A 57671-nucleotide genomic window follows, 5' to 3' on the forward strand; every position below is an offset into this window, starting at 1 on the left:
GGAATATAGGAATATAGGAATATAGGAATAGTAGAAAAGTGGTGGAGGGAGCTGGATTCGAACCAGCGAAGGCTGAGCCGTCAGATTTACAGTCTGATCCCTTTGGCCGCTCGGGAACCCCTCCACACTAATTTTATTGCATTTGGCCCCACTTAACTTAGCGGTAAGAAAAGTGGTGGAGGGAGCTGGATTCGAACCAGCGAAGGCTGAGCCGTCAGATTTACAGTCTGATCCCTTTGGCCGCTCGGGAACCCCTCCAATGCAACGGCGCTGATAATAGCAAATTGCGTATTTAAGTAAAGAAAAAAGCTAAAGAAAATTGAAATAAAGCCGATAAATATCTATCAGTTACCACAATCGACTAAAGACTATGCAAATAGATGATTTGTTAATCACAGAGAGTCAGTTAAACAGTAGGCTCAATAATAGTGTGCATGAAAATCGCCGTGGCGAATTTTCTCTACTATTAGCGATGCTGTCACATGACGCACTCGACTTTAGCCAATTTCATTTACCAAAAACTGAAATAGATAATTTAGTTATAGAAGAAGAGGCATTAAGAAAGCAATTTGGCGCAGGTCCAAAGCAACTTTTAGCCCCTGATGAATACAATATGTTGGTTGGACAGTTTAATGCATCATTAATATCTCAAGAAGGGGAGCGCTGCGGTATGACAAGTATTAAGCTAAGACAGTGCTTAAGCCCTGAACCACTTGCGATTAGAAATGATGATAAGCATATTCCACTTAATATAATAGATAACTGTGAGCTTGCTGTCAGAAGAAGAATTAAAAGCGAACAAACACAACTAGCGAATCCCCCTATAAATGCAGCTGCTTTTTACGACAGCCTTAATAGTGATGCAATACATCAACCACTTCAGCTTATTGCGGTGTGATATATGATTGTAATAATCATCAGTTAATATATGCTTTATAACGGGTCTGCTTTATATATTTGCTAATAATTGATTTAATGAAAAAAAAGCATCCAAAAATTAAATGCAATTGCTATAATGGCGTCAAATGGTATGACATGAAATGCCATTATCATTAAACCAAGGTAATTAGGAACGTAATGAAGAAAACATTCACGCTAAATCACGAGAAAATCAAATACCCTCGTATGGTTGATGCTGCAAAGCACGAAGTGAAAAAATATTTGAAAAGAGAGCGTAATAAAACGCTACCTGAAGATGCTGACTATTGGGCATTTGACTGTAAGTTTGGTAACACAGCTGAAGATGCGCAAGTTGTGCACGTTGCTGAATTAAGTAACCAAATTGGCGAAATTGAAAAGCAAGGTTTGACCTCTTTCTATGTAGAGATTTTAGCTCGACCTGCTCAACGTCAGCAATTAGATTTAGATGATGACGAATAATACTTAACTAAATTAAGTATTCAAAGTTATAAAATGAGCCCAAGTGGCTCATTTTTTGTTTTTATGCAATAAAGATTTACTAAAAAGCATTTTTATTAATAACCAATAAGTAGAATCCCTCTTAATTAACATTTGCATAACAAAATGTGATGCTATAGGCTGTTTTTAATTAAAAAAACAAAACATTTTTACTATGCCAATAAATTACTCTGACCATCAATTAAAACTAAGTTTAAAGAATTCTAAAGTACTTATAGTTGACGATCAGTTATTAAGCTTAATCGTATTAAAAAAAATATTATCTGAGCATTTTAATGTGACAACAGCTGGAAGTGGTGAAGAAGCAATTGAAATTTGTAATGTAAATGTACCCGATATAGTCCTACTCGATATTAGTATGGGTGGAATGAGTGGTATTGATACATGTTTAAAATTAAAAAATAATACTGAAACACAGGATATCCCAGTTATTTTTGTTACATCCTTTGAAAACGAAGAAGAAGAGTGTTGGGAAGCCGGAGCTGTTGATTTTATTAAAAAGCCGATTGTAAAAGAAACACTATTTAGAAGGGTTCGTGCCCATATAACGTTAAAATTACAACACGACTTACTCAATCAAAAAGTATTTTTAGATGATTTAACTAAAGTATTCAATCGCCGTTATTTTGATGCACATTTTTCTAAAATGGAACGAAGCGCCTTACGAGAAAAAGTTGACTATGCATTATTACTCATCGATATAGATTATTTTAAGCAATACAATGATATCTATGGTCATGTGCAGGGGGATACGGTGTTAAACCTAGTAGCACAAACTATTACTAATAGTTTGCAAAGGCCAACCGATTTTGTTGCGCGTTATGGCGGCGAAGAGTTTGTAGTTGTTCTACCGCATACAAGCACTGAAGGTGCAATTTGTGTTGCTGATAAAATTAAACAGAATGTGGCCGATTTAGGAATATTACACAAATATTCAGAATATGATTTTGTGACTATTAGTATTGGCGGTGCAACCCTACAACCATACGTAAATAACAAAAACACGTTGCAGATCGCAGATGAAAAAATGTATGAGTCTAAAATGCAAGGGCGTAACAAAGTGTGTTTTTAAGTTTAGTTAGCTAATAAATCACTCTGCCACTTAAAAACACCTTTTAGGTGATAAATATTAAATAAGATTATTTATTACATGCTATGACATTTTTTGTACTTTTTATTGCTACCGCATGGGCAGTTATCATTTCTGCCTACTTTAATATCTTCAACAGGATATATAGTGCCATCTAAATAACGCCATTGAGTGTTTTCTTTACTAAACTGCGATTTTTCATGAAGCTCACAAAATAAGTTTTGATAAAAATATTGGGCTTTAAATTCTACAGTTCCAGTATCGCCATCATGGCTTGAGTCAATTAAATCAAGATTTATAAATCGACAGCTGTTAGCAAAATCATTGATTTTTTTAACCGGATTCTCAGCTTGTTTTTCTTTTGCGTAGGTTTGATAAACATATTTTGCATTTTTAATAACATAAGCGCTGAATCGTGAGCGCATAAGTTGTTCAGGAGTGTCAGCTTGCTTTACAGATAAGTGAAGCGGCTCGCAGCAATCGGCATAATTGTGCCCACTGCTGCAAAAACATAATGTGGTATTGAGTGAAGTCATAATAATAATACAGAATCTAAAACATTAGTTTAACAAGCTTATTGAGCGAGTGGTATCTCTGTTGTTTGAGCGTTTTTAGTAAAACAGTATAGTTTTGTATTCGTTTTACTTAAATCGAACGATAGATTTGTAAGTAGTTGGTTATTAACTATATCGGTCCAGGTAATTACCGCTGCAAAGTTTCCATTATGTAACGCAGAATTTAATACATACTCTAAATTTACTAGGTGCTTCTGTCTAATAACAAGTAATTTGCTTGTATCAATAGAGCATGAGTCAAGTAAAGCTTTGCTAGGTACATGATCTGGCGCAATTAGTAACGTCCATGCATTAGAGCTATTGTATTGGTGTAATACTTTTAAAAGCTCAAAGGTCGCTGAAATTTCATCTTCAATTTGGATCAAATTTACGCAATCGCTTTGCTCGTCTTGTTGGTAACTTTTAACTGTTCTTACGGTAATAGGCTGTAACATAATTTCACTCACTGGGTTTTTATACAGTATTCATATACAGTAGTTTATACAGTGCTTTCGTGCAAGCATTTTATGCTATTTATTTGTACAGTTATTCAGCCTTTGATCATTGTTTTTTATTTTTAAATCTATAATTCTTTATTAATCAACTTGTTATAGGTTTGTTTTTGAGAAGGTATTTCAAAAATAAATTTTTGAGTAATGTTTTAATTTGTGGGTTTTATACTGAGTAGGAGTATCTTTGTAACTATATACAGTATTTTTCAACACTGTATACAGTACTTATAACTTAGTTGGTTTATGTGTCTTCACTCGTGCGAGGGATCATATGAGAAAACTGGAGTTGGTGGATTTGTTCGTACAAACTTGCTGCATAACATTGAGCATCTTTAAATCGCTTAGTTTCGATATGTTTGCGTATATCTGTAACCGCTGCAGTGGCAGGTGCGTATCCTTGGCTACTCGCTAAGCTCAACCAAGCTACAGCATGAAATACACTTTGTGGCACGCCTTCACCTTTTACAAAAAATAAACCTAAATAAAACTGTGCTCTATGGTTTCCTGCCATTGCAGCAAGGCGCATCCATTTTGCAGCCAATGGAGCTTGATTATTTTTTAAATAATATAGGGCTTTATTAATAGTACTTTGCTCATCTTTTTTATTATCAATGGGCGCGGGGCTGCTTTCTGGTTGAGTAACAAAACCTAAAATGTTGTCTAGCTGTTGCTCTAAGTCTTGCTCACAAGGTGTTGTTTTAAGCATATTGGTTCATTTATTATTTTAACTACTTTAACAGTTTAGTATATAGCAAGGTAAAATGTCCTGTAAAAGATAATTTTTATGTTAAAATCTCGTCACTTTTTACTATCACAAGTTTATTATGTTTGAAGCCTTATTTAAACTCAGCGAAAATAACTCAACAGTTAAACGCGAATGCGTTGCTGGCCTAACTACCTTTATCACTATGGTATACATTGTATTTGTAAACCCGGCTATGCTTGCTGAGGCAGGTATGGACCAAGGGGCTGCATTTGTAGCTACCTGTATAGCAGCTGCGATAGGCTGTTTTATAATGGGTTTGTGGGCTAATTATCCATTAGCATTAGCGCCTGGCATGGGACTAAATGCCTTTTTTACGTATGGCGTCGTATTAGGAATGGGTTATACCTGGCAAGCCGCATTAGGGGCTGTTTTTATGTCGGGTTGTATATTTTTATTTTTAAGCTTATTTAAAGTCAGAGAATGGATTATTAATGCCATACCTCTGGTGCTCAAGCGAGCTATCGCAACAGGTATAGGTGCTTTTTTAGCCTTAATTGCCCTTAAAAATGCAGGCATTATTGTCTCAAGCCCAGCAACATTAGTGCAATTGGGCGACATTACTTCCCCAGGCCCATTATTGGCTATATTAAGCTTTTTTGTAATTGCAGCGCTTTTATACCGCGATTTTAAAAGCGGTGTACTTATTAGTATTTTATTAGTGACTGGCATTGCACTAAGTTTAGGGCTAGTTGAATATCACGGTGTTATGGCTATGCCACCATCAATAATGCCTACTTTTATGCAACTAGATTTTGCCGCCGCTTTTGATATATCAATGATGAGTGTTATTTTTGCATTCTTGTTTGTCGATCTTTTTGATACTTCGGGTACATTAGTTGCGGTCACTCAAAAAGCTGGTTTAGCTGATGAAAAAGGTAACATGCCTCGTTTAGGGCGCGCACTAAGTGCTGACAGCTCTGCAACAATTGCAGGTGCGATGCTAGGCACGTCTACGACTACATCGTATATAGAATCGGTTGCTGGTGTATCTGTTGGCGGACGTACTGGCTTAACGGCTGTAGTTGTAGGTATTTGCTTTTTACTAATGATGTTTTTTGCACCGCTTGCACAAATGGTACCGGCTTATGCTACGGCAGGTGCTATTTTATATGTCGCTGTACTGATGCTACAAAATTTAAAGTTTGTAAATTGGGATGATATGACCGATGCAATTCCTGTTACTGTAGTATTACTAATGACACCATTAACGTTTTCGATTGCGCACGGTATTGCACTTGGTTTTATATCTTATACGGCGGTTAAAGTTTTGTGTGGTAAGCAAGATCAAATCAGTATTAGTGTTTGGATATTGACAGCCTTGTTTGTTTTCAAGTTTGCATTTTTGTCTTAATGACTAACAAATAGACAAAAAAGCCTGCATAAATTTAATTTGTGCAGGCTTTTTTAATGCTTTTATAAAAGAATTACCATTTCTTTTTAGGAGCAAACAATATATCTAAGTCGTCTTGCTCTTCTTCTGTTTTCTTTTTAAGTGCGCTTGCATTAGAAGCTCTTAGTTCAACACTAATTGCTTCTAAGTAACCTTCAACTTCTTGGCGTTTTGTTGTTACATATTCATCGGTGTATGTAACTGCATTGAGCGTTGCCTGTGCTTTTTCAAAATACTGCCTTGCTGAGCCAACCATACTCGCTGAGCGGGCAGATAAGCCACGTTTTATTTGGCTTTCGATATTAATACGCAGTTGTAGTTTTTCAAGACGTTTATCTTCTAAAACAAAAACTTGGCTATCAATACGTCCTTTATTATGTTCAGAGCGTAAAATTGAGCGTAATTTTTTAATACCTTGAATTAGGCCAACAAGCTGCTTGTCATTACTCGGTAGCGTTAGGGCTTCACTGCTGTTGTCTAGAACTGCATTGGTGAGGTGCGTTTTAGCCTCACCTAAGCGGCTTTTGAGTGCTTTGGATGTTGGCGAACTAGTAACCATCGTGTTTAATGCTTCGTAAATACGGCGTTGCAATACACGGATTATATTTTCAGAAAGAGGTATATTGGCACTATTCATTAGTGCTTCTTCTGTTTCTTCTATTATAGCTTTTTGTTTTGTTAGCTCTTTGCGGCGTTCCGCTTCTTGTTTTTCTTTGTGTTGTTGTACAGCACTTACCCAAAGTGCAATCACAATCAATGCAACTATAAGCACTATTATAATAGAAACGATCATGGTGTAATTCTCGGATATATAACCTAATTATTTAATCTTACATTAAATATACGTTAACAGGGTAGCTTTGCGCCGATTAACTTAAAAAATACACCAAAAAATTGATAGGTTGAGCTCTTTATAAACCGTAGTCACCCTAAGGGCTTATAAACTAAAGCTGAATAAACATCGCTACCTCAAGCATATTTATTATGCTAGCCTTGAGCTCTAATCAGATAATTGCACACCTAAAGACCTAAAGTGATATTTTACGTAAATAACACTTGGTTTTAAGCGGTATTGCCTTTATAAATAATATGAATAATAACGTTAAAATTTGCAGCCATGAAATTACAACAACTCAGATACATCGTAGAAGTACAAAATCATAAATTAAATGTTTCAGCGACTGCTGAGAGTTTATTTACCTCGCAGCCAGGAATTTCTAAACAAGTACGCATGTTAGAAGATGAGTTGGGTGTACAAATTTTTGGTCGCAGTGGTAAACATTTAACGCATGTAACCGGTGCTGGCGAAGATATAATTAATATTTCTCGTGAAATACTCTCCAAAGTAGAAGGTATTAAAGCCGTTGCTAATGAGCATACGTTACCTGATCAAGGTAAGTTAAATATTGCCACAACACATACCCAAGCCCGTTATGCTTTGCCTAACGTTATTCAAGGGTTTATGAAAAAATACCCTGCGGTATCGCTTCATATGCACCAAGGTACTCCACAACAAATATCGGATGCTGCAGCACGCGGTGATGCCGACTTTGCTATTGCAACAGAAGCACTGCATTTGTATTCAGATTTAGTTATGTTGCCTTGTTATCATTGGAATCGCAGTATTGTTGTTGCTAAAGACCATCCGCTCGCTAAAAAGGCAAATAGTTTAACTGTTGCTGACATTGCCCAATATCCACTCATTACATATGTATTTGGTTTTACGGGCCGCTCAGAGTTAGATAAAGCATTTAGCGCACACGGACTTGAGCCACACATTGTATTTACTGCAACCGATGCTGATGTTATAAAAACATACGTACGACTGGGTTTAGGAGTTGGTGTTGTCGCTTCAATGGCGATAGATCAAGTGAGCGATACCGATTTAGTGTGTATTGATGCAAGCCACTTATTTGAAGCAAGCACGACCAAAATTGGTTTTAGAAAGGGCAGCTTTTTACGTACTTACATGTATGATTTTATTGAACGTTTTGCACCGCACTTAACTAAAGAGCGAGTAGAGCGAGCAAGTTTAATGCGTAACCAAGAGGATGTAGATAAATTATTTGCAGATATAGAGTTACCGGTTAAATAAGGTGATTACATTGAACGAACAATAAAAAAGCTGCCTATTTTAAATAGACAGCTTTTTCTTTTTATAGCGAGCTGATTAACATTCGATAATATTAACTGCTAATCCACCGCGAGCGGTTTCTTTGTATTTGGTTTTCATATCGTTGCCGGTTTCAAGCATGGTTTTAATCACTTTATCAAGTGATACCTTTTGCTCGCCACTGCCACGAATAGCTAAACGTGAGGCATTAATTGCTTTAATCGCGCCCATTGCATTACGTTCAATACACGGTACTTGTACTAAGCCACCAACAGGGTCGCACGTGAGGCCTAGATTATGTTCCATACCAATTTCTGCTGCGTTTTCTACTTGCACAACATTGCCACCAACAATTTCTGTTAATGCGCCTGCAGCCATAGAGCACGCAACGCCAACTTCACCTTGGCAACCTACTTCAGCACCCGATATAGAGGCATTCTTTTTATATAAAATACCAATAGCAGCAGCCGTTAATAAATAACGTGTGGCTATATCGCGGTCTACTTCTTTCACAAATGTGTGATAGTACATAAGTACAGCCGGTAAAATACCCGCAGCACCATTAGTTGGTGCGGTAACTACACGGCCACCTGCCGCATTTTCTTCGTTTACGGCAAGGGCAAATAAATCAACCCAGTCCATTGCACGAAGTGGGTCGTTACTGACTTCTATATTTAGTTTTAAGTATAAGCTGGGCGCACGGCGTTTTACTTTTAAGCCGCCAGGTAGGATGCCTTCGGTACGCATACCACGGTCAATACAGGCCATCATTACTTTCCAAATATGAAACAGCGTGTCTTTTATTTCATCTTCAGTGCGCAGTGTTTTTTCGTTCTTCATCATTAAGCTTGAAACACTAAGCCCTGACTCTTTACACATCTCTAGTAGCTCTTTTGCGCTACTGAAAGGGAAAGGAGCTGGGTTTTCTTCTCTAATATCAAGGGCTGCTTGTTTTTCGTTTTCAAACTCTTCATCAGTAACAATAAAGCCACCGCCAATAGAGTAATATACTTTGCTGTAAACTTTTTCGCCTTTGTTTGAGGCGATAATTTCCATTGCATTAGAGTGCTTAGGCAGCGTTTTGCGACGATGAAAAACAATAGCGCCTTGTTTTGGAAACTTAGCTTTGTGTGTTTTGTTTAGATAAATAACCTGATCTTTTTCGATGGTCGCTAAAATGTCGTCGACTAAATCTGCATCTATAGTTTCAGGGTCATAACCGGCTAAACCAAGAATTACGGCTTTACCCGATCCATGGCCAACACCTGTTTGTCCCAAAGAGCCATAAAGCTCTACTTTAATATCGGTAACATTTGCTAATAATTGTTGTTCTTGTAGGTCATTAACAAATAAGCGTGATGCGCGCATTGGGCCAACGGTGTGTGATGACGAAGGGCCAATACCAATGCTAAACATATCAAATGCACTGATCATAATGTGTGTCTCTACTTTGTTTTATCAGCACGAAGCTGCTCTTTGAACGGTCGAGCATGATAACGTGGAATTGTGATTGTGTAACTACTAATAACGAAGATTTAAACTGGTAAGGCGAGTTGTTTTGTAAAGTTTTTTATAATGCTTGCAGTCGCACCCCAAAGTAAACCATGTGGTGTTTTAAAACCTTGCAAAATAACCGTTTTCCCAAATCGTTGAAAAGGTAAGGGTTGCCAATTAGCTTCGTTATTTAACTCAGTGACCGAGAGTAAAAAGCTCGCTTGTACTTCATTATAGTCATTTTCCCAGGTGGTGCCTTTATTAAGTAAACCCACATAGGGGCTAATACTAAAACCCGTTAATGTTGAATACTCAGGTAAATGACCTAATACATTAACGTTGCTTTGGGCAATATTTAGCTCTTCTTTTAGTTCGCGAAGGGCTGTGGTGCGAAGGGTAATGTCGCTTACTTCAAACTTACCTCCGGGCAAACAAATCTCCCCAGGGTGATGGTGTAAATAAGTAGGGCGTTTACACAGTAAAATATGTGCATGATTATCTATATCAATAATTGGCAGCATAACAGCGCTAGCACGTTTTTTACGCGTGTCTTTTAACTGGTTTGGCGCAGCTGTAGGGCTTAACAGAAACCGCGCCATAATGTGTTCACTATTCAAAGCGACCTACTGTTTTAATAAAGGGAGGATTTTATTTACTTTATCGTAAGTTTCTTGATATTCCAATTCGACTTTAGAATCAGCTACTATTCCGCCACCTGCCCAGCAGTAAATTTGCGCTTTGTGGCACACCAAGGTACGAATAGTGATACTCGTATCCATATTTCCACATGCACTTAAATAACCAATTGAACCACAATAAATGCTGCGGCGATGTGGTTCTAGTTCTTCAATTATTTCCATCGCTCTAATTTTGGGCGCACCGGTGATTGAGCCACCCGGAAAAGCCGCTTTTAACTGATCGACCGCTGTTTTGCCTTCATCAAGTTCTGAGGTTACCGTGCTTACTAAATGATGCACTGCCGGAAAGCTTTCAATAGCAAAAAGGGAAGGGACGTGAACGCTGCCAGGTTTTGCCACTTTGCCTAAGTCGTTACGCAGTAAATCAACAATCATTACGTTTTCAGCGCGATCTTTAGCTGATGCTGCGAGTATTTGGGCTTGGCGTTGATCCTCCAGCGCATCCGCTTTTCGCGGCAGAGTGCCTTTAATAGGTTTGGTTTCTACAACGTTATTATTTACAGATATAAAGCGCTCAGGGGAAATTGATAAAATTGCCCCTTGAGGGTGATTTATAAAGCTCGAAAATGGCGCTTTATTTGCCTCACGCAGTTTAATATAAGCTGCCCAAGGGGAGCCTTCAAACTGAGCGTTAAAGCGCTGTGCTAAATTAATTTGGTAACAATCGCCACTTTTTAGATACTCCTCAATTTGGGCAAACTTTGCAGCGTATTCCGTTTCGCTCATATTTGATTGCCAGTCGCTGTTTAGGGCAAAGGACTGCGTATTAACTTGGGAGTTAGCGTGTGTATTTAAGTATTGCTCATAAAGCGCTAATCGATCGGTGTTTGGCTGCGATACATAAAACCAGCTTTGTTGCTGCTTGTCGTAAAGAAGGGCATCTAAGTAAAGACCAATAGCCATTTGGGGAAGATTAATATCTTCAATAGCACGAGTGGGGATGTTTTCAATTGTACGCCCTAAGTCGTAGCCAAAGTAGCCAAGCCAGCCGCCGTTAAAGGGTAAATCGTAATCGGCTTTTGTTTTAGCAAGATGCGAAAGCTCATTATTCATAATTTCAAAGCAGTTATCACTACTTTCTATATTATTTAAAAAGCTTTTATTATTTTTTACTTCAAGGGTACTTTGCGGCTCAATAGCAACAATATCAAAACGGCTGTTTATATGATTACTATTTGCAGAATCTAATAGAATTGCATAAGGCAAATGTGAAAAATGCGCAAAAACGTCAATGCAGTTTTGTGTTATGCCTAATTTAATACAATTTTTTTTATTGTTTAGCATTTACTGCCCCTTTAAGAACTGGCTCGAAACGGGCTGGGAGGGTATCATAAGTCAAATTTTTTGGCAGCACTAAGCTGCAAAAAACAGTGCAAACCACCGTCACCGGTTTGATTTAGATTACGCGACAACGCGTAACGGTAACTTAAGGAACCACTATGAGTACAATTTGTCAGCAAGACTTTATTGATAGCATTGAAGATGCATTGCAATATATTTCGTTCTATCACCCACTTGATTTTGTTCAAGCACTCGAAAAAGCGTACAACAAAGAACAAAGTAAAGCGGCTAAAGACGCCATTGCACAAATTTTAATTAACTCACGCATGTCGGCTGAAGGCAAGCGTCCACTTTGCCAAGACACCGGTATTATTACCTGTTTTGTTAAAGTAGGTATGGATGTTAAGTGGGATAAAACAGATTTAACCGTTCAACAAATGGTTGATGAAGGTACTCGTCGTGCATATTTGAATCCAGATAACCCTTTACGTGCATCTATTGTTGCAGACCCTGCTGGTACGCGTAAAAATACTAAAGATAATACGCCTTCGGTTGTGCATATTGATTTAGTAGCGGGTGGAAAAGTAGAAGTAATGGTTGCGGCTAAAGGCGGCGGCTCTGAAAACAAAAGTAAAATGGTTATGTTAAACCCGTCAGATGATGTTGCTGCATGGGTAGAAAAAACACTACCAACAATGGGTGCTGGTTGGTGTCCGCCAGGCATGCTAGGTATAGGTATTGGTGGTACGGCTGAAAAAGCAGCAGTAATGGCTAAAGAGTCGTTAATGGATCCGGTTGATATCCATGAATTAATGGAACGCGGCGCAGAGACAACTGAAGAAAAACTGCGTTTAGAAATTTTTGACCGTGCTAATAAATTAGGTATTGGCGCACAAGGTTTAGGCGGTTTAACAACGGTTGTTGATGTTAAAATTAAAACAGCACCAACGCATGCAGCTTCAAAACCTGTAGTAATGATCCCAAATTGTGCGGCAACTCGCCATGTACATTTTACGCTTGACGGTTCTGGCCCTGCTAATTTAAAAGCACCTAAACTAGAAGATTGGCCACAAGTAACATTTGAAGTGGGCGAAGGCACACGTCGTGTTGATTTAAATACACTGACTAAAAAAGATGTTCAAGAATGGAAAATGGGTGAAACCGTTTTACTTTCGGGTACTATTTTAACAGGTCGTGATGCAGCGCATAAACGTTTGCAAGATATGATCAACTCAGGTGAAGGTTTACCTGAGGGCGTAGACTTTGATAATAAATTTATTTATTACGTAGGCCCTGTGGATGCGGTACGCGATGAAGCAGTAGGTCCTGCTGGCCCTACAACAGCCACTCGCATGGATAAATTTACCGATATGATGCTAGAAAAAACAGGCATTGTAGGCATGATTGGTAAAGCTGAACGTGGCCCTGCGACTGTTGAGTCTATTAAAGAGCATAAATCTGTTTATTTGATGGCTGTAGGCGGCGCAGCTTACTTAGTATCTAAAGCGATTAAAAAAGCGCGTGTTGTAGCTTTTGAAGATTTAGGTATGGAAGCTATTTACGAATTTGAAGTAGAAGATATGCCAGTGACTGTTGCAGTAGACAGTGAAGGCGCCAATGCGCATACACAAGGCCCTGCTATCTGGAAAGCTAAAATTGAAGAGCTTGATAGCAAGCTAAAATAACGTATGTTTTGTATTTTTAAAAAGCGAGCCTAGTGCTCGCTTTTTTGTTTTTTTAAATAGAGTTATTAGTAAGTTTACAGCTCTGACCAGTTTGCGAAAAAGCTCACTTTTTACTGAAAATCTATAGGCAGCAGTACGTGTCGGGCAAGTAGCACTTGTATATTAAACTTTACATGCAATCGCTGTGTTACGTGTACGTAAACGTAAGTTAGTGAGATTCTTATATTCATAGTATTTAAAACTTACAAATGACGATTTTGTGAATTTTTTATCTATTCAATAGTTTTAATCCGGTTATTTAATTTAATCTTGATGTTTTCATTGGTTTTATCATCTGTGAGTATAGCGAACACGTATATGAAGTGATAAAGTCTCGGCAATTTCCAGCGCGCATACCCTCTCACGGGTTAACTATTTCGGAGTATTTTAAGTGGCTGTGTTTAATCGAGTTGAATTTGATAACCATGAACAAGTGGTTTTTTGTTCTGATGAAGAGTCGGGTTTAAAAGCAATTATTGCTGTACATAATACCAACCTAGGTCCTGCAGTTGGCGGATGTAGAATGTGGGATTATGCAAACGACGAAGATGCTGTTTATGACGTGCTACGTTTATCAAAGGGCATGACTTATAAAAATGCAGTTGCGCGCTTACCCTTTGGTGGCGGTAAATCTGTAATTATAGGTAATGCGAAAGAAATTAAATCTGAGCAATTATTCCGTGCATTTGGCCGCCAGTTAGAGCGATTAAATGGCAGCTATTACTCAGCAGAAGATGTAAACATCACATGTGCTGATGTAGCTATTATGAATAAAGAAACTAATTACGTACTGGGTCTTGAAGGTAAAAGCGGTAACCCATCGCCATTTACAGCATACGGTACTTTTTTAGGAATTAAAGCAGCGCTACAGCATCAACGTGGCCATCAAAATTTTGCAGGTGTGAAAGTGGCTGTTCAAGGTTTAGGTGCTGTTGCTTATGGTTTATGTAAACATTTACATGATGTGGGCGCTGAGTTGTTTGTAACTGATATTAACCAAGCTGCCATTGACCGTGTAGTAAGTGATTTTGGCGCAACTGCGGTTGGCATTGATGACATTTACGACTTAGATGTTGATGTTTATGCACCGTGTGCACTAGGCGCAACTATTAACGATTTAACTATACCGCGTTTAAAAGCGACTATTATTGCAGGCTGTGCTAATAATCAGCTGGCAGAATCTCGCCATGGTGAAGTTATTCGTGAAAAAGGCATTTTATATGCACCAGATTACGTAATTAACGCCGGTGGTATTATTAATGTTTATTACGAAACAGCGCCAGATGGTTACAGTGCAGCAGCGTCTAATAAACATGTTGAAGGTATTTTTAATACGTTAACTGAAATCTTTGCCCGTAGCGAAAAAGAGCAAAAATCAACGCATTTAATTGCTGACGAATTAGCGCAAGAGATCATTAAAAACGGTCTGTGATCTAAGTTCTAATTTATATAAGGGTGTGCAATTGCACACCTTTTGTTTATCTGTAAGTTAATGCAATTGTTACTGAACAGCGGTACACTTTATTTTTAATTTTGTGCGGCAAATTATGACTCCCTCAACTTCTCTCATGCAGCCTATCGATTTAGATAATTGGCCTAGAAAGCAACACTTTGAATTATTTAAACACTTTTCTCAGCCTTATTTTAATGTGTGTGTGCGTTTAGATGCTCAAGCACTTTACGACTATTGCAAAACCAATCAATTTTCTTTTTTTCAAGCGTATGTATATTGCACCTTAAAAGCGTGCCATGAGTACGATTCAATAATGCTACGTATAATAGATAATCAACCATGGTTACTTAATAGTGTTCGCGCAAGTGTGGTTGAGTTGTCTGAAAACAATACGTTTGTTTTTAGTTATTTTAACAGCGCAAGCGATTTTAAAGAGTTTGCAAATCATGCAAGTGACGTAAGCAAAAAAGCGAAATTACAGCCGTTATTTTCTGATGCATTTGCTCAAACAGAAGGGCAGGCCGACTTAATTCATATATCTGTTTTGCCGTGGCTGAATTTTAGTGCGTTTTCGCATGCATTTAGTGAAGGGGAGAGTTTAGGCATTCCTAAATTTGTATTTGGTCAGTTTGATAAACACACAGGTACAATGCCTTTAGCTATCGATGTACACCACTCATTAATGGATGGTTTGCATGTAGCGAAATTTATAAACACATTGCAGGGTACATTTGACTCCTTTTGCAAAGGTTAACTTTAAACACATCATTTAACGGCAGTGCAAGGCAGTAAACAATTTATAAGTAATCTATAAGTAATCTATAAGTAATCTATAAGCAATGCGATGTGAATTACTTTTTATTCAAATACATAACCTTATATGCTTGAAAAGCACGTGTGCTGGACATATTTATATACCATACCTTAGCTCAGGAAATCCCCATGATAAATGGACTGTTAATTGTTGTTTTAATTCTTTTTGTGGTGATTTTCTGGCGTTGGCCATCAATTCAAAACCGATTATGGCGCAGTAAATATAAAGACTTTGCTTTAAATTCGCAGCAAAAAGATATTTTACTGCGTTGCATGCCCATCTATAAAAAAATGACCGATGCCGACAGAGAAAAGTTAGAGCGACATATTACGTGGTTTTTAAATGAAAAACGCTTTGTCGGTTGTGATGGCTTAAAGCTAACGTCTGCAATGAAGTTAATTGTTGCCGCCGATGCGTGTGTATTAGTGCTTAATAAACCGTGGCCGTTATATAGAAATGTAAAAGAAATTTTATTATACCCCAGTGCTTATTACGCCCCACAATCAACTCGCGATAGTGCAGGACTTGTGAGTTACCACAATACGGTAAGACTAGGCGAGTCATGGCCTGGCGGCACGCTTGTACTCAGTTGGCATGATGTGCTTGAGGGTAACCGCTTGCCAAGTGATGGACATAATTTAGTTTTTCATGAGTTTGCGCATCAACTTGATCAGGAAACAGGTAAAACAACGGGCACACCCATTTTAAAAAGCTCAGCAGATTACAAAGAGTGGGGCCGAGTATTTAGTCGCGCTTTCACTCAGTTAAAAAGCCATGTTGCCTATAGCATGCCGCATGTTATTCACAGCTATGGTGCGACTAACGAAGCTGAGTTTTTTGCTGTACTCACCGAAACTTTTCTCGAAAAACCCGCAGAGCTTCGCCGATACGATCCTGAAATTTATAGCATGCTAGTTAATTACTACCAATTTGACCCTATTGTTTGGCATTAAACCTACATAAACCGCGCTTTATCATATAACGCTGGCAAGTTGGGTTTGTTTTTGTTGCAATCATGTGAAATAGTTTTTACTGCAACAATAACAAGCGAGAAACGCATGAAAAAAATGCTTCATACAGTATTGGCGCTGTCGGTGTCATTAGCGATAGGGCAGGCAAATGCCGCCGAAAAAGACGAACAAAAATGGCAAGTAGATTCACCAAAAGGGCAATTTGTTGACGCTGCAATTAGCGTTGAGCAAGGCACATGGATGAATATAGATATTAGCCCTGATGGTAAAACCGTGGTGTTTGACTTACTTGGCGATATTTACACTATGCCAATGAGTGGTGGTACAGCTACAAAGCTCACCTCTGATATTGCATGGCAAATGCAACCTCGTTTTAGTCCTAACGGTAAAAGTATTGCGTTTACCTCTGATCAAGGTGGTGGCGATAATATTTGGGTTATGGACTTAAATGGCGAAAATCAACACGCTGTTACCGATGAAACCTTTAGATTACTAAATAGCCCTGCATGGAGTCCTGATGGTGACTATTTAGTTGCACGTAAACACTTTACAGCTAGCCGTTCATTAGGTGCCGGTGAAGTGTGGTTGTATCACAAAGCGGGTGGCAAGGGCGTACAGCTTACAAAACGCGAGAACGATCAAAAAGATTTAGGTGAGCCAATGTTTTCACCGGATGGTCGTTATGTATACTTTTCGCATGATGCTACACCCGGTAAAACCTTTCATTATTCAAAAGATTCTGTAGCGGGCATTTATAAAATTAAGCGCTACGACCGTGAAACGGGTGAAATTGAAACCATAATCGATACGATGGGCGGTGCTATTAGGCCTACACCGTCACCTGATGGAAAAAAACTGGCGTATATAAAGCGTGATGATTTTCAAACTAGTCTTTATTTATATGACTTAACCAGCGGTGAGCACACTAAGCTTTACGATAAGCTTGAGCGAGATATGCAAGAAACCTGGGCTATTCATGGTGTGTACCCAACCATTGCATGGACACCCGATAATGAAGAACTGGTATTTTGGGCTGGCGGTACAATTCACAAGCTAGATGTTGCAGACAAATCTGTAAAAACCATTCCTTTTAAAGTGCAAACAAGTAAAAAAATTCAAAAAGCGGTGCGCTTTACACAAAACTTAGATACTGATGAGTTTGATGTAAAAATGCTGCGTAATGTGCAAGTAAGCCCAGATGGCGAAACGGCAATATTTGAAGCGCTTGGGCATATTTATAAACGTGATTTAGAGTCGGGTAAAATTAAGCGTTTAACAAAGCAAACAGATCATTACGAATTATTTCCACAGTACTCTCGCGATGGTAAAAAAATAGTTTTCACCACATGGGATGATAACAAACAAGGGTCTGTGAGGGTTGTGTCTGCGCGCAGTGGCCGTGGCAATACCATTACAACGCAGCCAGGCAAGTATGTAGAGCCAACTTTTAGCCCAGATGGTAAAACGGTTGTTTATCGAAAAGCTACTGGCGGCAGTATTTTAAACCCTAAATGGTCACTTAATCCGGGGGTTTATAGCGTAAGCGCAAAAGGCGGTAAAAGTGAGCTTATTTCAAAAAGTGGTTATCAACCACAATTTGGAGATGCAAACGATCGCGTTTTTATAATGAGTCCTTGGCCAAAACCAACGCTTAGCGTAGTAGAGCTTGAAAGTAAAAAAGTTCGCAAACTGTACGAGTCAGAGCATGCGACTGAATTTAGAGTATCACCAGATGGACAATATCTGGCTTTTGCTGAGCGATTTAAAGTATTTGTAACGCCGTTTGTTCAAAGTGGTAAAACAATTAATATTGGGCCTAAAGACAGTCAATTTCCAATAGAGCAGTTATCGGTACGTGCTGGTGAAAACATTAGCTGGAGTGCTAAGAGCAACAAACTTTATTGGACATTAGGGCCAGAGCTTTATCATGCAAGCCTTGAGGGGATGTTTGCTATTAACAAAGCCGAAGATGCCGACTTTAAAGTGAAAAGTGGCGATAATATCGGTTTCAGTAAAAAAATGGCAGAGCCTAAAGGCATGATTGCGCTCACTGGTGCAAAAATTATAACTATGGATGGCGAAAAGGTTATTGAAAATGGTGTAATCATCACTGATGGCAAGCATATTAAAGCAATTGGTACAGCCAGCGAGATAAGCATCCCTAAAGGTGCTGAGGTTATTGATGTAACAGGCAAAACAATTATGCCTGGTATTGTTGATGCTCATGCACATGGCTCGCAAGCAAGCGGTGAAATTATACCTGAGCAAAACTGGAAAAACTTTGCAGGTTTAGCGCTGGGTGTAACTACAATTCACGATCCATCAAACGATACCTCTGAAATATTTACCGCAAGCGAAATGCAAAAGGCAGGCATGATTGTTGGCCCGCGTATTTTCTCAACCGGTACTATTTTATATGGCGCAAATATGCCAGGTTATACGTCGCATATTGACTCGTTAGACGATGCTAAATTTCATTTAGAGCGCCTTAAAAAAGTAGGGGCGTTTAGTGTTAAATCGTATAACCAGCCACGCCGAGAGCAGCGCCAACAAGTTATTGAAGCAGGCCGTGAACTTGAAATGATGGTTGTCCCTGAAGGTGGCTCATTATTACAACATAACTTAAGTATGATTGTAGATGGACACACAGGTATTGAGCACTCAATCCCTGTAGAGAACATATACGACGATATAAAGCAGTTATGGTCGCAAAGTGATGTTGGTTACACACCAACACTTGTAGTGGCTTATGGTGGCATTTGGGGTGAGAACTACTGGTATGATAAAACTGATGTGTGGAATCACCCGCGTTTAAGTAAATTTGTGCCAAAAAATCAATTATTACCACGCTCTATGCGCCGCATTAAAGCGCCCGATCATCACTATAATCACTTTAATAACGCACGCGTTGCTGCTGAGCTGCAAGACCTAGGTGTATTAGTTAACTTAGGTGCGCACGGTCAGCGTGAAGGCTTAGGTGCACACTGGGAGATGTGGATGTTCGCACAAGGCGGAATGACACCGCTTGAGGCAATACGTGCTTCAACACTCGATCCGGCTAAGTATTTAGGGCTTGATAAAAACGTAGGCTCGCTTGAAGTGGGCAAACTGGCTGATTTAATGGTTATAGATGGCGATCCGCTTAAAAATATTCGAGATTCGGATAAAGTAGATTACACCATGATCAATGGTCGACTATTCAATGCAGAGACAATGAATGAAGTGGGTAAAAAAGAACGCGAACCACTTTATTTTGAAGAACTGTAATTTATTTTAAACTTTTTAAAGCGGCTACATAGCCGCTTTTTTTAGCCTTACACAACTTATAAAGCTTTATGTTTTTGGCAAATAACGGATATAAAAAAACCGCTTAACGCGGTTTCTTTTAAAAATCATAAATGTTGATTAAACAACACCGCGCGGTAAGCGACAGTCATGATCTTTACGAGCTAAAATTACAATCCAAAGTTCTTCCGCTGTGTAACCTTCTTCATTTTCGGTAACAACAGTGAATGGCGCTTTTTTCTGTGCTTTAACAGGAGCAGCTGCTTTTGGTTTTTTCGTTTTAGTTGTTTTACCAGAGTTTAATTTTTTAGTAAGCTCTGCTACGTCAGCTAGGCGTAAATTTTTACCGCCATCAATGCTGTACCAACCAGGTTTGGTTGTGATTTCAGGTTTTTTACCATTGGCAGTTTCGTACGCTGCTTCAAAGGCAGATAACACTTCTGTTTTGTCTAGTTTGCTCATCAGAGACCCTATACGTTGTGAACACAGATAAAGAAGAGGTATTTATACCTATTTTAAAACAGTTTTTCAATTTTTTGCGATTTTCCTTCCATTTTAGGCCTATAAACGCCAAAATTTGCACAAAATTCAGTGCTAAGTAAGGTAAGTTGTATGCAACGTAGAGAATTTAACCAACTCCTAAATGACATTTTGAAACCTCATTTAATAAAAGATTTTTGCCCAAATGGTTTACAGGTCGAAGGTACAAACGAAATTAAAAAAATTGTGACGGGTGTAACCGCAAGTCAAGCTTTAATAGAAGCTGCCATTGAGCAACAAGCAGATGCTATTTTGGTTCATCATGGTTTTTTTTGGAAAGGGGAATCTCAACCAATAACGGGTATGAAAAAGCGTCGCATAGGCGCACTACTAGCAAACGATATTAATTTATTCGGCTATCACTTACCACTCGATATTCATCCAGCCGTTGGCAATAACGCACAACTTGCAAAGTTATTAGATATTGAAATTGAAACAGGGTTAGAGCCAACTTCAAATAGCGTAGCAATGAAAGGGCGTTTAAAAACACCATTAAGTGGTGAAGATTTTGCAGATAAAATTGCAAAAGTGCTTAATCGAACCCCGCTCACAAGCTTAGTACGCTCAGCTAAAATAGAAACCATTGCACTGTGTACTGGTGGTGGGCAAGGATATATTGACTTAGCGGCAGAGCAAGGCATTGATGCTTATTTAACGGGTGAAGCATCGGAGCAGACAATTCATAGTTCTCGTGAGCAAAACATTGATTTTTTTGCAGCCGGGCATCATGCAACAGAGCGCTATGGTGTAAAAGCACTAGGTGAGTTACTTGCTCAAGAGCATGGTTTTGATGTGACATTTATAGACATAGATAACCCAGTTTAATTAGGCTATATAAGTTACAGCGCCTCTGGATCTATCCAGCGGCGCAAACTTATCCATATATTTCCTACTACTTCGTGACTGTATTGCGTAACCACAAGTAAGGCATGAGCATTGGGAATAAACTGCTTGCTCCATGGAAGTGCAGCAAAATTATGATAATCAGTAGCTGCGGTTATGACTTCAATACCTTGAGCATTAAATAAGTCTTTGGCACGGGGCATGTGCAGTACAGATGTTACTAGTGCAACTTTAAAGTCGACTAATTTTGATGCCAGTAATTTAGCTTCTTCACCTGTGTCCATTGCTTTTGGATTTTGTAAAATACGGCTCTTATTAACGCCTAAACTAATTGCCGTTTGATACATAAGCCCGCTATTAGTGGTATTTTTATAACCCCCGCCTGAAACTATAAGCTCTGCATTAGGGTAGTGCTTTGCCAGTTTTACACCTTCGACTAAGCGCGTTAGCGCACAATTACCTAATTGATTATTAGCACTGAGTGCAGGATTTGGGTTTATATCGCAACCTAGTACAACTATTTTGTCTATTTTTGGATGCTTTAGAGTATTAAATGCAAGCGACGCTGGTTCATTATTTTGGATAATTAAATTGGCGATAAAGGGGGTGCTCAATGCAAGTAATACAATTAAGCTTAAAGTAGACAAGAAGAGGGCTGATTTGCGGCCTTTAAATGCCAGTGGGAGCATCAGGCACGCAAATAAACCAAATAGAGGCAGTGGCATAAGTAAACCACCAATCATTTTTTTAATAACAAACATAAGAGTTAAACGCTGTAGAGTTAATTACAGCGATATTACTTATTATATTGATGATTATCGACCGTTATTTAGCTTACACGTATTTAAAAAGTGACGATAAACAGGGTTATCTTTCATGTCTTTTTTCATCGCTAAATACATAGGACGAGTAAGGCCAAGAGCGCCCAGAGGAATTGATTTAATTAAGCCTTGGCTTTCATAAGGTGTAACTAGCCAATCAGGTAAAGCGGCAACGCCCATGCCGGCACTTACTAGTTGAAAAATAAGTAATCCTTGGTCAACCGTTTTTAATGTACCGTCAAAACGTGCATTTTGAATGAAATGCTTAAATATATCTTGGCGTTCTCGCGGGATAGGGTATGAAATAATAGTTTCGTTTTTTAAATCAAGCGCTGTTACATACGCTTTTTTAGCAAGTTCATGATCCGGTGCCACAATAAGCTTCAATTTAAAATCAAATAAGTGCGCGTATTCTAATGTGTCGGGTTCGCGTATGTCAGACGTTAAAACTAAATCGAGCTCATCGCTTAGTAAGTCAGGAATAGCGTCGTAACTAAAGCCACGTTCATAATCAATTTTTATATCAGGCCAAAAGTTATTAAATTCTTTAATAGTAGGTAATAACCAATGAAAACATGCATGGCATTCCACGCTCAAACGTAGTTGAGAAATAGGCTGGTTTAAGCTTTCTTTTAAACGACATTTAGTCGCTTCCATTTTTGGCAATATTTCGTGAGCTAATTCAAGTAATAGCATTCCCTGAGGGGTAAAGCGGACTGGTTGAGTTTTACGCTCAAATAATTGGCAATCCAATTTATTCTCTAAATCTTTGATTTGATGAGATAAAGCAGACTGTGTCAAAAATAACTCTCGTGCAGTATTAACCAAAGATCCTGTTTCTTTTAGGGTTGCTATGGTTTTTAAATGTTTAATACCAATCATCTTTAAAAATTCTCATGGGAAAAGTGAGTTCAGCTCAGATTAATTACATACTACGCCTATATAAAAAACGTTTCAACGTCTAGATGGCTAAAATTATGCGTTTTATTGCAGTTTATCGCTATGAATCGTGAAAATATTAGAGTTAGTAATGATAAAAGTCATTTGAAAACTGGTTTGATGAGTTTTAGATGAGTTTGCTTCATGTTGTATTTTAAATATAACGATTGCTGTGCGTTTTAGCTCAGCGTGAGTTTTAACCATGCTGATAACGGTATGAGGTGAGGTTTGTTGAATGCTTACTTTAGATTGTGCTTTAAAAAATAGAGTCGTTTTGCCTTATAGCTTAAGTTTAGCTCAATGGGAGAGTATATGCGTAATACCTAAGCCAGCGACCTACTCGCTGGCTCTTTTTATAAGGGTTTATTAATTAGTAATATGGCTTCTTTGGCAGTGACAGGTTTTGATTTTAAAAAGCCTTGACCATAGTCGCACGCGGTGGATTGCAAAATAGTTAATTGTTCAACTGTTTCTATTCCTTCAGCTACAACTTCAAGTTTTAATGATTGCGCAAGTGATAAAATGGCTTCAACAAGTGGGTTAGTAGAATCCTGTAGATGGTCAATAAAGCTTTTATCTATTTTTAAAATATGAATAGGCAGTTGGTGCAAGTAGCCTAGTGCTGAATAACCTGTTCCAAAATCATCAAGACATAATTTTACTTTTAAAGGTGAAAGACCTTCAATTATTTGAGTGGCGAGTTCTAGATTTTCTATTAAGCCAGATTCGGTAATTTCTAAGCATAAAGAACCAAGAGGTAATTGGTACTTATTATAAATGGAATGTATTTGCGCTACAAAATCGAGGCATGCAAAGTGTCGTGACGATACATTAACGGTGACTTTTAAAAAGCGATGGCCTTGTTGGTGCCAATTTGAAATATGCTGGGCCGCCAAATCAAGTAAATGTAAATCAAGATTTATAATTTGCCCTGTAGTTTCAGCTATCGGTATAAAGTCATTAGGGGGTACAAACCCTTTTGTAGGGTGATGCCAACGAACAAGTGCTTCAAAGCCGATAACTTCACTGGTAGTAATGGTGAAAATTGGTTGAAAATAAAGTTCAAACTCGTTGTGTTCAATACCGTGTTGTAAGTCGTTTTCTATATCGGCATGGGTTTTAAGTTTTTTACGCATCGTGTTATTAAAAAACTTTACCTGACCACGTCCGGTTGACTTAGCTTCATACATAGCGGCATCGGCTTGTTGCAGTAATATATAAGCTTCGTCGTTTACGTTATCTGTATAGGCAACCCCAATACTCGTTGATGCTTGGAGTAAGTGGTTATCTATATTTAAAGGTTTTGATAATGCGTTTTTAATGCGGTTTAAAGCTTCATTAACTTGGTTTTTATGCGTGATGTTTTCCATAAAAATTGCAAATTCATCGCCGCCTAAACGTGCAAATGTATCCGTGCTTCGTACTGTACCTTTAATCAAGTCGCATATTTTTATAAGGAAGTGGTCCCCAACTTCATGCCCGAGCGAATCATTAATACTTTTAAAACGGTCAAAGTCTAGATACAACAGGGCATGGCTAGTACTCTTTTTAGCACGCGTTAAACGTAAAATAGCATGTTTTATACGTTCAATAAGTAGTGAGCGGTTAGCAAGGCCTGTAAGCCCGTCATGTAATGCTTTGTGCTCAAGTTCTTGGCGGGCTAATTGCCTATCAATTGCCATACTTATTTGGCGACTTACATACGTTAGAAGAGCACTATCGTGTTCGTTGTAATGCAGTGTTTTATCGTAGCTTTGTACAACGATAACCCCGCTTATACGATCACTTGTTTGAAATGGAACACCTAACCAAGACTCAGATTGCCGACCTACCATTTTAAAATCACCGTTATTAATGTGACTTTGAAAGGCATCTTTGTTAAGTAATAGGGTTTGCTCTGTTTTTAGAAGGTAATATGAAGCGGTATCTTTAAGTTGTTCTTTAGATATTTTTTGATGAGTTTTAGTGTTTATGCCTTCTTCGACTATGTAAACGAGGTCAAGTATATCTACTTTTTTGTCGTATAGAGCGATAAAAAAGTTATCGGCTCGAAGTAAGTTATTTATGATTGAATGCAAGGCTTTAAAAAATGTATCTAGGTCATTCGCTTTGTAAGTTAGGTTAGCTATTTGTAATAAGCTGTTTTCTAATTTTTGTGCATTGTTGAGTTGCTCAACTGTTTTTTGTAAGTTGTTTACTGTATTAACCTGGTTAATCTTGGCACTGAGTAAGTGAGCAACTGTTGTAAGAATTTCAAGGTGTGCATTGGTAAAATAACCTTTGATTGGGTGCTCACAATCAATAACACCTAAAACTTGTTCTTTATATATAAGGGGAACACATAGTTCTGATTGAGCAGGGCGTTCATCAGCGATATAACGGCTGTCTGTCGTTACATCGTTAATAATTACCGCTTTTCCGGTCGTTGCAACAGCGCCCGTTATACCTTCACTAAAACGTATTATTTTACGTTCCGCTTGATATTTGTCCCGCGCGTGTGCAATACCCATTGATGCAACTTGGTTTAATGTATTTGCATTATTGTCAGCTAGATATATGACACAATCAACAAACCCTAAGCGATTTACAACGTGTGTTGTAACATACTCAAACAATTCTTCTAATGTATCGAGTTGCAATAGACTAGATGAAAATTGATTAATGATACTTAGTTGATCAGTTTTTATCTCAAGCGCTCTAGTCGCATCAGTTTTATAAGACATAGGCAATTTATATTATTCTTGTTATTTTTAAATTCACAGTTAAGTTAACCTAATCTTGAGTTTTTGTACAAATTAAAGCGATGAGTGGTTTCAATACTCTGTAAAGTTTTAATATAGCGAGTTTTAATTAATCATAAATCATTACAATAAGCTAATAGCATTGAATTTGCTCATTGTGCTTTTAAATAGTACCTCAGTAATTTTATCCATATAAAAACTTTATTTTTAATAAAATCTTTACTCGAAAACATCATATGCCTATGATCGGATAAATTCAGCCGTGGAACAAAGTAATGACAAGTAATAATACAAACTCTGTAACAACCCTTACTATCACTCGCCCTGATGACTGGCATGTACATTTACGTGATGGTGACCAGTTAAAAGACACTGTACGGGATATTAGCAGGTACATGGGCCGCGCTATTGTTATGCCAAACCTTGTTCCGCCAGCAACGTGCACAGATACGGCATTGTCGTACAGAGAACGCATTATGTCTGCAAATCCACAAGGCAACTTTGAGCCATTAATGGTTTTGTATCTCACGGATAAAACTACACCAGATGAAATAATAAAAGCTAAAGCGACAGGTAAAATAGTAGCAGCTAAGCTTTACCCTGCTGGCGCTACCACTAATTCTGACTCGGGTGTTACATCAGTAAAAAATATTTATCCAGCTTTAAAGGCAATGCAAGAAGTAGGCATGTTGCTGTTAGTGCATGGGGAAGTGACAGATTCGTCGATTGATATTTTTGACCGTGAAAAAGTATTTCTGGATACAATTTTAGGAGATGTAGTAAATGACTTTCCTGAGCTTAAAATTGTACTCGAGCATATTACGACTAAAGATGCAGTAGAGTTTGTAGTTAATGCACCTAGCAATGTAGCGGCAACAATTACAGCGCATCACTTGCTTTATAACCGCAATCATATGTTAGCGGGTGGAATTCGCCCACATTATTACTGTTTGCCAATTCTCAAGCGTAACATTCACCAGCAAGCATTAATGGCTGCAGCAATAAGTGGAAATAAAAAATTCTTCTTAGGAACTGACTCTGCACCACATTATAAAGATAAAAAAGAAGCAGCTTGTGGGTGTGCTGGTGCATACACGGCTCATGCCGCTATTGAATTATATGCTGAAGCATTTGAGGATGCAGGAGCTTTGGACATGCTTGAAGGGTTTGCAAGCCACTTTGGCCCTGATTTTTACGAATTGCCGCGTAATACAGATACAATTACATTACAAAGAAAGCCATGGAAAGTACCTGCAAGTTATACATTGGGCGACTCTGAAGTTGTGCCTATAAAGGCTGAAAATACAATGGATTGGTCTGTCGAATAACCAATAATATATTTAAATCTAAAGCCGCTTAATTTTTAATGCGGCTTTTTTGTTTGTGCTTTTGATATTATTGAAGCGTAATTCGACGACAGGGTGGTTGTAGGTGGCTTTTGATCTCGCTTACAGCAATAAATATTACAATAATACTTATAGTTTTTTGCTTGTAAATTAGTCAGTTAAAGGCGATTTAAAACAAATTTATATTTTTAAGAAATAATTCCTAATTAATAGAGCGAAAAAAAATATAATGTGTTAACCTTACCTTGCTTTGAGTTTTTATGTATTGAATTTACGGATATTGTGCTGCGTTTAAGGTTACCGGTTAGGTTATTACTTGTTCCTGTACTGTACCTCCATATTTTTGAGCATTGACTCAGGGAGGATATTGCCATAATAATATGGCTGAATTTTAATTATTGACTTACAGGAAAATTTAGTATGTCGGTTACTGGTAAAGTAAAGTTTTTCAACGAAGCTAAAGGCTTTGGTTTCATTGAACAAGAAAATGGTCCTGACGTGTTTGTACATTTCAGCGCAATCACTGGTTCTGGTTTTCGCACTCTTAGCGAAGGTCAAGCAGTGACATTCAGCATCAAACAAGGTCAAAAAGGCCCTGAAGCTGAGAACGTAGAAGCAGCATAATTTATTATGTGAACTCTAGTTCATCTTGGTGAAGCAGGTTTCTGTTTCACCATAATTCCCTTCCTTAAATCTATTTATTTCATACCTCAAATTCTCCTTTTTTTAAACTTAAAAAACTACTCAAACATTCTATCTTTGCAAAGCTAAACAACTAATAATCTAACGGACAAAACAATCCTCTAATACTTTTAAAAACCATTCATAAGAATTTATTCAATGGGCCTGATACCAGCTTAAATAAAATCGATGCTCAATATCCATCCATGCAAATTCTGTTTTAAGCTTACTCTGTGTGACGAAGGCTACTCATTGATAAGGGCTTCTAGGTGCTTCTATTACTTTATTATGTGAACGTAAAGCTTCATTTATAGTGTATTACTAATAAAGTAGGATAACTCTTCATGATTAACTTAATCACTGAATTAACCTTAACGTTAAAATAGTATTAAAGAATACTTTAAAGCGGTAAATATAACCTGTTTAATTATCAAAAGCTTTTATGCTGCTAAAAGAAATGCATTGTTGAGTTTATTATTACTATTTATGGAAAAACACGTTTTAAAATAGTTTTAAAAGTAACGTATATAAAGCGTGAGTATCCGATATTAAATATTATCCAGTGTTGTTTTTTTGTGCGACAAATGGTTTGTTTTTTCAGATGAAGTGTAACTGAGGCGATAAAACACGATAAAATCGTGTAAAAAATAACTTTTGTTATATCAATTTATATTTTTTTTAGTTTTTTTTCAGTGCGAATTCAGCTTTAGCTAAATGTTGCAATAATGTTGTTTTATGTCAGTGCAATGCGAATAAATACACCCCTTAAAAGGCTTTAATAGAAATATTAAGAAAAAGCTTCGTTGCAATAATGTTAACTGTTGTGGGCTGGTACTTTCGTTTAAGCATTAACTTAGCTATTTATTTACTGAGATTAGTAAACATCAAGTTGACAGCGCTAATTGCATTTAGCATTATTGGAAGGTTGATATCTATTAAAAGATATCAGGGTTGTTCTCCTCGGAGGATAATTAAATTATAAAAGTAACATTACTTAATTGGTTGGGAACTATGTCTGTTAAAATCAGAAAGAGTCTTGTAGCAACTGCGTTGGTTGGCGCATTTGCATTTGCAAGCAGCAATGTGATTGCAGATCCTTTGAATGACGTGCAAAAAGCAGGTCAACAAATTCAAAAGGCTGCTGTTAAGTCTCAAACTAAAATTGACAATGTATATGGTCAAACTCAGGAGCTAATCGCTGAGTACCGTAGCGTTGTTGATGAGACTGAACTTATGAAAGTGTATAACGATCACGTGTCGCGCTTGGTTGATAGCCAAAACGCTTCAATTGAATCGTTTGATCGTCAAATCGCGACTATTGATAACACTAAACAAAACGTTGTGCCTTTGATGTATCGCATGATCGATACGCTTGAGCAATTCATCAAAGCGGACGTTCCATTTAATCTTGAAACGCGTTTAGGACGTGTTGAAAGACTACGTGAGATCATGGTTTCTGCGTCTGTAACGACGTCTGAAAAATTCCGTCAAGTACTTGAAGCTTACACTATTGAAACAGCATACAGCTCTCTTGTATCTGCTTCACAAGGTACTCTAGAAGTTGATGGTAAAAGCATTAACGTTGATATCGGTCAGTTAGGTCGTATCACTTACGTTGCTCAGTCTTTTGACTTGAAACATGCTTGGGTGTGGGATAACAACACTAAACAGTGGAAAGAATTAGGCGAAGAATACCTAAAACCTGTTAAAGAAGTTATTCGTATGGCGCGTAAGCAAGCGACATTAGAACTTGTTAAACTACCTATCTTTGGCGCGGAGTAATCAATAATGAAGAAACTATTTAAAGGTTTTGCTGTTGCAGCAGTACTAACTGTTTCTGCAGGTACCGCGCTTAATGCACATGCAAATACTGGAGCTCTAGATAAAATTCTTGAGCAAGTAAAGCAAGAGCGTATCTCTGAAGGTAAAATCAATAAGCAACGTGAGCAAGAGTTCTTATCAGAACGTGCTGACAAGCAAGCATTACTTAACAAAGCTAAAAGCCAACTTGCTTCTGAGAAGTCTCGTGGTGAAAGCTTAGCTAAGCAATATGCACAAAACGAAAATACACTAGCTGAAAAAGAAGCAGCTCTTCAAAGTGCCCAAGGTACTTTAGGTGAGATGTTTGGTGTTGTACGTCGTGCAGCTCAAGATGCTATCGGTTCTATCGAAGCGTCACTAGTTAGTGCTGAAAAACCAGGTCGTGCTGAAATCTTACGTTCGTTAGCAGCTGCTAAAGAACTTCCTACAGTTCGCGAACTTGAAGAACTTTGGATTTCACTTCAAACTGAAATGACAGAATCAGCTAAAGTTTCAACTTTTGAAACTGAAGTTGCTGGTCTTGACGGTAACCCGTCAATGAAAAAAGTAACACGTATTGGTAACTTTAACTTAGTTACAGACGATGGTTACTTAATTTATTCACCAGAGACTAAGTCTATCCAGCCTCTAGGTAAGCAACCAGACGGTTATATCTTAGACGGTATCACGGCTCTAGAAAATACATCACCAGATAACTACGCTGGTGTTTACATAGATCCGACTCGTGGTGCTATCTTACGTATCAACACTCAAAAAGCGACCCTTATGGAATACTTCCATCAAGGTGGCGTAGTTGGTTATATCATCACGGCTTTACTTGGCCTAGGTATGCTAATTACTCTAATCCGCTTTGTTGACCTTACACTTACTACTAGTAAGATTAAGAGCCAGCTTAAAAATGTTGCTACACCGAATACAAACAACCCACTGGGTCGTATTCTTAAAGTGTACCATGACAACAAGAACCAAGATGTTGAAAACCTTGAGCTTAAACTTGATGAAGCGATTCTACGTGAAACGCCACGCATTGAAGCTGGTATCAATATAATTAAGATTCTTGCTGCAATCGCACCGTTACTAGGTCTACTAGGTACAGTAATCGGTATGATCTTAACGTTCCAAACAATCACATTGTTCGGTACGGGTGATCCGAAGATCATGGCAGGTAACATCTCTCTAGCACTTGTAACTACAGCGCTAGGTCTAATTGCTGCATTACCACTAATTCTACTTCATGCTCTTGTAGCTGGTCGTAGTAAGTCGGTATTACACATCCTTGATGAGCAAAGCGCGGGTATCGTTGCTACTCACGCGGAGAAGGAGAAAGCCTAATGCTAGTCCTGATGGAGATATGGGAATCTATCAGGGATTTTGTTGGCACAGGCGGCCAGGTTTTATACGTGGTCGCGATAGCACTCTTTCTTATGTGGGTTTTAATGATTGAGCGCTATTGGTTCCTACTTGCAGAATTTCCTCGCACAGCGAAAGAAATTGTAGCAAAGTGGGATGCCCGCCAAGACACTACGTCTTGGTACGCACACAGAATCCGTGAAGCATGGATTTCTGAAGCGTCTGAAAAATTAGATCAGCGTATGTTGTTGATTAAGACATTAGTAGCTGTTTGTCCTTTAATAGGCTTACTTGGTACTGTTACTGGTATGATCTCGGTTTTTGAAACCATGGCCAACCAGGGTACGGGTAACGCACGTTTAATGGCATCAGGTATTTCAATGGCAACAATCCCAACAATGGCTGGAATGGTTGCGGCATTATCTGGAGTATTTTTTAGCTCACGTCTTGAGACAAAAGCTAAAATGGTGAAAGCCAAACTTATTGATAGTATGCCTCATCACTAGAGAGAGAATTAAATATGGCACGTAAACAACGTTTTCGTGAAGAAGAAGAAGCAGCGGTTGATATGACGCCAATGCTTGACATCGTATTTATCATGCTTATTTTCTTTATCGTAACTACATCGTTCGTTAAAGAGGCTGGTATCGAGGTCAATAAACCTAAAGCGGCTCAAGCTACTAAGCAAAAAAATGCTAACATTTTTATTGCTATTCGTAGTAACGGCGAGATCTGGATTGATAAACAGCAGGTTGATGTTGAACGTATTTCAGCAAAAATCGAAAGTTTATTAGCAGAACAACCTACTGAAGTTGTAATTTTGCAAGCTGATAAAGAAGCAAAACACGGCGTAGTGGTTAAAGTTATGGACCAGATTAAAGCGACGGGTGATAACCTGAGAATTTCAATAGCTGGAGATCAGTAATGATTCGTTTTCTGTTTTCACTGATTGCAGGTGGGGCAGTTACTTTCGGCTTGTTCTACTTCATGGCATTCCTCATCTCTGGTGGGGCTGACCGTAATACGGAACAAAAAGAGCAGATCATAGTCGAAATAATGACGAATCCGCCTGAATCTAAGGTGCAGGAGAGGAAGCGTGTACCGCCTCCTCCTCCGCCACCGCCAAAGCAGCCGCCTAAACCGCAGCCGCCACAGCCGGAAAATAATAATCCAAATCCTGGTGCTATGTCATTTAATATGGGAAGCATTGATGTTGGTAGTTCGGCAGGTGGACTAAGTGGTCCTGGTGCATTTGGACGAGATGGTGATGCGACACCTATCGTTCGTATAGAACCAAAATATCCAACGCAAGCAGCACGTGATGGTAAAGAAGGTTGGGTTCAACTTTCATTCACAATTGATGAGCTAGGTGGAGTAACTGACGTTGAAGTAATTGACGCAGAACCGAAACGTATCTTTGACCGTGAAGCTAAACGTGCACTGCGTAAGTGGAAGTACCGTCCTAAGATCATTGACGGAAAACCACAGAAACAACCAGGTTTACAAGTTCAATTAGACTTTAAACTTAACCAAGGCAACTAAGGAGGCGAGTAATGAGAAATTTTTCTAAAGTAACTGCTCTTGCAATTCTTATGTCTGTGTCGGGTGCTACTTTAAGTGCATCTGTTTTAGCAGCGCCGGATTACGCAAAGATTGAAGAGCGTAAAAAAGCAAAAACTAAAATCATGGGCGAGCGTACTGGTAAAAAAGTAATTAAAGCATTTGATTTGTACAACGAAGAAAAAGTTGATGAAGCAATTGTTTTGCTTAGAGAAATCGAGCCTTCGAATGACTTTGATAAAGCGACCGTAAATCGTTACTTAGGTAGCATGTACGCTCAAAAAGAAAAGTATGACGAAGCGATCAAGTACTCTAAGCAAGCCGTTGCACCTGATGTTTTAAACTTTGCTGATCAAGAACAAACTCTTAAGTTGTTAGGTGACTTATACGCTGGTACAGAAAAGTTCCAAGAAGCTAAAAAAGCATATGTAGCTTGGATGGACTTTACCGGTGAAGAGGACCCTACGGTTTATACACGTATTGCTCAAGCTAACTATCAGTTAGAGCAATACCGTGATGTTTTTGAACCAGCAGATAAGGCAATAAAACTTCAAAAAGAGCCTAACAAAGGCCCTTACCAATTAAAACTTGGCGCATACTTTGAGCTTAAAGATTATGCAAACATGGTGAAAATTGGCGAAGAAATTGTTCGTGTATGGCCTGATGATAAAAAAGCTTGGGTTAGCTTAGGTAAGTATTACCTACAAACTGAAGATTATTCTAAAGGTTTAGCAACTATGGAAGTTGCATACAAGAATGGTTACTTTGAAAATGAAGTTGAGTATAAAGTCTTATCTAACTTTTACTCTCTAAATGAGATCCCTTATAAAGCAGCTGTAACGCTAGAAAAGGCCATTAAGAGTGAAAAAGTAGAACGTACAAAGCAGAATGTTAGCGCGATTGCGAGTAATTACCATCGTTCTAAAGATTTAGAAAAAGCTGCTAAGTACTACGAAGATGCTGCTAAATTTGATGACGACGCTGAGCTTTACCGCAAAGCAGGTTCATTACTTTTACAATCTGAAAAATTCAGTGCTGCTATTGTTCGCTTGAACAAAGCATTAGAGCTTGGCTCTGACAAAAAAGGCACAATTTATTCAGATTTAGCTGAAGCGTATTACTACCAAGGTAAGTATAAGCAAGCATATGCTGCAATTACTAAAGCTATGGATGACCCTCGCACACGTAAGTTTGCAAAAGGTTGGTCTACATATATTAAAGATAAAGCCGCTCGCAACGGTGTTAAAATTTAATTTTAATTAGCTTAAGCAACTTATAAAAAGCCCCTCTGGGGCTTTTTTTATTGGAACTACTATGTATAAAAAGCTCTTTTTATCATCACTACTGTGCCTATTTTTAGCTGCATGTTCAAAGCAGCCTCAACCTTATGAGTCGTTTGAGGACGCACAAGTCGCTTTAAAAGCTTTAAACATGGCGCTTGTACAAACAGGTGCTACTAAAGGCAATAACATTGAAAAAGATCAATTGGTTTTCTCTGATGCTTACTTAACAAAACGCCATACTATTTATCAGAGCCTAATGGGTATGGAGCTTAATCTAAATCAAATTGCGCAAATAAACTATTTGGTAATTGCAGAGCGTTTCCCTGAACGCTACTTTAATTGGCCAGCACAAGTAAATGTTTTAGAAAACATGCTCGCTTTTGAAGGCTCAAAAAACACACCGGATAATGTTATTACTTGGCTCAAGTTAACCCAAGATACCCTAGACAGTGCTCAACAAAGCAATTTAAAGCTGAACAAGGTTGAACTTACATTGTTACAAAGCTATGTATTAAGTGCGATAGCAAGTAACGATGTTCAACCAGCGCTTAAAAGCCATATAAGAGCTTTTAGCGATTATTTAGCTAGTTATAAGCCAAGAGGAAGTGTGGGTCTAAGAGGTCTGCCAAATGGCACTCAGTGGTATCAGAGCAAACTTAATTACTTTAGTGGCGAAGTACATTCACCGTTAGAATGGGTTACTCTTTTAAACGAAAAAATAAAAGTATTAGATCGTGTTGCATTCGACAGTAAGCTGCCAACTTCTCACCAAAAATCGTTTTTAGTTCAGTATTTATCTGATGAAAAATTAATAGAAGGCTTAGATTGGCAGGCTAACTATCAAGACTTACCTGCAATGGCGAGCGCTATGGATATGTCTAATAAAGATAAAACATTGATGCTTGCGATGATGGAATCAGATATAGGTATTCACTACCATGCGTGGACTTTGCCTCAAGCAAAGGTAAACCTTATAAAGCGCCTACAAATGAGTCCAGAAGAGGCCCAGTACTTGGTTGAAGATATAATTCTCTACCCAGGGCAATCATTTAGCTTTATACAACACATTATATAATGATTTGAAAGTGCGCTTATTGTGCGCACTTTGTACACCGTTGAGTTGCGGGGTCTAGTTCAAGTGACTTAGCTGATATTTTTTCTTCACAATCACAGCAGTAGCCATACTGGCCAATTTCTATTTGACTTAGTGCGGCTTCTAGTTTGGTCATGCGACTGATTAAAAGTGCATACTCAGGGCCTAACTTCTCTGCGGCGCAGTCTAACCATTCATTATTTGCTGTATCAGCTAAAATTTGTATTAAATGGTGATGTGCAGGGTAAGCTGATTTAGAAAGCATGGTTAATATATTTAATTTAACTTGTGCTATTTCATCGTTAAGTCTTTTTTGATGATGCATTATCAGTACAACCTTATTAAATGGGCTTTACGTTATTCTGATATTATCTAGAGTCTTTAAGTTAGTCGTTATGATTTGAATCAAGTTGAGGTGCTTTGGCATATTTATTTAATACGCTCGCCACATCTTCTTTACTTTTTAAACGTCTGATTTCATCAAACAAATCGATAGCTTGCGGGTACTGGCGTTTTAGATAACCAAGCCATTGTTTAGTACGTGAAGCAAAGTATTTTTCATCCTTCGCGGGGTCTTGATGAATAGCTGAGTGAATTAAGTGATAAATAATATGCTCCCACTCAAGGCTATCATATTGCTCATTATTTACATGAGCTTTAATTTTTTTTGCTAAATCAGGGTGCGAAAGGGCGCCACGACCAAGCATTAAATCAGTGCACCCACTTCGTTTTTGACAAAGCATTGCGTCCTCTACTTGCCAAATTTCACCATTGGCAACAACGGCAATATTCTTACCTTTTATTATTGGTGGAATTTTTTCCCAATAAGCTGGCGGGTTATAACCATCTCGTTTGGTTCTGGCGTGAATAGCTACACTATTTGCACCTGCACTTACCACAGCATCAACAATTTCTTGGCTGTTACTGTCATCATCAAAGCCTAAGCGAATTTTTGCACTTACTTCATGTTTATCATCTACAGCATCTCGGACTGCTTTAATAATCGTATACATATGGTCAGGGTCTTTAAGCAGTACAGCCCCCCCTCGGCTACGATTAACTGTTTTTGCTGGGCAACCAAAATTTAGGTCGACCCCATGGGACCCTAATGCGATTGCTCTTATTGCATTTTCGGCTAACGGATTTGCTTCTTGACCGAGTAATTGAACACGCACAGGAGTACCTGCTCGTGTAAATCCATTATTATGTAGTTCAGGGCAAAATCGATGAAAAACTTTGTCAGGTAAGCATGTATCAACCACTCTTACAAACTCTGTAACGCACAAATCGAACCCACCAATGTCTGTGAGTAATTGGCGCATTTTAAAATCAACGACACCTTCCATAGGTGCTAAAACAAGTTTCATAAAGAGATTAATTTTGATAAAAAACTGGAGGCATAGTTTACCTGTAAATCACACATTGATAAATCTGTAATTACCGCCCATATTTGATGTATAAATTGCAAAAGTAAATATTATGAAAATAAATGAAAGTTTTTATTTTTGTACGGGTCTACTTAAGCATACAAGCAATTTAAAAATACATTTTTATTGCTGAGATTTACAATCCTTGATTAAAGAGAGTCATAAAATGAATACAGTTAAAAAAAATACAATCGCGTTAACTTTAGGTGCAGTAGTAGTTGGCTCTGCAAGTTTTGTATCTGCAGATGTACAAGCTAACCCATTTGAGTTTCAACAACTAGTAACAGGTTACCAATTAGATGCTGCAGAAGGTAAGTGCGGTGAAGGCAAATGTGGCGGTGACGCAAAAGATAAAAAAGAAGGTAAATGCGGCGAAGGCAAATGTGGTGGCGACGCAAAAGATAAAAAAGAAGGTAAATGCGGCGAAGGTAAGTGTGGCGGCGATGCAAAAGACGCAAAAGCTAAAACAGAAGGCAAATGTGGTGAAGGTAAATGTGGCGGCGACGCTAAAAAAACTAAAAAAGAAGGTAAGTGCGGCGAAGGTAAATGTGGTGGCCGTTAATATCTTATTCTAAATAAGTTATGCTAAAAGGGCCCTAAGGCCCTTTTTTGTTAAGTTAGAGGTAGTTATGATACAAACTCAAAGTAAAGATTTTGGGATGGTGGGCCTTGGCCTACGACGAGAAATGCTTGATGAGCTGCTTGAGCATGTACCTAATCAAGTAGACTTTTTAGAAGTTGCGCCAGAGAACTGGTTAAAACTGGGTGGACGCTTTAAAAAGCAATTTAAAACATTAACCGATGCTAATAATTTTGTGTGTCATGGATTATCACTGTCTATCGGTTCTCCCGAACCTCTTGATGTTGAATTTGTTAAGTCTTTAAAAGTGTTTTTTGAAGAGCACAATATAAAAATTTTTAGTGAGCACTTAAGTTACTGCTCCGGTACAGGGCATATGTATGACTTAATGCCCATTCCATTTACACAAGATGCCATAGCACATGTTGTACCTCGCATTAAACAAGTTCAAGACATACTAGAGCAGCAAATTGCGATAGAAAATGTTTCCTATTATGGTGCTCCTGGACAGCAATTATCAGAGCTTGAATTTACGAATATTATTTTAGAGCAAGCTGACTGCAAGCTTTTACTTGATGTGAATAACATTTATGTTAATTCGATAAATCATGGCTACAACGCGCAAGCATTTTTAACTGGGTTACCCTCTAATCGTATAGCCTATGGGCATGTTGCTGGCCATTATAATGAGGCTGATGACTTAATTGTTGATACACATGGCGCTGATGTGATTGATCCTGTTTGGGAGCTACTCGATAAAGCATACGAAGTGCATGGCGTATTTCCAACCTTGCTTGAGCGCGATTTTAATATTCCTACCATGAATGTTTTAACCAAAGAGTTAGATATAATTCATGATCTACAAGCTAAACACTTTGATTCAACTGTTTCAAAACAACGAGCTTAATATAAGCCTTTATCAACATTAAAAGAGTGCCTAGTTATGAGCTTTATTGAAATACAAAACGAATTTATGGCGCATATTCGCGAGCCTCAAAAAAATAAAAAGCCCAGCGGTATCGAAGACAGGCGTATGGCTATTTATCGCGACCTATTTTTTAATAACATTGAAGGTTTTATATCATCAGGTTTTCCGGTATTAAAAACGTTATATACCCAGAAGCAATGGCAAGCCCTCGTACGCCAGTTTTTTAGCGAATATGATTGTCATTCGCCGTACTTTTTAGACATAGCAGGGGAGTTTATTAATTACTTATCAAGTGATTATAAAATGAAAAAATACGATCCCGTGTTTATGCTTGAGCTTGCCCATTATGAATGGGTAGAGCTAGATGTATCCATTGCACACGAAGATGAGCAAGAGAAAAAATTACAAACAACAGCGCTCACTAGTTCAGCTTTATATTTATCGAAAACGGCAAGAAATTTAAGTTATCAATTTCCGGTTCAAAATATTAGCAATCGCTTTAAACAAAAAGAGCCATCACCTCAGCCTAATTATTTTGTTGTATATAGAGACGAAAATGACGACGTTCAATTTCTGGCTACGAATGCGATGACAGCTTTGCTATTGTCAATCATAGAGGCAAGCGAAGGCGCGACATTTGACAACGTCTGCCAACAGGTATTAGCTCATGCACCACAATTTAATGCAGAGCAAATTGCTCAAGGTGCACTGGTTACTCTTAATGCTATGGTTGAACGTGGAGTGATTGTGACAAAAAATCAAGGCTAAGGTCTTTATTGATGATTTTACATCGTCTATTATGGCAGCCTTATTTGCCGTGCTTAATAAAAGGTTGTACCAATGTCAGATGATAAAGACTTTAAAGATCCGTTCAACGCTACTTACTTTCTTGCTTTTTTAGCTGTATTTGCAGGGATTGGTTGTTTAAATGCAATATTAGGCTGGATCACTAGCTTAACGTAAAATGTATAGCGTTTATTAAGGCTGTTGCTAACTTCAGCCTTGAACCACTTTATTTTAATTACCCCGTCCATATTTAATACTTCTTTTATAATAACGCCAAACTCGCAATTAAAGGTTAGTTAAGGTTATAATCACCTGCTTTGTAATATAAACAATTGAGCAGTTAAAATTATGACTCAAGTAACACCAGCAATTATCAAAAACAGCATAACTACAATTGCTGATTATCCAAAAGCGGGCATTATGTTTCGCGATGTAACCACTTTAATGGCAAATCCAGAAGCCTTTAAAGCAACTATTGACGCGTTTATCGCAGAATATAAAGATCAGGGCTTTACTAAAATCATAGGCACAGAATCACGTGGTTTTATTTTTGGTGCGCCATTGTCTTATGCGTTAGGCATTCCGTTTATTCCAGTACGTAAACCAGGTAAGTTACCACGCGAAGTTATTCGCCAAGATTACTTACTTGAGTACGGTGAAGACACGCTAGAACTGCATGTAGATGCAATTGTACCTGGCGACAAAGTATTACTAGTTGATGACTTATTAGCAACTGGTGGCACAATTGAAGCCACTGCTAAGTTAGTTAATAAACTAGGTGGCGAAGCCACAGATGCAGCATTTGTTGTATCACTACCAGAACTTGGTGGCGAGCAGCGCATCAAAAAAATGGGTATTAAAATCCTAAAATTGGTTGAATTCGAAGGCGAGTAATCGATGAGTTATCAGGTTCTAGCGAGAAAATGGCGTCCTCAAACCTTTCATGAATTGGTTGGGCAGTCTCATGTTAAGCAAGCGCTTGTAAATGCGCTTACGCAAAATAGACTGCATCACGCTTATTTATTCACTGGAACCCGCGGTGTAGGTAAAACCACCATTGCACGTATTTTTGCTAAAAGCTTAAATTGCGATGAAGGTATATCTGCAAATCCGTGTGGACAATGTAGCAGCTGTTTGGATATAGAAGCAGGGCGCTACATTGACCTACTCGAAATAGATGCGGCTTCTCGTACAAAAGTAGAAGACACTCGCGAAATACTTGATAATGTTCAATATGCACCAACGCGTGGACGTTATAAAGTATACCTAATCGATGAAGTTCACATGCTTTCTAAGCACAGCTTTAATGCGCTTTTAAAAACGCTTGAAGAGCCACCAGAGCATGTGAAATTTTTATTGGCGACCACCGATCCTCAAAAATTACCAGTTACTATTTTATCTCGCTGTCTACAATTTAACTTAAATGCCTTGTCGCAAAGTGAAATTAAAACACAGCTTGAACACGTACTTACTCAAGAGCAGCTTAGCTTTGATAACGATGCACTTAGCATTATTTCAAAAGCCGCTGATGGCAGTATGCGTGATGCACTTAGCTTAACCGACCAAGCTATTGCGCAAACAAATGGTGATATTAATAATCAAGCAGTACAAACAATGCTTGGTTTAATGGATACTCATTATAGCCAAAGCTTGCTTGCAGCATTACTTGCACAAGATGGCGCTGCGCTAATGGATGAGATTGCGCAGGTGGCAAGTCGTAATCCTAATTATGTGGCATTGCTTGATGATTTAATTGCACTTACACATTTAACACAACTAGCCCAGTTAGTGCCTGAAGCGGCAGGGCTAGATGAAAAAAATGTAGATTATATTGCTCATGTTGCACAACATACGAGCCCACAACAAATTCAAATTTATTATCAGTTACTGTTAAATGGTAAAAAAGATTTACAATGGGCACCAGAGCCTCGCTTAGGTTTTGAAATGATTATGCTAAGATTATTAGCATTTAAGCCTACAGACGCACAACAAACTGTACACACAGCAAACGAAGAGCCGGCCCCAAATAAACAAGGCCGCGCAAATGCACTGCGAGATATATTAAATAAAAATAAAACATCGCAAAACACCGTCGCTGGCCAAAGTAGTACTCCAGTAAATAATACTAAGCCAGTTAGCAATGCAGAGCAGCCTAAAGCCGTCGAGATAGAGCCTTCAGCTAATGCAGCCGCTCAGTCATCAAATAATGAAGTCGTGCAAAGTAATAATGAGCCTGCCCAAGTTGCAGTAGAGCAACCGGTTCAACAAAGTGAAAACGCTTCAAAGCAACAGGCTTTAGCTAAAGAGCAACCACAAACCAATGTTGTTTCAGATGCTCAAGCCCAGCGACAAAGTGAAGATGAAGCTTATATGCTCCATAGTGATGCTGAACAAACGCTGGCCTCGCAATTTGACGATATAATGAGTAGCGCTGTAGATCAGGGTTTTAACCCTGCACCTACTGCAAACTCAGAACCTCAATCAGAGCCCTTAACAAATCACAATGCAAGTACGCCAATAGCTGAACAAGAAGCGCAGGCGCAATCTGCCATTGCTCGTATTTTACGTGATAGAAACATATCCGGTGCGGGTAGGTTATCAAGCAAGAGTACAAGCACCTCTGCAAATAATGTAGCAGCGCAGCCAAACAAAGCACCCGCTAAAAAGCCTGAACACCAGCAAAGAATGCCTAAAGCTCAAAGTGTTCACCAAGATAGTACCGCTGAAAATATAAACGAGCTCAACAGCGTTACAAGCGTAGCACCTAGCGATCCCCCACCTTGGGTAAATGATAGTGCAGGTGCAAGTGAAAAAAAGCATGAGCTCCCACTAACAGGGAGCGAAAGCCAGGCACATGGTCACGCTAATACAAAACCAGCACGAAAAATTGATTTTAAAGAAAAGCATCAACCAATTACCGAAAATCTAGCGCCAGAGCTACTTGAGCAAATAAACCCTCAAAAAGTACCTGAAGCAGCGCCCGAGGAAATTAGCATTCCCGTGCCTGATGATTTTCAAAGTCCAATTAGTGAAATTAGATTTGCACATCAACAAGATGAATGGGCTTATTTAATTAAACGTATGGGACTGGGTGGTCGTATGCGCCAATTTGCGTTGCATTCAATATTTACCAAGCAAGGCAACAGCTTACATATAGACGTTGATGAATCACAAAAGCATTTAGATACACCGATGCTTCGCCAAAGATTAGATGCCGCATTGTCGAGTATTTATGAGCATAACGTGTCGTTAAGTATTAATTTTGCTAAGGGAGTTATTGATTCTCCTTATCTTATTCAGCAAAAAATAGATGCAGGACGTCAACAACAAGCAATCGATGTGATCACATCGGATGAAAACATAGTACAATTTCAGCAAGTATTTAGCGCCGAAATTGACGAAAACAGTATTCAGGCATTGTAATTACTTACAATCGCCCTTATGTTCATGTTAATTAATGTATTAAAAGAAAGAGAGAAAGTTATGTTTAAAGGTGGAATGGGCAACATGATGAAGCAAGCGCAGCAAATGCAAGATCGCATGCAAAAAGCCCAAGACGAAATCGCAACTCTTGAAGTTGTTGGTGAAGCCGGTGCAGGTTTAGTTAAAGTAACTATGCTTGGTAACCACAATGTACGTCGTGTTCAGCTTGATGAAAGCTTGATGGAAGACGACAAAGACATGATTGAAGACTTACTTGCAGCAGCATGTAACGATGCTGTTCGCCGTGTTGCAGAAGAAACACAAGAGCGTATGGGTAAAGTAACTGGCGGTATGCAATTACCACCAGGTATGAAAATGCCGTTTTAAGTCAATAATGCAACTTTCAGATAGTTTAAATCAGCTTATAGAAGCACTGCGCTGTCAACCTGGCATTGGTCCAAAGTCAGCGCAACGTATTGCTTTTCACCTGCTTGAGCGCGACCGAAAGGGAGGCACTCAGCTGGGCAATGCACTCACTAAAGCAATGACCGCCATAGGGCACTGTCAGTCTTGTCGTACTTTTTGCGAACAAGCTCAGTGCGATATTTGTTTAAGTACAAAACGCCAAGACAGCGGCATATTATGTGTTGTTGAATCGCCTACTGATGTGCTTGCCATTGAGCAAACGGGTCAGTACTTAGGGCTATACTTTGTTTTAATGGGTCATTTATCGCCAATAGACGGTATTGGTCCTAAAGAGATTGGCTTAGATGTTTTAGAGCAAAAGCTTGCTCAAGGCGATATTAATGAGGTTATTTTAGCGACTAACCCTACGGTTGAAGGCGATACTACCGCACATTATATTGCTCAGCTTTGTCATAAATACAAAGTAGGCGCTTCACGTATTGCCCATGGTATTCCTGTGGGAGGTGAGCTTGATTTAGTAGATGGTAGAACACTTATGCATGCCTTTAGCGGCAGGCGCCTAGTTACTCAAGACTAACTCTAAGTCACTATTTGAAAACAAATTACAAAAGCCTACATGATTAAATCATGTAGGCTTTTTCGTTTTTAAGGTAAGCTTAAAAACAATCTAATTTATTTTTGGGCTATGTCTCTAATTAGTAAGGAATACAATGAAAGATAACCAATCCTATCAAGGTGCATTACTCGGTAGTAAGCGTTTTTTACCGCTTTTTATTACGCAGTTTTTCTCAGCGATAAACGATAACGTGTATAAGCAATCAGTGCTTATTCTATTAATATTTCAGGCTGCAACGCTTGCAGATGGCGCACTTTATTCAAATATTGCTGCTGGGTTATTTATTCTTCCGTTCTTTTTATTTTCAGGGATGGCAGGGCAGCTTGCAGAAAAAACAGAAAAATCAAAATTGATTAGAATCGTAAAACTATGTGAAATCCCTATTATGGTTGTTGGGGCAGTTTCTATTTTAACGCAGTATGTGTGGCTAATGTTAGCCACCGTATTTTTAATGGGCGTGCAAAGTGCGTTTTTTGGTCCATTAAAATATTCTATTTTACCGCAGCACGTAGCACCTAATGAATTAACAAAAGCAAATGGCTTGGTTGAATCAGGCACGTTTGTGGCGATACTAATGGGTACAATTTTTGGCACTTATTATATTACTCAATCAGTAGGGCCTACGCTTATAAGTATTGCCGTATTAGTCTTGGCCGTGATGGGTTATGTGAGCAGTCGCTTTATACCCACTAGTGAAGCAAACGAGCCTAACTTAAAATTTACCTATAATATATTCTCATCGACAAAAAACGTATTTTCAGCACTTAATTCGCAAACAGAATCGGTTGGTAAATCAGTCCTTGGGATCAGTTGGTTTTGGTTAATTGGCGCCATCGTTTTAACGTCCCTACCAAATTATGTAAAACACACAATGGGCGGCGATGAACTGGTTGTAACTAGCGCACTTGTTGTGTTTTCACTAAGTATTGCTATTGGTTCGTTACTGTGTGAAAAGCTTTCTCGCTCTCGAATAGAATTAGGAATTGTGCCTTTTGGCGCTATCTTAATTACCTTGTTTTTATACTTACTGAGCCAAGAGCCAGCCATTAGCTCTTATTTACCTCAACACCCTGCGTTATTGACGCTTCAGGAGCTATTAAAAACAGGCGATATGGTGTGGCACTTTGTTTGGATGGCAGGCATTGGTATTGGCTCTGGTTTTTACACTGTACCGCTGTATGCGCTTATTCAACAGCGTACTGAAGAGTCGAGTCGCTCACGAGTTATAGCGGCTAACAATGTATTAAATGCACTGTTTATGGTGGGCAGTGCTGTTTTAAGTATTGTAACGCTGTCTGTTTTTCAGTGGAGTATTTCAGAGTTGCTACTGTTACTTGCTGGGCTAAACTTGCTTATCTCTGTTTATATTTATACCAAAGTACCAGAGTTCTTTTTACGATTTATTATATATATTTTAGCTATTTGTATGTACAGAGTGCGTACAAAAGGTGAAAGTAATATACCTGATGCAGGCGCTGCGGTTGTCGTGTGTAATCATGTCAGCTTTGTTGATTGGATGTTTATTTTAGCCGCATCACCAAGGCCTATCCGGTTTATGGTATTTGCCCCTATTTATTATTCGCCGGCCCTACATTGGTTATTTAAAATGGCTAAGGCTATTCCCATTAACAGTGAAAAAACCAATCCAGAAGCGTTTAAAAAAGCCTTTGACGAAGTAGCTGCTACGCTTAATAAAGGCGAACTTGTTGGTATTTTCCCTGAAGGAAAACTAACCAGTGACGGCTCAGTGGATATTTTTCGCCGTGGAATCGAGCGCATTATTGAGCGCTCACCTGTGCCCGTTATTCCTGTGCACTTAGGGGGGTTATGGGGCAGCATGTTTAGTCGTAAAGCTAAATGGCAATTGCCTCGATTTAAATGGTCTTTGGTGTCGGTTGCAGTCGGTGCCCCGATTGCTGCTGATAAAGTAGTAGCAGATGATTTACGTGAAAAAGTATTGGCTTTAAAAGCGCTTCATTCAAAAGATAGTGACTAATTTAATGATTAACTTAATGGCTAACTCAACATCGCAAACACCTTCAGAACAACCCATTATAGTTGATGATTTTGTAGCCCCTAAGTGCGACGGGTTTATTGAAATATTATATCAAGATGACGATATTTTACTGATCAATAAACCCAGTGGACTATTAAGCTTATCAGGTAAAAATCCGCTTAATTGGGACTCAGTGCATTACCGCTTAGTAAATGGTCAAAAGGGCTTAACAGCTGCATTTGCAGAGGCTAAGTTACCGCATCGGCTAGATTTGGGCACATCGGGCATTATGATTGTTGGGTTAAACGCGATTGCGTCAAAGCACCTTAATAAGCAATTTCAAGCGCGTACTATTCAAAAGCGTTATGTAGCCATGTTAGAGGGATGCTTGGCTGTTGATGAAGGGCAAATTACTGCGCCAATTGCAAAAGATAAACTGCTTTTTCCGCGTGTTAAAATTTGCCAATCGACAGGTAAAACAGCGCTGAGTGAATATAAAGTACTTGAGCGGCTCACGCAGCCGTGCAGAACCTTAGTGCAATTTACACCTATTACTGGGCGTACCCATCAATTACGAATACACAGCCAGTTTATAGGGCACCCAATTTTAGGCTGTGATTTATATAAAAGTGCGCAAAGTGAATATATGGCAGGGCGGTTACAATTACATGCCAGCGATTTATATTTTGAACATCCAACAACAGGTGAAAAGATTCATATTAATTGTCTGCATTCGTTTTAAACAAATTAATGGTTCTTTGTTTTCGTTTCACCTTTTTTAAATTTTTCCCTTGAAGTTCTAACACCTCACCCCATATTAAGTGCATAACGCAGACACTTTGCAAATTGGAGATATATAAATGACTGCAGCACAAAAAGAAACATTAGGCTTTCAAACAGAAGTAAAACAATTATTAAACTTAATGATTCATTCTCTTTATTCTAATAAAGAAATATTTTTACGTGAGCTTGTGTCAAATGCATCAGACGCAGCAGACAAGTTACGCTTTTTAGCATTATCTCAAGGTGACCTTTACCAAGGTGATGCCGATTTACGTGTTCGTATTAGTGCAGATAAAGAAGCAAATACAATTACCATTTCAGATAATGGTATTGGTATGACGCGCGATGAAATCATTAGCTCATTAGGTACTATTGCAAAGTCGGGTACTGCTGAGTTTTTCAAAAACTTAACGGGTGATCAAAGTAAAGATTCACAGTTAATTGGTCAATTTGGTGTAGGTTTTTACTCTGCATTTATTGTTGCTGATTTAGTAACTGTTCGTACACGCAAAGCTGGTGAAACAACCGCTTATGAGTGGGAATCTCAAGGTGAAGGCGAATACACACTTCAAGAAATTGAAAAAGAAGGCCGTGGTACCGACATTATTTTACATCTTCGCGATGAAGAAAAAGAATTTGCTGATGACTGGCGCCTACGTAGTATCGTTACTAAATATTCTGATCACATCTCAACGCCAGTACAAATGTTTAAAGCAGAAGTGCCAGAATCTGAAGGTGAAGACGGCGAAAAAATTCCAGCAGTACCAGGTGAGTGGGAAAGCATTAACCGCGCGACTGCATTGTGGACACGCGATAAATCAGAGCTTTCTGATGATGAATACAAAGAGTTTTACAAGCATGTAAGCCATGATTGGGAAGAGCCACTTAGCTGGGCACATAATAAGGTTGAAGGTAAAACTGAATACACTAGCCTTTTATATATTCCTAAAAAAGCACCTTTCGACTTATGGAACCGTGAACGTCAAAGTGGTTTAAAACTTTACGTACAACGTGTGTTTGTAATGGATGATGCTGAGCAATTCATGCCAAGCTACCTTCGCTTTGTAAAAGGCTTACTAGATTCAAACGATTTACCACTGAACGTATCTCGTGAAATTCTACAAGACAACAAAGTAACGCAAGCTATTCGTAAAGGGTGTACATCGCGTATTATTAAAATGCTTGAGCGTATGGCTAAAAACAAAGCTGACGATTACCAAGTATTTTGGAATGAGTTTGGTCAAGTAATGAAAGAAGGCCCAGCTGAAGATGCTGCCAATAAAGAAGCTATTTGTAAGCTACTTCGTTTTTCTTCGACACACACTGATTCACAAACACAAGATGTGTCGCTTGAGCAATATGTTGAACGCATGAACGAAGGCCAAGACAAAATTTACTACGTAGTAGCTGATACATTCACCGCTGCGAAAAACTCACCGCATTTAGAGATTTTCCGCAAAAAAGGCATTGAAGTATTACTACTAAGTGACCGTGTTGACGAGTGGATGATGAGTCACCTAACTGAATTTGCTGATAAGCAACTACAGTCGATCACACGTGGTGACTTAGATTTAGGTAAGCTTGACGACGAAGAAACTAAAAAAGCGCAAGAAGAGTCTGAAAAAGAAATGGCTGGCCTTGTTGAACGTATTAAAACAGCACTAGGTGATGACGTTAAAGAAGTGCGCTTTACGCACCGCTTAACAGATTCTCCAGCATGTGTTGTAAGCGACGACAACGACATGAGCTCACAAATGCAAAAGCTAATGGAGTCTGTTGGTCAAGCAGCCCCTGAAGCAAAACCTGTGTTTGAGCTAAACCCAGAGCATCAACTTGTTAAGCACTTAAATGACGAACAAGATGAAGATAAGTTTGCGCAGTGGTCACACGTTTTACTAGATCAAGCGCTACTTGCAGAACGCGGTACACTTAAAGATCCAACAGGATTTGTTACTCGCTTAAATAAATTGATGCTTGAACTAAGTAAATAAGCAAATAGCTATTTACTCAGTTAATAAAGTATAATTTATGTACTTTAAATAAAAGGGAACGTGTGTTCCCTTTTTTAATGCCCTGTAAACACCCCAACGGCTCATCAATTAGTATAAGTTGCTTGAGTATCGGCGGCGCTTGTGGAAGAATTCAGGCTTTAAAATAAATATCCATACTAGGGGACAATAATATGCGCATTATTCTTTTGGGCGCGCCGGGTGCAGGTAAAGGTACTCAAGCTCAGTTTTTAATGGACAAATACGGTATTCCACAAATTTCTACTGGCGATATGTTACGTGCGGCAATTAAAGAAGGCACGCCACTGGGTCTAGAAGCAAAAAAAGTAATGGATGCTGGTCAACTAATTTCTGACGATATTATTATTGGTTTAGTTAAAGAGCGTATTACTAAAGCGGATTGTGAGAAAGGTTTTTTACTTGATGGCTTCCCGCGTACAATCCCGCAAGCGGATGCAATGAAAGAAAATGGCGTAGTGGTTGATCACGTTATTGAATTTGACGTGGCTGATGAAGTCATTGTTGAGCGTATGGGCGGACGTCGCGTTCATCCTGGTTCTGGTCGTGTTTACCACGTTGTTTATAATCCACCAAAAGTGGAAGGTAAAGACAACGAAACTGGCGAAGACTTAATTGTTCGCGCTGATGATACTGAAGAAACAGTACGTAAACGTTTAGGTATTTACCACGAGCAAACTATGCCATTGGTTGATTACTATCAAGCAGAAGCGGCTGCTGGTAATACTCAATACCACAAACTAGATGGTACACAAGCTGTTGAAGCTGTAAGTTCACAACTTGGTGAGCTTTTAGGTTAATTATAAAAGCACATTAAAAAACCGCCAATTGGCGGTTTTTTGTTTTAAGGTTGTTTAGCATTGCTTAATCAGTGCTATTTAATCGGCTTTACAGCGTTTCAAGTTTCTCAATTACGCTGTTGTATTCTGGTTCAGTTGAAAGGCTACTAACTAATTGTTTATAAATGACGTTATGGCTTTCATCTAAAATAAATACAGTTCGCGTTAATAAGCCCATATCTTTAATTATCAATCCGTATTTTTGGCCAAAATCGCGCCAAACAGAATCTGATAACGTAGTGATTTTATCGATATTTTCAGCTTTGCAAAAACGCTTTTGAGCAAATGGTAAATCAGCACTAATTGTTAGCATTACAACACTTGGAAATTGCGAGGCTACTTTTTCATTAAAATGCTTAGTTTGCAGGCTACAAATACCTGTATCAAGACTTGGCACTACACTTATTAATACAGCTTGGCCTTTATAATCCTCAAGTGTCACTGGAATAAAGTTGTCATCAACAACTTTAAAGTTTGGCGCACTATCTCCAATTGAGATACCTTGACCTAATAAAGTGACTGGTTTGCCTTGTGCGGATACTTTTCCTGCATCAAGTGTGTTTTCTGGATAGTCGGCTGCAATAGCCACAGAACAAAATGCACTCAAAGCAAAGGCAAGTGAACGTAACATAAGGTATTTCCTTTTAAATTAACGCAATGGGCGTCAGTGTATTATACTGGGCTTTAGTTACCAAGTGATTAAACCTGCTTAATAGAGTGGGTATTAGCTCTGAAATATAAAAATTGTAACTATGCTAAACTTTGATTAACATGAAGTTACAAAAGATATCTTCAATAATAAAAATAAAAACCATCATAAAATGATTTTAATGCTCATTACTGGTTTAGAAACAGAGAGATAATATGTCAACATCGGTATTAATATGTGATGACTCGAAATTAGCTAGGCGTCAGCTAGCTCGCTCATTACCTGAAGATTGGGACATTAAAGTTGAATTTGCACTTGACGGCGTTGATTGTATAAAGCAAATAAAGTTAATTGAACCAGAGATACTTTTTCTCGATTTAAACATGCCAGAAATGGACGGTTATGAAGTTTTAATCGCTATGAAAGAACAGGGGCTTAATATTCTCACTGTTGTTGTCTCTGGTGATATACAACCAAGTGCACACCAAAGAGTGCTTGAGCTTGGTGCTATCGATTTTATTCAAAAACCATGTTCTCCCGAAAAACTAGCCAGCATAATTGAACACCATGGGATTAAAGATAAAGCCATGCGTGAGCGTCTCTCTCATTCGCTAGGAGAGCAAGTCGACCCTGATGTTCGGGATATATACCAAGAGCTAACTAACGTTGCTATGGGGCAGGCTGGGGATTTACTTGCACGTCTTCTTAATGTATTTGTAGAGTTACCAATTCCTAATGTGAATATTTTGGAAGTTAATGAACTTGATATGGCGCTGCAGTCTATAGATAATAACGCAGCTACATCGGGTGTGTGCCAGGGCTTTATTGGCGGTGGTATTTCGGGCGAGGCGCTATTACTTTTAAATGATTCAAGCTTTAAAGAAATAGCTTCTTTGATGAACTATGACGGCGAGTTAAACGATAAAGTTGAACTTGAGCTGCTTATGGATATTAGTAATATTTTGATAGGCGCTATTTTAACGGGTCTTTCAAAACAGCTCGATATGTCATTTAGCCAAGGGCACCCGATTGTACTTGGCCAACACAGAGATGTATCTGAGTTGGTTAAATCAAACAAGTCACGTTGGCAACGCACCCTTGCAATAGAGATTAGTTACGGTATTGAAAACCATGATATAAACTGCGACCTCATGCTGTTATTTACTGAAGATTCACTTAAAACTTTGAAATACAAAGTTGCTTACCTATTAGAAGATTAAGTTATGGCCGCTGATTTAGAAATGAATGAGATCCATTGGTTAATGGATATGTTTAATACCGTTGATGTAGGCCTTGTGGTACTCGATAGGGATTATAAGGTGTGTGTATGGAATGGTTTTATGGAAAACCATTCAGGGCTTCTACCAAGCGCAGTAAAAGATAAAGATCTATTTGATTTATTTCCTGCAATAGACGAAAAATGGTTTAGAAGTAAATCTGAGTCGGTTTTTGTTTTAAAAAACCGCTCTTTTACGATTTGGGAGCAGCAGCCATACATTTTTAGGTTTAAAAATTATCGACCTATTACTGGTAAAGCTGATTACATGTATCAAAATGCGACATTCATCCCTCTTACCAATACGATGGGCGAAGTTAGCCACATTTGTATTATTTTGTATGATGTAACAGATGTCGCGGTAAATAAAAAAGAGCTTGAAGAGTTAAATAAAAAATTAGAACAAGTAAGTCAAACAGATAGCTTAACGCAGCTTGCAAACCGTGGACACTGGGAAGGTACGCTACGCCAAGAGTTTTTAAGAGTTAAGCGAAGTGGTGGCTGTAGTACATTATTAATGTTTGATATTGATCACTTTAAAAAAATAAATGATGAATATGGTCATAGCTGTGGTGATGAATCGCTTCGTCACTTATCTAACTTACTACGTACGACGCTGCGCGAGACTGATGTTGCAGGGCGCTATGGCGGTGAAGAGTTTGCAGTGACATTGCTTGATACAGATAAAGAAGGCGCTTTTGTATTTGCTGAGCGTTTAAGGGTATTGATTGAAAGTAACCCTGTTAAGTATAAACACTTTGAAATAACAATGACGGTAAGTATAGGGCTGGCTGGTAGCAGTAATGATTTTAAAAATCATGAGCGCTGGATAGAGGCTGCAGATAAAGCACTGTACCAGTCTAAAAATACAGGGCGAAATAAAGTAATAGCCTACGAAGATATAAAAAATGACGCTTAAGCGTCATTTTTTATATCCAGAATTTAGGGTTAAATAATACCGTGTTTTTTTACAATCTGCTGAGCAAATCCAATCAGTATGGGAATTGTATTGCCCTTCATTATTGTGTTGTGTGTCGAGAGTCATCTATTGGGCATTGACCAATCATTGAAACCTCACCAGAATTTGACTCTTGCTCTAGTTTTACTTTAAAGCCCCATAATCTGTAAAGATGCTTAAGCACTTCCTCGTGCGAGTTTGCTAAAGGAATATTGTTATGAGGTACATAGCGTAGGGTTAATGAACGGTCACCTCTAATATCAACATCATACACTTGAATGTTAGGCTCATGATTACTTAAATTGTACTGCGCTGAGAGTGCTTCTCTCACTGCCTTATAGCCGTTGTCGTTATGTATTGCGCCAATTTCTAGATGGGGATTATTAGTATGGTCAATAATAGTAAATAATTTAAAATCACGAATTAACTTAGGCGATAAAAACTGGCTAATAAAACTTTCATCTTTAAAGTTTTCCATTGCAAAATACAGTGTATCTAGCCAGTTACTACCTGCATATTCAGGAAACCAGCGTTTATCTTCTTCAGTTGGGTGTTCACATATTCTGCGAATATCAACCATCATATTAAAGCCTAAAGCATATGGGTTAATGCCTGAATAATACTTACTGTTATAAGGTGGCTGATAAACTACGTTGGTGTGGCTTTGTAAAAACTCTAACATGAAAGAGTCGGTGAGCTTTCCCTCATCATATAAGTGATTAAGGATGGTGTAATGCCAAAAAGTTGCCCAGCCTTCGTTCATTACTTGAGTTTGCTTTTGTGGGTAAAAGTATTGCGAAATTTTACGAACAATACGTATCACTTCACGTTGCCAAGAATCGAGTAATGGGGCATTTTTTTCAATAAAATACAAAATATTTTCTTGAGGTTCAGAAGGGAAATGGCGAACTTTCTTTTTGGTTTCTTGCTGTTGCTCAGGAATAGTTCGCCATAATTCGTTTACTTGCGATTGAAGGTAGTCTTCGCGCTCTTGTTGGCGTTTTTGCTCTTCAAATAGCGATATTTGTTGTGGACGTTTGTAGCGATCGACCCCGTAATTCATTAATGCATGACATGAGTCGAGTAGGGCTTCTACTTGTGTAATACCATGCTTTTCTTCACAGCGGCTTATGTAGTTTTTAGCAAATACCAAGTAATCAATAATTGAACCTGCATCGGTCCAGGTTTTAAATAAGTAATTACCTTTAAAAAATGAGTTATGTCCGTAACACGCATGTGCCATTACAAGCGCTTGCATAGGTAGGGTGTTTTCTTCCATTAAGTACGCAATACAAGGGTCTGAATTTATCACTATTTCGTAAGCGAGACCCATTTGTCCGCGCTTATAATTTTGCTCTGTTTGAATGAACTTTTTACCGTACGACCAATGACTGTAGCCAATAGGCATACCAACGCTTGAATAAGCATCCATCATTTGCTCTGCGGTTATCACTTCAATTTGATTAGGGTAGGTGTCTAACCTGTAGTGAGCTGCAACACGGGCAATTTCACCTTGGTACTCATCTAATAAATCAAAGGTCCAATCTGGGCCATCACTCAATCGTTTATCATTCATAATGTTACCTCGCTTTAGGCTATGCAGAGTTTTGCTGTTGACGACCTTTTTTAAATAGCTCCCTAAAAATTGGGTAAATATCTTCAACGCTTTGGATATGCTGTATAGCGAAATTATTATGGCTGTGTGCTATAGATTCATATTCGCGCCATAGGCTTTGATGAGCACGAGTGGTTATTTCAATATAAGCAAAATAGCGTACTGCGCTTAAGAGCTTATTACGTAATATTTCACCACACTGCGGGGTGTCGTCCGCCCAGTTATCGCCATCAGAGGCTTGTGCGGCGTATACATTCCACTCGTTTGCGTGATAACGCTCTTTTATTATTTCGTTCATTAATTTAAGAGCGCTTGAAACAATAGTGCCGCCAGTTTCTTGGGAGTAAAAAAACTCTTGTTCGTCTACTTCTTTAGCTTGTGTGTGGTGGCGAATATAAACAACTTCTATGTCTTTATAACTGCGCGTTAAAAATTGATAGAGCAAAATATAAAAACGCTTTGCCATGTCTTTTGTTGGCTGATCCATTGAGCCTGACACATCCATAATACAAAACATCACGGCTTTGCTGGTGGGGTGAGGGCGCTTTTCGTAATTACGAAAACGTAAATCGTAGTTATCAATAAACGGAACCGACTTAATTTGCACTTTTAATGCTGCAATTTCTTTTTGTAATAAAGCAATTGCCGCTTTATCGTTATGTGGACCAGCAAGCAGCAGAGCAAGTTGTTCTTCGAGCTCTTTTAAACGGCGTTTTTTACCTGCACTCATGGCAACACGCCGTGCAAGCGAGCCTTGAAGAGAGCGTACAATGTCAATATTACTTGGCATGCCGTCGCTACAAAAACCTGCGCGATGGGTTTTCATTTGCACTAACTTATCAAGCTGGTTCTCTTGTAAGTTAGGAAGTTCTAGATCTTCAAACAGTAAATCAAGGTATTCATCTTTTGATATTGAAAATACAAACTCATCTTGTCCCTCGCCCGAATCGCTGGCGTCACCTTCACCGGCACCACCGCCTTGTCCGCCTTTAGGGCGCTCAATTTTATCACCTGTAGAAAACTGATCGTTACCAGGGTGAATTTGTTCTCTATTCCCGCCTTGCCCTTGATGAAATGTAGGTTCGCTGATATCGCGTTGTGGAATAGAAATACTCTCACCAGAGCTTGAATCGGTAACGCTGCGTTTGTTAATCGCATCTGAAACCGCTTCTTTAATTTGTTTTTTATAGCGCCTAATAAAGCGCTGGCGATTAAGCGTACTTTTATTTTTTCCGTTTAAACGCCTATCTATAAAATGCGCCATATTGACCTCCTATATACTACGACTATGAAGGTTATTGCGATTTTCTAACCCGTAAATACCACTCAGAAAGCAAGCGAACTTGTTTTTGTGTATAGCCTTTTTCGACCATACGGTTCACAAAGTCTTCGTGCTTTTGCTGATCCTCTGCAGACGTTTTAGTATTAAACGAAATAACAGGGAGTAAATCTTCGGTATTAGAGAACATTTTTTTCTCAATCACCGTGCGTAGTTTTTCGTAGCTTGTCCATAGTGGGTTTTTACCGTTGTTGTGTGCACGGGCACGCAGTACAAAGTTCACTATTTCATTACGAAAATCTTTAGGATTGGAAATTCCTGCTGGCTTTTCTATTTTTTCAAGTTCAGCGTTTAGCGCTGCGCGGTCAAATAGTTGCCCTGTATCGGGGTCGCGATATTCTTGGTCTTGTATCCAAAAATCTGCATAAATAACATAACGGTCAAAAATATTTTGTCCGTATTCTGAGTACGATTCTAGATAAGCGGTTTGCAGTTCTTTACCTATAAACTCGACATATTGTGGAATTAAATAGCCTTTTAAAAAGCTTAAATAACGCTCTTCTATTTCACTTGAAAATTGCTCGCGCTCTATCTGTTGCTCAAGCACATAGAACAAATGCACCGGATTTGCAGCAACCTCAGTGGTATCAAAGTTAAACACACGGGACAAAATTTTAAACGCAAAGCGGGTAGAGAGCCCCGTCATACCTTCATCAACCCCTGCGTAATCACGATACTCTTGATACGATTTTGCTTTAGGGTCGGTGTCTTTTAGGGTCTCGCCATCGTATACCCGCATTTTAGAATAGATACTTGAATTTTCTGGCTCTTTTAAACGTGATAGCGTCGTAAATTGCGCCAATGTTTTGAGTGTACCCGGTGCACATGGCGCGTTGTATAGCTCGCTGTGCTCAAGTAATTTGTCGTAAATTTTAATTTCTTCAGTCACACGTAAGCAATAAGGGACTTTTACAATATAAACACGGTCTAAAAATGCTTCGTTGTTTTTATTGTTTTTAAAGGTTTGCCACTCAGACTCATTAGAGTGAGCGAGGATCATGCCATTAAAGGGCAGGGCGCTAATACCTTCTGTGCCGTTATAGTTACCTTCTTGGGTGGCGGTAAGTAAAGGATGCAGCACTTTAATAGGCGCTTTAAACATTTCTACAAATTCCATCAGCCCTTGGTTAGCTAAACATAAAGAGCCAGAGTAGGCGTATGCATCAGGATCGTTTTGGGCAAAGTGCTCAAGCTGGCGAATATCGACCTTACCAACCAGTGCTGAAATATCTTGGTTGTTTTCATCTCCTGGTTCGGTTTTGGCAATGCCTATTTGGTTTAAAATAGAAGGGTAGCGTTTAACCACTCTAAACTGGCTAATATCACCATTGAACTCTTTTAAGCGTTTGCCAGCCCAAGGCGACATAATGGTTTTTAAGTAGCGCGGTTTAATACCGTATTCTTTGCTGAGTACGTCTGCATCTTCGATAGGATCAAACAAGGAGAGGGGGTGGTCGTTTACAGGAGACCCTTTAATTGAATAAATAGGCACTTGTTGCATTAAATACTTTAGTTTTTCAGCAATGGATGATTTACCCCCACCAACAGGTCCAAGTAAATAAAGCACTTGTTTGCATTCTTCTAGCCCCTGAGCCGCATGTTTTAAATAAGAGACTATTTGCTCAATGGCGTCTTCCATACCATAAAAATCAGCAAAGGCAGGGTAGCGCGCAACTACTCTATTTGAAAATAATCGACTTAGTCGTGCATCCGTTGCGGTATCTACCATGTGTGGTTCGCCAATTGCCATGAGTAGGCGTTCTGGTGCGCTGGCGTAGGCAGACTTATCGGTTTTACAAATCTCAAGAAATTCAGCGATACTGTATTCTTCTTCCTGTGCCGCTTCGTATCGTGCTTGGTAATGCTCAAAAATCGTCATAATAACCTCCGAAACCCGCTGTAAAAAGGTGCTTACCTTTTAAAGTCTAGTCACGAATGTGTATTTTTGTGCAATAAAATTAAAAATTTAAGTGAAAAAAGATCATGTTACTAAAAGCGTTTTATTAAATGATGAGGCGCTTAGGTGTGATAAACAAGAAACAAAAAAAGACGCCTAAGCGTCTTTTTTACATTAGCGTTTAAAGGCTAATTAAGCGAAGTTAGCGTTCGCGAATTCCCAGTTAACAAGCGACCAAAAACCTTTAAGGTAATCTGGACGAACGTTACGGTAATCGATGTAGTAAGCGTGTTCCCATAAATCCACTGTAAGGATTGGAGTAACGCCATCATCAGTTAATGGTGTAGCAGCGTTAGATGTATTAACGATGTCTAGTGAACCATCAGCAAGCTTAACTAACCACGTCCAGCTTGAACCAAAGTTATTTACTGCTTTGTCATTTAATGCATCTTTAAACGCATCAAAAGAACCCCATTTAGCATTGATTGCATCAGCAACTGCGCCAGTAGGCTCGCCGCCGCCGTTTGGAGATAAGCTGTTCCAGTAAAAAGTATGGTTCCAGATTTGTGCTGCGTTGTTAAATACGCCGCCTTCTGATGAACATACGATCTCTTCTAGAGATTTGTTTTCAAACTCAGTACCAGGGATTAAACCATTAAGCTTAACCACGTAAGTGTTGTGGTGTTTGCCATGGTGAAACTCTAGCGTTTCTTTTGAAATATGTGGCTCAAGTGCGTCGATTGCATATGGTAGTGACGGTAGTTCAAATGCCATTTTTTTATCTCCATCTTCTTTGGTTGATAGTCCATTTGGTAATACGTAATGCCTGTTGAAACAGAGCAGTTACCTATACCAAGCGGTAATATAGTGTTACTATAATTGTTGAGTATTTTACTCAAGTTTAAGCAAACAGCAATGCTATTGCGAAAGACTATTTCAATTGCGGCTTTATTTGCCCATTTTAAGTTATATATTTGTGGTCACGATGAGTTATTTTCAAGACCTAAATATATTTAGCTATCGTTACTTTGAGGTTGTAGATGGAAACCATTGATAAAATTAAACAGCAAATTTCAGAAAATCCAATAATCCTTTTCATGAAAGGGTCACCAAAATTACCAAATTGTGGTTTTTCTTCACAAGCATCGCAAGCGTTAATGTCATGTGGTGAACCATTTGCATACGTTGATATTTTACTTAATCCAGACATTCGTGCTGAGCTTCCAGCATACGCAAATTGGCCAACATTCCCACAACTTTGGGTAGATGGCGAATTAGTTGGTGGTTGTGACATTATTATCGAAATGTTTCAACGCGGTGAATTACAGCCGTTAATTACAGAAACTGCTGCTAAATATAAAGAAGCTGACGCAGAGTAATTTATTACTCAACCTGAACTCAGGTTATTAAGCTCTTTAAACACAAAGCCACTTTTTAAGTGGCTTTGTTGTTTTTAATTTGTGTAAATTTACGAATAAGGAAGGCTCACTTGAACGTTTAAGCCGCCCTCTATTTTGTTATGTA

General features: G+C 38.6%; 54 protein-coding genes and 2 tRNA genes (1 of these 56 running past the window's edge). 35 read left to right on the forward strand and 21 right to left on the reverse strand.

Going from position 1 to position 57671, the window contains the following annotated elements; translation table 11 throughout:
* Positions 1-39: 39 nt before the first annotated feature.
* Together H5092_RS13085 and H5092_RS13090 are read right to left on the reverse strand one after the other, a co-directional pair.
* Positions 40-124: transfer RNA gene (locus tag H5092_RS13085), tRNA-Tyr, on the reverse strand.
* Between the two features lie 49 nt (positions 125-173).
* Positions 174-258: transfer RNA gene (locus H5092_RS13090), tRNA-Tyr, on the reverse strand.
* A gap of 112 nt (positions 259-370) precedes the next feature.
* Here H5092_RS13090 and H5092_RS13095 point away from each other — a divergent pair.
* The 3 genes from H5092_RS13095 (at position 371) to H5092_RS13105 (ending at position 2491) form a co-directional block, all read left to right on the forward strand.
* Positions 371-898 carry a VC2046/SO_2500 family protein gene (locus H5092_RS13095; RefSeq protein ID WP_033021584.1) on the forward strand — a complete coding sequence of 176 codons (528 nt, stop codon included), beginning with the start codon at positions 371-373 and terminating at the stop codon, positions 896-898.
* Between the two features lie 179 nt (positions 899-1077).
* Entirely contained in the window at positions 1078-1380 is a 303-nt protein-coding gene (locus H5092_RS13100; protein ID WP_002961433.1) for a DUF6172 family protein, read from the forward strand.
* Between the two features lie 193 nt (positions 1381-1573).
* Entirely contained in the window at positions 1574-2491 is a 918-nt protein-coding gene (locus tag H5092_RS13105) for a diguanylate cyclase (protein ID WP_138489334.1), read from the forward strand.
* A 74-nt stretch (positions 2492-2565) separates the two neighbouring features.
* On the opposite strand, the gene H5092_RS13110 is transcribed toward H5092_RS13105, so the two are convergent.
* The 3 genes from H5092_RS13110 to H5092_RS13120 all read right to left on the reverse strand — a co-directional run bounded on the left by H5092_RS13110 (position 2566) and on the right by H5092_RS13120 (position 4281).
* Complete coding sequence (locus tag H5092_RS13110) at positions 2566-3045, reverse strand: YchJ family protein (RefSeq protein WP_182733671.1); 480 nt, start codon at positions 3043-3045, stop codon at positions 2566-2568.
* Positions 3046-3083: 38 nt separating this feature from the next.
* Entirely contained in the window at positions 3084-3518 is a 435-nt protein-coding gene (locus tag H5092_RS13115) for a SulA-like leucine-rich domain-containing protein (RefSeq protein ID WP_002961428.1), read from the reverse strand.
* Positions 3519-3816: 298 nt separating this feature from the next.
* On the reverse strand, positions 3817-4281 hold the full coding sequence (locus H5092_RS13120; RefSeq protein ID WP_182693823.1) for a tetratricopeptide repeat protein: 465 nt from the start codon (positions 4279-4281) through the stop codon (positions 3817-3819).
* A 118-nt stretch (positions 4282-4399) separates the two neighbouring features.
* Here H5092_RS13120 and H5092_RS13125 point away from each other — a divergent pair, with 118 nt between their 5' ends.
* Positions 4400-5692 (forward strand): NCS2 family permease, encoded by a 1293-nt coding sequence (locus tag H5092_RS13125; protein ID WP_002961426.1) that lies wholly within the window; start codon positions 4400-4402, stop codon positions 5690-5692.
* A 73-nt stretch (positions 5693-5765) separates the two neighbouring features.
* On the opposite strand, the gene H5092_RS13130 is transcribed toward H5092_RS13125, so the two are convergent.
* The gene (locus H5092_RS13130; RefSeq protein ID WP_024594743.1) at positions 5766-6524 is read right to left on the reverse strand and encodes a hypothetical protein; all 759 of its coding nucleotides are present in this window, start codon (positions 6522-6524) and stop codon (positions 5766-5768) included.
* Between the two features lie 324 nt (positions 6525-6848).
* On the opposite strand from H5092_RS13130, the gene cysB reads away from it, so the two are divergent.
* Positions 6849-7826, forward strand: a complete 978-nt coding sequence (gene cysB / locus H5092_RS13135) for an HTH-type transcriptional regulator CysB (RefSeq protein ID WP_182733672.1) — start codon at positions 6849-6851, stop codon at positions 7824-7826.
* A gap of 75 nt (positions 7827-7901) precedes the next feature.
* Here the strand turns inward: cysB and H5092_RS13140 are convergent, their stop codons facing one another.
* The 3 genes from H5092_RS13140 to pabB all read right to left on the reverse strand — a co-directional run bounded on the left by H5092_RS13140 (position 7902) and on the right by pabB (position 11320).
* Complete coding sequence (locus H5092_RS13140; RefSeq protein ID WP_182733673.1) at positions 7902-9278, reverse strand: L-serine ammonia-lyase; 1377 nt, start codon at positions 9276-9278, stop codon at positions 7902-7904.
* 101 nt (positions 9279-9379) lie between these two features.
* Positions 9380-9955, reverse strand: coding sequence for a CoA pyrophosphatase (locus tag H5092_RS13145; protein WP_024594770.1), 576 nt, complete (start codon positions 9953-9955; stop codon positions 9380-9382).
* A gap of 6 nt (positions 9956-9961) precedes the next feature.
* Positions 9962-11320, reverse strand: a complete 1359-nt coding sequence (gene pabB / locus H5092_RS13150; RefSeq protein WP_182711550.1) for an aminodeoxychorismate synthase component I — start codon at positions 11318-11320, stop codon at positions 9962-9964.
* A gap of 155 nt (positions 11321-11475) precedes the next feature.
* On the opposite strand from pabB, the gene H5092_RS13155 reads away from it, so the two are divergent.
* The 5 genes from H5092_RS13155 to H5092_RS13175 all read left to right on the forward strand — a co-directional run bounded on the left by H5092_RS13155 (position 11476) and on the right by H5092_RS13175 (position 19546).
* Positions 11476-13002, forward strand: coding sequence for a fumarate hydratase (locus H5092_RS13155; protein ID WP_007375888.1), 1527 nt, complete (start codon positions 11476-11478; stop codon positions 13000-13002).
* Positions 13003-13432: 430 nt separating this feature from the next.
* Positions 13433-14473: a Glu/Leu/Phe/Val dehydrogenase gene (locus tag H5092_RS13160; RefSeq protein ID WP_182733674.1), complete on the forward strand. Its 1041-nt coding sequence runs from the start codon at positions 13433-13435 to the stop codon at positions 14471-14473.
* Between the two features lie 136 nt (positions 14474-14609).
* On the forward strand, positions 14610-15248 hold the full coding sequence (locus H5092_RS13165; protein ID WP_182733741.1) for a chloramphenicol acetyltransferase: 639 nt from the start codon (positions 14610-14612) through the stop codon (positions 15246-15248).
* 188 nt (positions 15249-15436) lie between these two features.
* Positions 15437-16261 (forward strand): M90 family metallopeptidase, encoded by an 825-nt coding sequence (locus tag H5092_RS13170; protein WP_024595522.1) that lies wholly within the window; start codon positions 15437-15439, stop codon positions 16259-16261.
* Between the two features lie 105 nt (positions 16262-16366).
* The gene (locus H5092_RS13175; RefSeq protein ID WP_182733675.1) at positions 16367-19546 is read left to right on the forward strand and encodes an amidohydrolase family protein; all 3180 of its coding nucleotides are present in this window, start codon (positions 16367-16369) and stop codon (positions 19544-19546) included.
* A 138-nt stretch (positions 19547-19684) separates the two neighbouring features.
* Here the strand turns inward: H5092_RS13175 and H5092_RS13180 are convergent, their stop codons facing one another.
* Positions 19685-20026, reverse strand: coding sequence for a hypothetical protein (locus tag H5092_RS13180; RefSeq protein WP_002961684.1), 342 nt, complete (start codon positions 20024-20026; stop codon positions 19685-19687).
* A gap of 150 nt (positions 20027-20176) precedes the next feature.
* On the opposite strand from H5092_RS13180, the gene H5092_RS13185 reads away from it, so the two are divergent.
* A complete protein-coding gene (locus tag H5092_RS13185) occupies positions 20177-20929 on the forward strand; it encodes a Nif3-like dinuclear metal center hexameric protein (protein ID WP_182733676.1) in 753 nt (250 codons plus the stop codon).
* A gap of 14 nt (positions 20930-20943) precedes the next feature.
* On the opposite strand, the gene H5092_RS13190 is transcribed toward H5092_RS13185, so the two are convergent.
* From H5092_RS13190 to H5092_RS13200, 3 genes are all read right to left on the reverse strand, one after another.
* On the reverse strand, positions 20944-21708 hold the full coding sequence (locus H5092_RS13190) for a YdcF family protein (protein ID WP_182733677.1): 765 nt from the start codon (positions 21706-21708) through the stop codon (positions 20944-20946).
* Between the two features lie 54 nt (positions 21709-21762).
* Complete coding sequence (locus tag H5092_RS13195) at positions 21763-22650, reverse strand: LysR family transcriptional regulator (RefSeq protein WP_002961689.1); 888 nt, start codon at positions 22648-22650, stop codon at positions 21763-21765.
* A 410-nt stretch (positions 22651-23060) separates the two neighbouring features.
* On the reverse strand, positions 23061-25430 hold the full coding sequence (locus H5092_RS13200) for an EAL domain-containing protein (RefSeq protein ID WP_182733678.1): 2370 nt from the start codon (positions 25428-25430) through the stop codon (positions 23061-23063).
* 293 nt (positions 25431-25723) lie between these two features.
* Between H5092_RS13200 and pyrC the strand changes: the two genes are divergently transcribed.
* The 9 genes from pyrC to H5092_RS13245 all read left to right on the forward strand — a co-directional run bounded on the left by pyrC (position 25724) and on the right by H5092_RS13245 (position 34564).
* Positions 25724-26776: a dihydroorotase gene (gene pyrC, locus H5092_RS13205; RefSeq protein ID WP_182673530.1), complete on the forward strand. Its 1053-nt coding sequence runs from the start codon at positions 25724-25726 to the stop codon at positions 26774-26776.
* Between the two features lie 438 nt (positions 26777-27214).
* A complete protein-coding gene (locus H5092_RS13210) occupies positions 27215-27418 on the forward strand; it encodes a cold-shock protein (protein ID WP_002961702.1) in 204 nt (67 codons plus the stop codon).
* Positions 27419-28486: 1068 nt separating this feature from the next.
* Positions 28487-29257, forward strand: a complete 771-nt coding sequence (locus H5092_RS13215) for a DUF3450 domain-containing protein (protein WP_024590812.1) — start codon at positions 28487-28489, stop codon at positions 29255-29257.
* 6 nt (positions 29258-29263) lie between these two features.
* Complete coding sequence (locus H5092_RS13220; RefSeq protein WP_002961707.1) at positions 29264-30628, forward strand: MotA/TolQ/ExbB proton channel family protein; 1365 nt, start codon at positions 29264-29266, stop codon at positions 30626-30628.
* A complete protein-coding gene (locus tag H5092_RS13225) occupies positions 30628-31152 on the forward strand; it encodes a MotA/TolQ/ExbB proton channel family protein (RefSeq protein WP_002961709.1) in 525 nt (174 codons plus the stop codon). The genes H5092_RS13220 and H5092_RS13225 overlap by 1 nt, the downstream gene beginning before the upstream one ends.
* Positions 31153-31166: 14 nt before the next feature.
* Positions 31167-31571: a biopolymer transporter ExbD gene (locus H5092_RS13230; RefSeq protein WP_002961710.1), complete on the forward strand. Its 405-nt coding sequence runs from the start codon at positions 31167-31169 to the stop codon at positions 31569-31571.
* A complete protein-coding gene (locus H5092_RS13235) occupies positions 31571-32188 on the forward strand; it encodes an energy transducer TonB (protein ID WP_024603667.1) in 618 nt (205 codons plus the stop codon). The genes H5092_RS13230 and H5092_RS13235 overlap by 1 nt, the downstream gene beginning before the upstream one ends.
* A gap of 11 nt (positions 32189-32199) precedes the next feature.
* Complete coding sequence (locus H5092_RS13240) at positions 32200-33459, forward strand: lipopolysaccharide assembly protein LapB (protein ID WP_002961712.1); 1260 nt, start codon at positions 32200-32202, stop codon at positions 33457-33459.
* Between the two features lie 61 nt (positions 33460-33520).
* The gene (locus H5092_RS13245) at positions 33521-34564 is read left to right on the forward strand and encodes a hypothetical protein (RefSeq protein ID WP_182733679.1); all 1044 of its coding nucleotides are present in this window, start codon (positions 33521-33523) and stop codon (positions 34562-34564) included.
* Between the two features lie 16 nt (positions 34565-34580).
* On the opposite strand, the gene H5092_RS13250 is transcribed toward H5092_RS13245, so the two are convergent.
* Both H5092_RS13250 and H5092_RS13255 read right to left on the reverse strand, forming a co-directional pair.
* Positions 34581-34907, reverse strand: coding sequence for a hypothetical protein (locus tag H5092_RS13250; protein WP_024603666.1), 327 nt, complete (start codon positions 34905-34907; stop codon positions 34581-34583).
* A 61-nt stretch (positions 34908-34968) separates the two neighbouring features.
* Positions 34969-35949, reverse strand: coding sequence for a tRNA-dihydrouridine synthase (locus H5092_RS13255; RefSeq protein WP_182733680.1), 981 nt, complete (start codon positions 35947-35949; stop codon positions 34969-34971).
* Between the two features lie 226 nt (positions 35950-36175).
* Here H5092_RS13255 and H5092_RS13260 point away from each other — a divergent pair, with 226 nt between their 5' ends.
* From H5092_RS13260 to adk, 12 genes are all read left to right on the forward strand, one after another.
* Positions 36176-36571, forward strand: coding sequence for a hypothetical protein (locus H5092_RS13260; protein WP_182715259.1), 396 nt, complete (start codon positions 36176-36178; stop codon positions 36569-36571).
* 67 nt (positions 36572-36638) lie between these two features.
* Positions 36639-37496, forward strand: coding sequence for a DUF692 domain-containing protein (locus H5092_RS13265; protein WP_024596352.1), 858 nt, complete (start codon positions 36639-36641; stop codon positions 37494-37496).
* Positions 37497-37532: 36 nt separating this feature from the next.
* Positions 37533-38285: a DUF2063 domain-containing protein gene (locus tag H5092_RS13270; RefSeq protein WP_182733681.1), complete on the forward strand. Its 753-nt coding sequence runs from the start codon at positions 37533-37535 to the stop codon at positions 38283-38285.
* A gap of 72 nt (positions 38286-38357) precedes the next feature.
* Positions 38358-38480 carry a hypothetical protein gene (locus tag H5092_RS20725; protein WP_002962301.1) on the forward strand — a complete coding sequence of 41 codons (123 nt, stop codon included), beginning with the start codon at positions 38358-38360 and terminating at the stop codon, positions 38478-38480.
* 171 nt (positions 38481-38651) lie between these two features.
* Positions 38652-39197, forward strand: coding sequence for an adenine phosphoribosyltransferase (gene apt, locus H5092_RS13275; protein WP_002962303.1), 546 nt, complete (start codon positions 38652-38654; stop codon positions 39195-39197).
* A 3-nt stretch (positions 39198-39200) separates the two neighbouring features.
* Entirely contained in the window at positions 39201-41726 is a 2526-nt protein-coding gene (gene dnaX, locus H5092_RS13280) for a DNA polymerase III subunit gamma/tau (protein ID WP_182733682.1), read from the forward strand.
* A 60-nt stretch (positions 41727-41786) separates the two neighbouring features.
* A complete protein-coding gene (locus tag H5092_RS13285; RefSeq protein WP_002962306.1) occupies positions 41787-42113 on the forward strand; it encodes a YbaB/EbfC family nucleoid-associated protein in 327 nt (108 codons plus the stop codon).
* Positions 42114-42120: 7 nt separating this feature from the next.
* Positions 42121-42729, forward strand: a complete 609-nt coding sequence (gene recR, locus H5092_RS13290) for a recombination mediator RecR (protein ID WP_002962308.1) — start codon at positions 42121-42123, stop codon at positions 42727-42729.
* 133 nt (positions 42730-42862) lie between these two features.
* A complete protein-coding gene (locus H5092_RS13295) occupies positions 42863-44764 on the forward strand; it encodes an MFS transporter (protein ID WP_182733683.1) in 1902 nt (633 codons plus the stop codon).
* A 4-nt stretch (positions 44765-44768) separates the two neighbouring features.
* The gene (locus H5092_RS13300; RefSeq protein ID WP_182733684.1) at positions 44769-45506 is read left to right on the forward strand and encodes an RluA family pseudouridine synthase; all 738 of its coding nucleotides are present in this window, start codon (positions 44769-44771) and stop codon (positions 45504-45506) included.
* Positions 45507-45624: 118 nt separating this feature from the next.
* Positions 45625-47538 carry a molecular chaperone HtpG gene (gene htpG, locus H5092_RS13305; RefSeq protein WP_024596357.1) on the forward strand — a complete coding sequence of 638 codons (1914 nt, stop codon included), beginning with the start codon at positions 45625-45627 and terminating at the stop codon, positions 47536-47538.
* Positions 47539-47729: 191 nt separating this feature from the next.
* Positions 47730-48374, forward strand: coding sequence for an adenylate kinase (gene adk, locus H5092_RS13310; RefSeq protein ID WP_076924125.1), 645 nt, complete (start codon positions 47730-47732; stop codon positions 48372-48374).
* 88 nt (positions 48375-48462) lie between these two features.
* Here the strand turns inward: adk and tpx are convergent, their stop codons facing one another.
* Complete coding sequence (gene tpx, locus H5092_RS13315; RefSeq protein WP_182197265.1) at positions 48463-49044, reverse strand: thiol peroxidase; 582 nt, start codon at positions 49042-49044, stop codon at positions 48463-48465.
* A 233-nt stretch (positions 49045-49277) separates the two neighbouring features.
* On the opposite strand from tpx, the gene H5092_RS13320 reads away from it, so the two are divergent.
* Positions 49278-50282, forward strand: coding sequence for a response regulator (locus H5092_RS13320; protein WP_024590825.1), 1005 nt, complete (start codon positions 49278-49280; stop codon positions 50280-50282).
* A 3-nt stretch (positions 50283-50285) separates the two neighbouring features.
* On the forward strand, positions 50286-51257 hold the full coding sequence (locus tag H5092_RS13325) for a diguanylate cyclase (RefSeq protein ID WP_182715822.1): 972 nt from the start codon (positions 50286-50288) through the stop codon (positions 51255-51257).
* 100 nt (positions 51258-51357) lie between these two features.
* On the opposite strand, the gene H5092_RS13330 is transcribed toward H5092_RS13325, so the two are convergent.
* The 4 genes from H5092_RS13330 to H5092_RS13345 all read right to left on the reverse strand — a co-directional run bounded on the left by H5092_RS13330 (position 51358) and on the right by H5092_RS13345 (position 56921).
* The gene (locus H5092_RS13330) at positions 51358-52872 is read right to left on the reverse strand and encodes a SpoVR family protein (protein ID WP_182720079.1); all 1515 of its coding nucleotides are present in this window, start codon (positions 52870-52872) and stop codon (positions 51358-51360) included.
* A 19-nt stretch (positions 52873-52891) separates the two neighbouring features.
* Positions 52892-54175 carry a YeaH/YhbH family protein gene (locus tag H5092_RS13335; protein WP_182733685.1) on the reverse strand — a complete coding sequence of 428 codons (1284 nt, stop codon included), beginning with the start codon at positions 54173-54175 and terminating at the stop codon, positions 52892-52894.
* Positions 54176-54206: 31 nt separating this feature from the next.
* Entirely contained in the window at positions 54207-56129 is a 1923-nt protein-coding gene (locus H5092_RS13340; protein WP_007375848.1) for a PrkA family serine protein kinase, read from the reverse strand.
* A gap of 210 nt (positions 56130-56339) precedes the next feature.
* Entirely contained in the window at positions 56340-56921 is a 582-nt protein-coding gene (locus H5092_RS13345) for a superoxide dismutase (RefSeq protein WP_002960323.1), read from the reverse strand.
* 266 nt (positions 56922-57187) lie between these two features.
* Between H5092_RS13345 and H5092_RS13350 the strand changes: the two genes are divergently transcribed.
* Positions 57188-57526 carry a Grx4 family monothiol glutaredoxin gene (locus tag H5092_RS13350; RefSeq protein WP_004335359.1) on the forward strand — a complete coding sequence of 113 codons (339 nt, stop codon included), beginning with the start codon at positions 57188-57190 and terminating at the stop codon, positions 57524-57526.
* Between the two features lie 89 nt (positions 57527-57615).
* On the opposite strand, the gene H5092_RS13355 is transcribed toward H5092_RS13350, so the two are convergent.
* Positions 57616-57671, reverse strand: the 3' end of a protein-coding gene (locus tag H5092_RS13355) for a PAS domain-containing sensor histidine kinase (RefSeq protein ID WP_182733686.1). The gene runs 1258 nt beyond the window's last position; the window shows 56 of its 1314 coding nt (coding positions 1259-1314); its start codon lies beyond the right edge, outside the window; its stop codon occupies positions 57616-57618.

Origin of the sequence: Pseudoalteromonas sp. SR41-7, from assembly GCF_014163935.1 — a bacterium.
Taxonomy (GTDB): domain Bacteria; phylum Pseudomonadota; class Gammaproteobacteria; order Enterobacterales; family Alteromonadaceae; genus Pseudoalteromonas; species Pseudoalteromonas distincta.

Bases quoted from the DNA above. Each gene is read 5' to 3' on its own strand.
- H5092_RS13095 (WP_033021584.1), top strand. From the start codon at position 371: ATGCAAATAGATGATTTGTTAATCACAGAGAGTCAGTTAAACAGTAGG.
- H5092_RS13100 (WP_002961433.1), top strand. From the start codon at position 1,078: ATGAAGAAAACATTCACGCTAAATCACGAGAAAATCAAATACCCTCGT.
- H5092_RS13105 (WP_138489334.1), top strand. From the start codon at position 1,574: ATGCCAATAAATTACTCTGACCATCAATTAAAACTAAGTTTAAAGAAT.
- H5092_RS13110 (WP_182733671.1), bottom strand. From the start codon at position 3,045: ATGACTTCACTCAATACCACATTATGTTTTTGCAGCAGTGGGCACAAT.
- H5092_RS13115 (WP_002961428.1), bottom strand. From the start codon at position 3,518: ATGTTACAGCCTATTACCGTAAGAACAGTTAAAAGTTACCAACAAGAC.
- H5092_RS13120 (WP_182693823.1), bottom strand. From the start codon at position 4,281: ATGCTTAAAACAACACCTTGTGAGCAAGACTTAGAGCAACAGCTAGAC.
- H5092_RS13125 (WP_002961426.1), top strand. From the start codon at position 4,400: ATGTTTGAAGCCTTATTTAAACTCAGCGAAAATAACTCAACAGTTAAA.
- H5092_RS13130 (WP_024594743.1), bottom strand. From the start codon at position 6,524: ATGATCGTTTCTATTATAATAGTGCTTATAGTTGCATTGATTGTGATT.
- cysB (WP_182733672.1), top strand. From the start codon at position 6,849: ATGAAATTACAACAACTCAGATACATCGTAGAAGTACAAAATCATAAA.
- H5092_RS13140 (WP_182733673.1), bottom strand. From the start codon at position 9,278: ATGATCAGTGCATTTGATATGTTTAGCATTGGTATTGGCCCTTCGTCA.
- pabB (WP_182711550.1), bottom strand. From the start codon at position 11,320: ATGCTAAACAATAAAAAAAATTGTATTAAATTAGGCATAACACAAAAC.
- H5092_RS13155 (WP_007375888.1), top strand. From the start codon at position 11,476: ATGAGTACAATTTGTCAGCAAGACTTTATTGATAGCATTGAAGATGCA.
- H5092_RS13165 (WP_182733741.1), top strand. From the start codon at position 14,610: ATGCAGCCTATCGATTTAGATAATTGGCCTAGAAAGCAACACTTTGAA.
- H5092_RS13170 (WP_024595522.1), top strand. From the start codon at position 15,437: ATGATAAATGGACTGTTAATTGTTGTTTTAATTCTTTTTGTGGTGATT.
- H5092_RS13175 (WP_182733675.1), top strand. From the start codon at position 16,367: ATGAAAAAAATGCTTCATACAGTATTGGCGCTGTCGGTGTCATTAGCG.
- H5092_RS13180 (WP_002961684.1), bottom strand. From the start codon at position 20,026: ATGAGCAAACTAGACAAAACAGAAGTGTTATCTGCCTTTGAAGCAGCG.
- H5092_RS13185 (WP_182733676.1), top strand. From the start codon at position 20,177: ATGCAACGTAGAGAATTTAACCAACTCCTAAATGACATTTTGAAACCT.
- H5092_RS13190 (WP_182733677.1), bottom strand. From the start codon at position 21,708: ATGTTTGTTATTAAAAAAATGATTGGTGGTTTACTTATGCCACTGCCT.
- H5092_RS13195 (WP_002961689.1), bottom strand. From the start codon at position 22,650: ATGATTGGTATTAAACATTTAAAAACCATAGCAACCCTAAAAGAAACA.
- H5092_RS13200 (WP_182733678.1), bottom strand. From the start codon at position 25,430: ATGTCTTATAAAACTGATGCGACTAGAGCGCTTGAGATAAAAACTGAT.
- pyrC (WP_182673530.1), top strand. From the start codon at position 25,724: ATGACAAGTAATAATACAAACTCTGTAACAACCCTTACTATCACTCGC.
- H5092_RS13210 (WP_002961702.1), top strand. From the start codon at position 27,215: ATGTCGGTTACTGGTAAAGTAAAGTTTTTCAACGAAGCTAAAGGCTTT.
- H5092_RS13215 (WP_024590812.1), top strand. From the start codon at position 28,487: ATGTCTGTTAAAATCAGAAAGAGTCTTGTAGCAACTGCGTTGGTTGGC.
- H5092_RS13220 (WP_002961707.1), top strand. From the start codon at position 29,264: ATGAAGAAACTATTTAAAGGTTTTGCTGTTGCAGCAGTACTAACTGTT.
- H5092_RS13225 (WP_002961709.1), top strand. From the start codon at position 30,628: ATGCTAGTCCTGATGGAGATATGGGAATCTATCAGGGATTTTGTTGGC.
- H5092_RS13230 (WP_002961710.1), top strand. From the start codon at position 31,167: ATGGCACGTAAACAACGTTTTCGTGAAGAAGAAGAAGCAGCGGTTGAT.
- H5092_RS13235 (WP_024603667.1), top strand. From the start codon at position 31,571: ATGATTCGTTTTCTGTTTTCACTGATTGCAGGTGGGGCAGTTACTTTC.
- H5092_RS13240 (WP_002961712.1), top strand. From the start codon at position 32,200: ATGAGAAATTTTTCTAAAGTAACTGCTCTTGCAATTCTTATGTCTGTG.
- H5092_RS13245 (WP_182733679.1), top strand. From the start codon at position 33,521: ATGTATAAAAAGCTCTTTTTATCATCACTACTGTGCCTATTTTTAGCT.
- H5092_RS13250 (WP_024603666.1), bottom strand. From the start codon at position 34,907: ATGCATCATCAAAAAAGACTTAACGATGAAATAGCACAAGTTAAATTA.
- H5092_RS13255 (WP_182733680.1), bottom strand. From the start codon at position 35,949: ATGAAACTTGTTTTAGCACCTATGGAAGGTGTCGTTGATTTTAAAATG.
- H5092_RS13260 (WP_182715259.1), top strand. From the start codon at position 36,176: ATGAATACAGTTAAAAAAAATACAATCGCGTTAACTTTAGGTGCAGTA.
- H5092_RS13265 (WP_024596352.1), top strand. From the start codon at position 36,639: ATGATACAAACTCAAAGTAAAGATTTTGGGATGGTGGGCCTTGGCCTA.
- H5092_RS13270 (WP_182733681.1), top strand. From the start codon at position 37,533: ATGAGCTTTATTGAAATACAAAACGAATTTATGGCGCATATTCGCGAG.
- H5092_RS20725 (WP_002962301.1), top strand. From the start codon at position 38,358: ATGTCAGATGATAAAGACTTTAAAGATCCGTTCAACGCTACTTACTTT.
- apt (WP_002962303.1), top strand. From the start codon at position 38,652: ATGACTCAAGTAACACCAGCAATTATCAAAAACAGCATAACTACAATT.
- dnaX (WP_182733682.1), top strand. From the start codon at position 39,201: ATGAGTTATCAGGTTCTAGCGAGAAAATGGCGTCCTCAAACCTTTCAT.
- H5092_RS13285 (WP_002962306.1), top strand. From the start codon at position 41,787: ATGTTTAAAGGTGGAATGGGCAACATGATGAAGCAAGCGCAGCAAATG.
- recR (WP_002962308.1), top strand. From the start codon at position 42,121: ATGCAACTTTCAGATAGTTTAAATCAGCTTATAGAAGCACTGCGCTGT.
- H5092_RS13295 (WP_182733683.1), top strand. From the start codon at position 42,863: ATGAAAGATAACCAATCCTATCAAGGTGCATTACTCGGTAGTAAGCGT.
- H5092_RS13300 (WP_182733684.1), top strand. From the start codon at position 44,769: ATGATTAACTTAATGGCTAACTCAACATCGCAAACACCTTCAGAACAA.
- htpG (WP_024596357.1), top strand. From the start codon at position 45,625: ATGACTGCAGCACAAAAAGAAACATTAGGCTTTCAAACAGAAGTAAAA.
- adk (WP_076924125.1), top strand. From the start codon at position 47,730: ATGCGCATTATTCTTTTGGGCGCGCCGGGTGCAGGTAAAGGTACTCAA.
- tpx (WP_182197265.1), bottom strand. From the start codon at position 49,044: ATGTTACGTTCACTTGCCTTTGCTTTGAGTGCATTTTGTTCTGTGGCT.
- H5092_RS13320 (WP_024590825.1), top strand. From the start codon at position 49,278: ATGTCAACATCGGTATTAATATGTGATGACTCGAAATTAGCTAGGCGT.
- H5092_RS13325 (WP_182715822.1), top strand. From the start codon at position 50,286: ATGGCCGCTGATTTAGAAATGAATGAGATCCATTGGTTAATGGATATG.
- H5092_RS13330 (WP_182720079.1), bottom strand. From the start codon at position 52,872: ATGAATGATAAACGATTGAGTGATGGCCCAGATTGGACCTTTGATTTA.
- H5092_RS13335 (WP_182733685.1), bottom strand. From the start codon at position 54,175: ATGGCGCATTTTATAGATAGGCGTTTAAACGGAAAAAATAAAAGTACG.
- H5092_RS13340 (WP_007375848.1), bottom strand. From the start codon at position 56,129: ATGACGATTTTTGAGCATTACCAAGCACGATACGAAGCGGCACAGGAA.
- H5092_RS13345 (WP_002960323.1), bottom strand. From the start codon at position 56,921: ATGGCATTTGAACTACCGTCACTACCATATGCAATCGACGCACTTGAG.
- H5092_RS13350 (WP_004335359.1), top strand. From the start codon at position 57,188: ATGGAAACCATTGATAAAATTAAACAGCAAATTTCAGAAAATCCAATA.